The organism is Zobellella maritima, assembly GCF_003075035.1.
Taxonomy (GTDB): Bacteria; Pseudomonadota; Gammaproteobacteria; order Enterobacterales; family Aeromonadaceae; genus Oceanimonas; species Oceanimonas maritima.
In genome coordinates, this window is record NZ_QCZE01000001.1 from 1 (window position 1) to 56,875 (window position 56,875).

Annotated in this window: 53 protein-coding genes, 1 tRNA gene and 1 rRNA gene; 24 read left to right on the forward strand and 31 right to left on the reverse strand. The window is 58.1% G+C overall.

Annotation, left to right across the window (positions count from 1 at the left end; genetic code table 11):
• Positions 1-10 precede the first annotated feature (10 nt).
• Positions 11-125: ribosomal RNA gene (rrf, locus tag DCS96_RS00005) — 5S ribosomal RNA — on the forward strand.
• A 34-nt stretch (positions 126-159) separates the two neighbouring features.
• Positions 160-236: transfer RNA gene (locus DCS96_RS00010), tRNA-Asp, on the forward strand.
• A 741-nt stretch (positions 237-977) separates the two neighbouring features.
• On the opposite strand, the gene DCS96_RS00015 is transcribed toward DCS96_RS00010, so the two are convergent.
• From DCS96_RS00015 to DCS96_RS00025, 3 genes are all read right to left on the reverse strand, one after another.
• Positions 978-2,258 (reverse strand): TRAP transporter large permease, encoded by a 1,281-nt coding sequence (locus DCS96_RS00015; RefSeq protein WP_116472347.1) that lies wholly within the window; start codon positions 2,256-2,258, stop codon positions 978-980.
• Positions 2,255-2,893 carry a TRAP transporter small permease gene (locus DCS96_RS00020; protein WP_198649878.1) on the reverse strand — a complete coding sequence of 213 codons (639 nt, stop codon included), beginning with the start codon at positions 2,891-2,893 and terminating at the stop codon, positions 2,255-2,257. Before DCS96_RS00020 ends, DCS96_RS00015 begins: the two co-directional genes overlap by 4 nt.
• A gap of 102 nt (positions 2,894-2,995) precedes the next feature.
• On the reverse strand, positions 2,996-4,018 hold the full coding sequence (locus DCS96_RS00025) for a TRAP transporter substrate-binding protein (RefSeq protein WP_116474462.1): 1,023 nt from the start codon (positions 4,016-4,018) through the stop codon (positions 2,996-2,998).
• A gap of 175 nt (positions 4,019-4,193) precedes the next feature.
• Here DCS96_RS00025 and DCS96_RS00030 point away from each other — a divergent pair, with 175 nt between their 5' ends.
• Together DCS96_RS00030 and speB are read left to right on the forward strand one after the other, a co-directional pair.
• Positions 4,194-5,114, forward strand: coding sequence for a LysR family transcriptional regulator (locus DCS96_RS00030; RefSeq protein ID WP_198649879.1), 921 nt, complete (start codon positions 4,194-4,196; stop codon positions 5,112-5,114).
• A gap of 210 nt (positions 5,115-5,324) precedes the next feature.
• Positions 5,325-6,293 (forward strand): agmatinase, encoded by a 969-nt coding sequence (gene speB / locus DCS96_RS00035; RefSeq protein ID WP_116472349.1) that lies wholly within the window; start codon positions 5,325-5,327, stop codon positions 6,291-6,293.
• A gap of 48 nt (positions 6,294-6,341) precedes the next feature.
• Here speB and DCS96_RS00040 read toward each other — a convergent pair whose 3' ends face one another.
• A complete protein-coding gene (locus DCS96_RS00040) occupies positions 6,342-6,968 on the reverse strand; it encodes a DUF2726 domain-containing protein (protein WP_116472350.1) in 627 nt (208 codons plus the stop codon).
• Positions 6,969-7,145: 177 nt separating this feature from the next.
• On the opposite strand from DCS96_RS00040, the gene DCS96_RS00045 reads away from it, so the two are divergent.
• From DCS96_RS00045 to rlmM, 4 genes are read left to right on the forward strand one after another with little or no spacing between them, the layout of a single operon-like run.
• Positions 7,146-8,054 (forward strand): transcriptional regulator GcvA, encoded by a 909-nt coding sequence (locus DCS96_RS00045; RefSeq protein WP_116472351.1) that lies wholly within the window; start codon positions 7,146-7,148, stop codon positions 8,052-8,054.
• The gene (locus DCS96_RS00050; protein WP_116472352.1) at positions 8,054-8,668 is read left to right on the forward strand and encodes an alpha/beta fold hydrolase; all 615 of its coding nucleotides are present in this window, start codon (positions 8,054-8,056) and stop codon (positions 8,666-8,668) included. Before DCS96_RS00045 ends, DCS96_RS00050 begins: the two co-directional genes overlap by 1 nt.
• Positions 8,658-9,041 (forward strand): DUF423 domain-containing protein, encoded by a 384-nt coding sequence (locus DCS96_RS00055; RefSeq protein ID WP_116472353.1) that lies wholly within the window; start codon positions 8,658-8,660, stop codon positions 9,039-9,041. Before DCS96_RS00050 ends, DCS96_RS00055 begins: the two co-directional genes overlap by 11 nt.
• Positions 9,041-10,132 carry a 23S rRNA (cytidine(2498)-2'-O)-methyltransferase RlmM gene (rlmM, locus tag DCS96_RS00060; RefSeq protein WP_116472354.1) on the forward strand — a complete coding sequence of 364 codons (1,092 nt, stop codon included), beginning with the start codon at positions 9,041-9,043 and terminating at the stop codon, positions 10,130-10,132. The genes DCS96_RS00055 and rlmM overlap by 1 nt, the downstream gene beginning before the upstream one ends.
• Here rlmM and DCS96_RS00065 read toward each other — a convergent pair.
• From DCS96_RS00065 to queF, 6 genes are all read right to left on the reverse strand, one after another.
• A complete protein-coding gene (locus DCS96_RS00065) occupies positions 10,109-10,504 on the reverse strand; it encodes a hypothetical protein (RefSeq protein ID WP_116472355.1) in 396 nt (131 codons plus the stop codon). The two genes, rlmM and DCS96_RS00065, sit on opposite strands and share 24 nt — an antisense overlap.
• Before the next feature lie 140 nt (positions 10,505-10,644).
• Positions 10,645-11,652, reverse strand: a complete 1,008-nt coding sequence (locus DCS96_RS00070) for an isocitrate dehydrogenase (protein WP_116472356.1) — start codon at positions 11,650-11,652, stop codon at positions 10,645-10,647.
• Positions 11,653-11,749: 97 nt separating this feature from the next.
• Positions 11,750-12,517 carry a flap endonuclease Xni gene (gene xni / locus DCS96_RS00075; protein WP_116472357.1) on the reverse strand — a complete coding sequence of 256 codons (768 nt, stop codon included), beginning with the start codon at positions 12,515-12,517 and terminating at the stop codon, positions 11,750-11,752.
• Between the two features lie 45 nt (positions 12,518-12,562).
• Positions 12,563-13,918: a nucleotide 5'-monophosphate nucleosidase PpnN gene (gene ppnN / locus DCS96_RS00080; RefSeq protein ID WP_116472358.1), complete on the reverse strand. Its 1,356-nt coding sequence runs from the start codon at positions 13,916-13,918 to the stop codon at positions 12,563-12,565.
• 237 nt (positions 13,919-14,155) lie between these two features.
• Positions 14,156-16,411, reverse strand: coding sequence for a tetratricopeptide repeat protein (locus DCS96_RS00085; RefSeq protein WP_116472359.1), 2,256 nt, complete (start codon positions 16,409-16,411; stop codon positions 14,156-14,158).
• Between the two features lie 125 nt (positions 16,412-16,536).
• On the reverse strand, positions 16,537-17,388 hold the full coding sequence (queF, locus tag DCS96_RS00090) for an NADPH-dependent 7-cyano-7-deazaguanine reductase QueF (protein ID WP_116472360.1): 852 nt from the start codon (positions 17,386-17,388) through the stop codon (positions 16,537-16,539).
• Positions 17,389-17,444: 56 nt separating this feature from the next.
• Here queF and syd point away from each other — a divergent pair, with 56 nt between their 5' ends.
• On the forward strand, positions 17,445-17,990 hold the full coding sequence (syd, locus tag DCS96_RS00095) for a SecY-interacting protein (RefSeq protein WP_116472361.1): 546 nt from the start codon (positions 17,445-17,447) through the stop codon (positions 17,988-17,990).
• Positions 17,991-18,204: 214 nt separating this feature from the next.
• Here syd and DCS96_RS00100 read toward each other — a convergent pair whose 3' ends face one another.
• The 5 genes from DCS96_RS00100 to DCS96_RS00120 are packed head-to-tail and all read right to left on the reverse strand — an operon-like array spanning position 18,205 to position 20,865.
• Entirely contained in the window at positions 18,205-18,978 is a 774-nt protein-coding gene (locus DCS96_RS00100) for a Zn-ribbon-containing protein (RefSeq protein WP_116472362.1), read from the reverse strand.
• Entirely contained in the window at positions 18,978-19,256 is a 279-nt protein-coding gene (locus DCS96_RS00105) for a hypothetical protein (RefSeq protein ID WP_116472363.1), read from the reverse strand. Before DCS96_RS00105 ends, DCS96_RS00100 begins: the two co-directional genes overlap by 1 nt.
• 25 nt (positions 19,257-19,281) lie before the next feature.
• Complete coding sequence (locus tag DCS96_RS00110; protein WP_116472364.1) at positions 19,282-19,509, reverse strand: DUF2789 domain-containing protein; 228 nt, start codon at positions 19,507-19,509, stop codon at positions 19,282-19,284.
• Between the two features lie 40 nt (positions 19,510-19,549).
• Positions 19,550-19,837, reverse strand: coding sequence for a DUF3301 domain-containing protein (locus DCS96_RS00115; protein ID WP_116472365.1), 288 nt, complete (start codon positions 19,835-19,837; stop codon positions 19,550-19,552).
• Entirely contained in the window at positions 19,834-20,865 is a 1,032-nt protein-coding gene (locus DCS96_RS00120) for a DUF3549 family protein (RefSeq protein ID WP_116472366.1), read from the reverse strand. The genes DCS96_RS00115 and DCS96_RS00120 overlap by 4 nt, the downstream gene beginning before the upstream one ends.
• Before the next feature lie 93 nt (positions 20,866-20,958).
• Between DCS96_RS00120 and DCS96_RS00125 the strand changes: the two genes are divergently transcribed.
• The 4 genes from DCS96_RS00125 to DCS96_RS00140 are packed head-to-tail and all read left to right on the forward strand — an operon-like array spanning position 20,959 to position 23,442.
• Entirely contained in the window at positions 20,959-21,294 is a 336-nt protein-coding gene (locus DCS96_RS00125; RefSeq protein ID WP_116472367.1) for a YqcC family protein, read from the forward strand.
• Positions 21,291-22,022, forward strand: a complete 732-nt coding sequence (gene truC / locus DCS96_RS00130) for a tRNA pseudouridine(65) synthase TruC (RefSeq protein WP_116472368.1) — start codon at positions 21,291-21,293, stop codon at positions 22,020-22,022. Before DCS96_RS00125 ends, truC begins: the two co-directional genes overlap by 4 nt.
• Positions 22,023-22,063: 41 nt before the next feature.
• The gene (gene glsB / locus DCS96_RS00135) at positions 22,064-22,990 is read left to right on the forward strand and encodes a glutaminase B (protein WP_408646003.1); all 927 of its coding nucleotides are present in this window, start codon (positions 22,064-22,066) and stop codon (positions 22,988-22,990) included.
• Between the two features lie 11 nt (positions 22,991-23,001).
• Complete coding sequence (locus DCS96_RS00140) at positions 23,002-23,442, forward strand: flavodoxin (protein WP_116472370.1); 441 nt, start codon at positions 23,002-23,004, stop codon at positions 23,440-23,442.
• A 239-nt stretch (positions 23,443-23,681) separates the two neighbouring features.
• Here the strand turns inward: DCS96_RS00140 and DCS96_RS00145 are convergent, their stop codons facing one another.
• Together DCS96_RS00145 and DCS96_RS00150 are read right to left on the reverse strand one after the other, a co-directional pair.
• Positions 23,682-24,509, reverse strand: coding sequence for a CvfB family protein (locus DCS96_RS00145; RefSeq protein WP_116472371.1), 828 nt, complete (start codon positions 24,507-24,509; stop codon positions 23,682-23,684).
• A 49-nt stretch (positions 24,510-24,558) separates the two neighbouring features.
• Positions 24,559-26,331 (reverse strand): SLC13 family permease, encoded by a 1,773-nt coding sequence (locus DCS96_RS00150; protein ID WP_116472372.1) that lies wholly within the window; start codon positions 26,329-26,331, stop codon positions 24,559-24,561.
• Positions 26,332-26,410: 79 nt separating this feature from the next.
• Between DCS96_RS00150 and DCS96_RS00155 the strand changes: the two genes are divergently transcribed.
• Positions 26,411-26,683: a DUF3081 domain-containing protein gene (locus tag DCS96_RS00155; protein WP_116472373.1), complete on the forward strand. Its 273-nt coding sequence runs from the start codon at positions 26,411-26,413 to the stop codon at positions 26,681-26,683.
• Positions 26,683-27,057 (forward strand): DUF4870 domain-containing protein, encoded by a 375-nt coding sequence (locus tag DCS96_RS00160; RefSeq protein ID WP_116472374.1) that lies wholly within the window; start codon positions 26,683-26,685, stop codon positions 27,055-27,057. Before DCS96_RS00155 ends, DCS96_RS00160 begins: the two co-directional genes overlap by 1 nt.
• A gap of 196 nt (positions 27,058-27,253) precedes the next feature.
• Here DCS96_RS00160 and dapD read toward each other — a convergent pair whose 3' ends face one another.
• The 5 genes from dapD to cspD form a co-directional block, all read right to left on the reverse strand.
• Positions 27,254-28,285 (reverse strand): 2,3,4,5-tetrahydropyridine-2,6-dicarboxylate N-succinyltransferase, encoded by a 1,032-nt coding sequence (gene dapD, locus DCS96_RS00165; RefSeq protein ID WP_116472375.1) that lies wholly within the window; start codon positions 28,283-28,285, stop codon positions 27,254-27,256.
• 328 nt (positions 28,286-28,613) lie between these two features.
• Positions 28,614-31,244 carry a bifunctional uridylyltransferase/uridylyl-removing protein GlnD gene (gene glnD / locus DCS96_RS00170; RefSeq protein WP_116472376.1) on the reverse strand — a complete coding sequence of 877 codons (2,631 nt, stop codon included), beginning with the start codon at positions 31,242-31,244 and terminating at the stop codon, positions 28,614-28,616.
• Between the two features lie 128 nt (positions 31,245-31,372).
• Positions 31,373-32,761, reverse strand: a complete 1,389-nt coding sequence (locus tag DCS96_RS00175; protein WP_116472377.1) for an L-cystine transporter — start codon at positions 32,759-32,761, stop codon at positions 31,373-31,375.
• A 258-nt stretch (positions 32,762-33,019) separates the two neighbouring features.
• Positions 33,020-34,396 carry an ATP-dependent RNA helicase DbpA gene (gene dbpA / locus DCS96_RS00180; protein WP_116472378.1) on the reverse strand — a complete coding sequence of 459 codons (1,377 nt, stop codon included), beginning with the start codon at positions 34,394-34,396 and terminating at the stop codon, positions 33,020-33,022.
• A gap of 131 nt (positions 34,397-34,527) precedes the next feature.
• Positions 34,528-34,743 carry a cold shock domain-containing protein CspD gene (gene cspD / locus DCS96_RS00185; protein WP_116472379.1) on the reverse strand — a complete coding sequence of 72 codons (216 nt, stop codon included), beginning with the start codon at positions 34,741-34,743 and terminating at the stop codon, positions 34,528-34,530.
• Positions 34,744-34,996: 253 nt separating this feature from the next.
• Here cspD and clpS point away from each other — a divergent pair, with 253 nt between their 5' ends.
• Entirely contained in the window at positions 34,997-35,314 is a 318-nt protein-coding gene (gene clpS, locus DCS96_RS00190) for an ATP-dependent Clp protease adapter ClpS (protein ID WP_116472380.1), read from the forward strand.
• Between the two features lie 49 nt (positions 35,315-35,363).
• Complete coding sequence (gene clpA, locus DCS96_RS00195; RefSeq protein WP_116472381.1) at positions 35,364-37,622, forward strand: ATP-dependent Clp protease ATP-binding subunit ClpA; 2,259 nt, start codon at positions 35,364-35,366, stop codon at positions 37,620-37,622.
• 644 nt (positions 37,623-38,266) lie between these two features.
• Here clpA and infA read toward each other — a convergent pair.
• From infA to trxB, 5 genes are all read right to left on the reverse strand, one after another.
• Positions 38,267-38,485: a translation initiation factor IF-1 gene (gene infA, locus DCS96_RS00200; RefSeq protein ID WP_037439960.1), complete on the reverse strand. Its 219-nt coding sequence runs from the start codon at positions 38,483-38,485 to the stop codon at positions 38,267-38,269.
• Positions 38,486-38,561: 76 nt separating this feature from the next.
• Positions 38,562-39,269 carry an arginyltransferase gene (locus DCS96_RS00205; RefSeq protein ID WP_198650014.1) on the reverse strand — a complete coding sequence of 236 codons (708 nt, stop codon included), beginning with the start codon at positions 39,267-39,269 and terminating at the stop codon, positions 38,562-38,564.
• Positions 39,263-39,958 (reverse strand): leucyl/phenylalanyl-tRNA--protein transferase, encoded by a 696-nt coding sequence (gene aat, locus DCS96_RS00210; protein WP_198649880.1) that lies wholly within the window; start codon positions 39,956-39,958, stop codon positions 39,263-39,265. Before aat ends, DCS96_RS00205 begins: the two co-directional genes overlap by 7 nt.
• Positions 39,959-39,966: 8 nt before the next feature.
• The gene (locus DCS96_RS18730) at positions 39,967-40,260 is read right to left on the reverse strand and encodes a hypothetical protein (protein ID WP_232818147.1); all 294 of its coding nucleotides are present in this window, start codon (positions 40,258-40,260) and stop codon (positions 39,967-39,969) included.
• A gap of 290 nt (positions 40,261-40,550) precedes the next feature.
• The gene (gene trxB, locus DCS96_RS00220; RefSeq protein WP_116472383.1) at positions 40,551-41,504 is read right to left on the reverse strand and encodes a thioredoxin-disulfide reductase; all 954 of its coding nucleotides are present in this window, start codon (positions 41,502-41,504) and stop codon (positions 40,551-40,553) included.
• A gap of 680 nt (positions 41,505-42,184) precedes the next feature.
• Here trxB and lrp point away from each other — a divergent pair.
• The 7 genes from lrp (at position 42,185) to purF (ending at position 53,180) form a co-directional block, all read left to right on the forward strand.
• A complete protein-coding gene (lrp, locus tag DCS96_RS00225) occupies positions 42,185-42,700 on the forward strand; it encodes a leucine-responsive transcriptional regulator Lrp (protein WP_425583078.1) in 516 nt (171 codons plus the stop codon).
• A 167-nt stretch (positions 42,701-42,867) separates the two neighbouring features.
• The gene (locus DCS96_RS00230) at positions 42,868-45,483 is read left to right on the forward strand and encodes a DNA translocase FtsK (RefSeq protein ID WP_116472385.1); all 2,616 of its coding nucleotides are present in this window, start codon (positions 42,868-42,870) and stop codon (positions 45,481-45,483) included.
• A 2-nt stretch (positions 45,484-45,485) separates the two neighbouring features.
• Positions 45,486-46,094 carry an outer membrane lipoprotein chaperone LolA gene (gene lolA / locus DCS96_RS00235; protein WP_116472386.1) on the forward strand — a complete coding sequence of 203 codons (609 nt, stop codon included), beginning with the start codon at positions 45,486-45,488 and terminating at the stop codon, positions 46,092-46,094.
• Positions 46,095-46,320: 226 nt separating this feature from the next.
• Positions 46,321-47,646, forward strand: coding sequence for a replication-associated recombination protein A (locus tag DCS96_RS00240; protein WP_116472387.1), 1,326 nt, complete (start codon positions 46,321-46,323; stop codon positions 47,644-47,646).
• 1,747 nt (positions 47,647-49,393) lie between these two features.
• A complete protein-coding gene (gene serS / locus DCS96_RS00245) occupies positions 49,394-50,692 on the forward strand; it encodes a serine--tRNA ligase (protein WP_116472388.1) in 1,299 nt (432 codons plus the stop codon).
• Between the two features lie 458 nt (positions 50,693-51,150).
• The gene (locus DCS96_RS00250; RefSeq protein ID WP_116474466.1) at positions 51,151-51,639 is read left to right on the forward strand and encodes a CvpA family protein; all 489 of its coding nucleotides are present in this window, start codon (positions 51,151-51,153) and stop codon (positions 51,637-51,639) included.
• Between the two features lie 20 nt (positions 51,640-51,659).
• Positions 51,660-53,180: an amidophosphoribosyltransferase gene (purF, locus tag DCS96_RS00255; RefSeq protein ID WP_116472389.1), complete on the forward strand. Its 1,521-nt coding sequence runs from the start codon at positions 51,660-51,662 to the stop codon at positions 53,178-53,180.
• Positions 53,181-53,481: 301 nt separating this feature from the next.
• Here the strand turns inward: purF and DCS96_RS00260 are convergent, their stop codons facing one another.
• The 4 genes from DCS96_RS00260 to DCS96_RS00275 all read right to left on the reverse strand — a co-directional run bounded on the left by DCS96_RS00260 (position 53,482) and on the right by DCS96_RS00275 (position 56,746).
• Positions 53,482-54,141: a Yip1 family protein gene (locus DCS96_RS00260; RefSeq protein WP_232818148.1), complete on the reverse strand. Its 660-nt coding sequence runs from the start codon at positions 54,139-54,141 to the stop codon at positions 53,482-53,484.
• A gap of 114 nt (positions 54,142-54,255) precedes the next feature.
• The gene (locus DCS96_RS00265) at positions 54,256-54,675 is read right to left on the reverse strand and encodes an MOSC domain-containing protein (protein ID WP_157953542.1); all 420 of its coding nucleotides are present in this window, start codon (positions 54,673-54,675) and stop codon (positions 54,256-54,258) included.
• Positions 54,676-55,289: 614 nt separating this feature from the next.
• Positions 55,290-56,054, reverse strand: coding sequence for an alpha/beta fold hydrolase (locus DCS96_RS00270; RefSeq protein WP_116472392.1), 765 nt, complete (start codon positions 56,052-56,054; stop codon positions 55,290-55,292).
• Between the two features lie 257 nt (positions 56,055-56,311).
• The gene (locus tag DCS96_RS00275; RefSeq protein ID WP_116472393.1) at positions 56,312-56,746 is read right to left on the reverse strand and encodes an REP-associated tyrosine transposase; all 435 of its coding nucleotides are present in this window, start codon (positions 56,744-56,746) and stop codon (positions 56,312-56,314) included.
• Between the last annotated feature and the right edge of the window lie 129 nt (positions 56,747-56,875).

A 56,875-nucleotide genomic window follows, 5' to 3' on the forward strand; every position in this document is an offset into this window, starting at 1 on the left:
CCAGTTTATGCCTGGCGGCGATAGCGTTGTGGTCCCACCTGATCCCATGCCGAACTCAGAAGTGAAACGCACCCGCGCCGATGATAGTGTGGCAGCTGCCATGTGAAAGTAGGTCACTGCCAGGCACCCAATTTAGTCCCCGTACTACACAGCTTTTGCGGAGCGGTAGTTCAGTTGGTTAGAATACCGGCCTGTCACGCCGGGGGTCGCGGGTTCGAGTCCCGTCCGCTCCGCCACATTTAAGAAGCCCTTAGCTAGTTGATAGCTAAGGGCTTTTTGCTTTTCTGTCGTCAGTAAAACCATCCTTCCTCATGTAAACATCCCTGTTTTAGTTACACCGCAAATTAGAGTTTTCCGCCCCGCCCGTTGATGTTTCGCCAAATACTCCCATGGCGTCAGATCCTCCAGTGAGTCGTGGGGAGGTTCATCCTTGTATTCCGTCATCCAGAATAAGGCCGATGGCATTTGAGCAGCTCACCTCCAAAGAGGAAAATATTCCGCAGTACTCAAAAGGGAAAAGCGAGGAGGGGACTGGGGCGCCCGGCACAGTCATACCAATTACATTAAAAATCTGATCAGGGGGTTAACCGGCACGCACGAGGCAAGACAGCCGCCTCCCACGACAGGCTACGAGTACATCCATGTAAAGCTCGGACATGCCATCCATGGCATGTCACGGTCGTGAGAATCGTTCTCTGTTGCCTCTTTTTGAACACAGAGCTGTCCGAAGATAGCGCCAACAGGCAACTCGGCTGCCATCAAGGAGGACAAAGGGGTCTGCGCCACCGACCATCACATGACAGGGATGTTATGTGCTGAGCATCACAAGGAAGTACTTGAGCGTGTCGGCGGAGTGGGCCCTTTGTCCGAGATGGGGATGACACTAAAAAGATCGAATGTTTAGTGCGATTGGTATCAGGGCAAGAAAGAAACGAGACCCATGCAGGGTCTCGAGGAGTGGGAGAGATACCAGGGGATTACCGGAAAGCGAGATCCCTCAGGAACAGGGCTATCTGGGGGAAGGCGATTAACAGGATAGTGACCACGAACAGGATTATCAGGAAAGCAGGCACGCCCCGGATAACGTCGATAAAGGGGCGCCGGAACACGGCCACGGCGGTAAAGATGTTGCAGCCGAAAGGCGGAGTGGCCGCGCCGATCGCCACCTGTAGAGTGATCAGCACACCGACCAGTACCGGGTCGAGTCCGGCCGCCTTGACCAGGGGCGCGAAGATGGGCACCAGGATCAGGATAACCACCACAGAATCGACGAACATGCAGCCGATGAAGAAGGCGATGTTGATTGCCACCAGGGTCATGATGGGGCCTGCCTCATTCAGACCCATCGCAGCGATGAGCTGTTGAGGAACCTGCGCGTAAGACAATACCCAGGAGAAGGCGGCGCCGGCGGCGATGAGGATGAAGACCACAGAGGTCACAGCGCCGGTCGACAGTGCGATATCGAAAATATCGCGGCTCTTGATAGAACGGAAGATGACGAGTTCAAGGAGCAGGGCATAGAGTACGCATACGGCGGCCGCCTCGGTCGGACTGAAGATGCCGCCGTAGATGCCGCCGACGACAATCGCCGGGAAGCCCAGCGGCCATACGGCGCGGCGGATGGATATCAACCGTTCCGTCCAGCTGGCCCTGGGCTCAACGGGGATCTGATGCCGCTTTGCATACCAGATGCAGTAGAGTGAGAACAGGGCAATGATCAACAGCCCCGGCCCCAGGCCGGTGATGAACAGCTCGGAGATCGAGGTGCCGGAGATAACGCCGTAGATAATCATGCCGATGGAGGGCGGGATCAGGTAGGCTAGATCGGCGGCATTGACGATCAGGCCGATCGAAAAGGAATCGTTATAGCCGGCCTTCAACATCCGGGGACGCATGGCGCCGCCGACCGCCACCACGGTTGCCTGGGTCGAACCGCATACGGCGCCGAACAGGGCGCAGGCGGCGGTGACCGAGACGGCCAGCCCGCCGCGGATGTGCCCCATAAAGCGCATCACCACATCCACCAGCCGATCGGCCGAATGGCCCCGGGTGATGATATCGGCAGCGAGGATAAACATGGGCACGGCGATCAGGGCCGAGGGTTTGACCCCGCCGATCATCTGCTGGACGACCATCTGCAGGCTCAGGTCCGGCATGTAGATAATAAAGGCCAGCATGGCTGCGGCCAACAGCGGCATCATCATCGGAAAACCGCCTAACAGCAGCAGTATCATAACCGCCAACATCATCATCGTCATAATTTACTCTCCTTGCAGCCAATCGGCGCACACGTTGCTTTTGCTGCCTGAGCTTGCCCTGTGGTTTCAACCCCATGGTCCTGTTGATACAGGTTCATCACGTCGGCAATCTCGGGATCCAGGTATTCATCCACTGTACTGAAGGAGATATAGACATCTTCATCGGACAGGTTCAGGTTCCTGAAAGCCGTTAACACATACTGGATACCGGTTACGGCGAAGCCGAGCACCACCCAGATATAGGTCAGATAAAGGGGAAATTGCAGCGCAGGGGTCACCCGTCCCCGGCTGGCGAGCTTGGCGACGTATTCGAGGGCATACCAGGCCAGGGTGAACATGGCCATGGCAGTCAGGGAAGCGATAACGATCATCAGCAGCTTCTTGTAGCGTACCGACAGCAGGTCATAGAGGGCGGACATCCGGATATGACGGCCCTTGCGGGTTACATAGCCCAGTCCCATAAAGGTGATGATGACGATCAGGAACTCGTTGAGCTCCTCGGTGAAATAGATACTTTGTGAGAACAGGTAGCGGCCAAACACATTGGCGATGGTGTTCACGGCCATGATGATGATGCCCCAGCCAAGTACGCACATCTCGGCTTTGCCGATGAACTTGTCGATTAGGGTCAACATCCTGGTTAGAGCGGAATATAAGGGCATCGGCTTGACCTCGGTCCGGATAAGCGGGGTGGAAGGCCTGCCCCCTTGCTGAACTTGGGAGCAGGTAACGGCTGGTTAAGGTTTTGCCGCTTCGACCTCGGCCAGCAGCGCATCGAGCAGCGTTTGTCCCCGCTTGCCGGTGATGTCGATATAGGCCGAGTGGGTTGCCTTGCTGCGTTCACGGAAGGCGGTGCGTTCGTCTTCGGTCAGTTCAATCATCTGGATATCGGGTCTGGCTGCCTTTATCCTGGCCAGCTTGTCTTCGTTGAACCGCTCGACCACGTTGTGCATAAAGTTCTGCATTTCGGCTGTGGTCGTGTCGATCAGCTGCTTGCGTTCGGCCGGCAGGCTGTCATACCAGTCAGTACCCGACATGACCGAGGTCACCAGCTCCTGTTCACCGGCCCAGATCATGTAATCCGTTACTTCGTAAAACTTCATTTCTTCGATGGCCGGTACCGGGTTGATCTGGCCGTCTATCTGCTTGAGCTGAAGGGCACCATAGACTTCGCCGAAGGGCAGGGGAGTCGGGCTGGCACCCAGATCATCATAGGCTTTGAGTAGGATGGGAGAGACCATAACGCGCATCTTGAAGTTGTCGAAGTCGGCGGGCGTGCGAATTTCCCGATTGGTGGTCCAGACCTGGGGGCCCTCCGAATACATGCTATGCAGCTTCAGTCCCTTGGCTTCGAAGTCCCTGCCGAGCTCACCGTAAATCACCTGGCTCGATCCCAGCAATTCAGAGACTGCGGTGGAGTTCGAGGGCAGGGTGTAGGTCAACAGAAACATCTGTGACTCGGGCACTATGGTTCCCAGGTTGCCCACCGAGACGTTGGCAAACTGCACCACGCCGTCGGCGACCTGTTCGACCAGCTCGGTGGGAGTCCCCAGGGAGCCGAGGTGATAGATCTTGATGGTGACATTGCCTTGAGTCTTATCTTCGATGCGTTGCTTGAACTCCTGGGCATAGGCATCCATGATCGAGCCGGGAATTTCCTCGATGGCAAACTTCCATTCTTCGGCCATGGCGAGGGCGGGGATCAGGGCGACAGCAGCCGAAAGCACCAGCGCTCTCAGTCGTATTTTACGTTCAGCCATGTTCAGCATCTCCTTTGATTGCCAGATTGTGAGTTGTGACAAATATGTGAATCCTTTCGTAACAACTTCAGTATTGCAAACCCATATCCATCCAAAAATATAAATTTTCATATGTATGCATTTTAAAAATTAATGTATTTTCGACTCGGGCAAGCAGTGAAATCCGGAGGCCTAGATGGCGAGTTATTCGATGAAACATATGCTGACTTTCTGCACAGTGACGGAGTATGGCGGCTTTGTCGGTGCCGAGTCGGTGCTGGGAATGAGCCAACCGGCCATCAGCACGCACATCCGGGATTTTGAGATCCGGCTTGGCTTCCAGTTGTGTCATCGTGGACGGAGTGGATTCAGCCTGACCGAGAAGGGGCAGCTTGTTTATCGCAAGTGTCGCGAGATGCTCAACAATATCTCGGACTTTGAAGCCGAGCTGGGCGAGTTGCGCGATAAGCTGACCGGGACACTGCGCCTGGGCTTGATTGACAGCACCATTACCAATCACGATTTACCCATCTCAGAGGCTGTCCATCGTTTCTACAGCAGGAAGAGCGACGTATCTCTCAAGTTGGTGGTGCTGCCTCCCGAAGAGCTGGAGCGGGAATTGCTGAATGGCAACCTGCATATTGCGCTGGGTCTGTTCCATAACCGGCACAGCGCGCTGAGCTACCGGCACCTGTGCATGGAAGCGCACGGCTTTTACTGCGGGCGACGGCATCCGTTATTCGGGCTGGCTGATGACGAGATCACCCTCGATACCCTCAGGCAATATCCGGTGTCCTCTCGCATCTACCTGCAACACGCAGAGCTGCAGGGGGTAATGAAAACCCGCGATGTTGCCATGGTATCCAATATGGAAGCCCAGGCGATCTTGATCACCAGCGGCCGCTTCCTCGGCTTCCTGCCGACCCACTACGCCCGGCCATGGGTCGAGCGTGGGGAAATGCGTGTTTTCGACCACCTCGGCCTGTCCTGGCAATCTGAATTCACCATGGCGATGCGGGCGACTCCCGCCCCCCAGGATATTGTCAGGCTCTTTGCCGAAGACATAGAAGCCAGTATCAAGGTGGCCACCATCCGGGGGGCGGGCCCGGGCAGCTGAACGCTGCTGTAGGAACATGTTTCCCACAGGATTGTTACATTTAACATTATAAAACTTAATATATACATTTTAAGTTTTATATTTTTTGATTTGTTTGCTCTTGCAATACTGGGTTTGTCATCAATGCCCAGAGCCTCTCCGGTATCCGGGCCTTTCATTAGTCAAAACACCGCTCGGCGAGGCCGTTGGTTATACAGGAGTAGACAAACCATGAGTGGAAATGCCTATGAAAATGGTCGCTTGAACCTGCCGTTTGTTGGTTTCTGCACCTTCGGGAAGAAGCCGACCTGTGAAGATTGGGACAACATCAAGGCCGATGTCGCCTTTATGGGCGCGCCCTTCGACTGCGGTACCCAGTGGCGTTCGGGAGCGCGCATGGGGCCACGTGCGGTCCGTGAAGCATCAACCTTGTTCTCCTTCGGCCACAGCGGCGCCTATTCCTATGAAGAAGATGTGATGTACCTGGATGGCGTCGATATCGTCGATATCGGCGATGCGGATATGGTGCATACCAACACCGAGAAATGTCATGCCAATATCGAGTACGGGGTACGCAAGATCCTGGCATCCGGCGCCCTGCCGGTGGTGGTCGGCGGCGATCATTCGGTAAATGCGCCTTGTATCCGTGCATTCGAAGGTCGAGGACCCATCCATATCATCCAGATCGACGCCCACCTGGATTTTGTTGATGAGCGTCATGGCGTGCGCTTCGGTCACGGCAACCCGCTGCGTCGCGCCTCGGAACAGGAGTTTGTCACCGGCATGACCCAGCTGGGGATCCGCAATGTGTCTTCGTCCAATCGGGCGGATCACAAGGCGGCAGAGGATGCCGGATCCACCATACTGTCCGTGCGCGATGTGCGCCGGCTGGGAGCCCAAGGGGTACTAAAGCTGATCCCCAAAGGGGTCAACTATTACATCACCATCGATATCGACGGTTTTGACCCTTCCATCGCCCCGGGCACCGGTACCCCGAGCCATGGCGGTTTTACTTACTATGAAGTGATGGAGATACTGCAGGGGGTGGCATTCAATGGAGAGGTAGTGGGTATCGACCTGTGCGAAGTCGCACCCGATTACGATCACACCGGCACTACCAGTGTGCTGGCGGCGCAGGTGCTGATGAACCTGATCGGCTATGTCTTCCATGGCCGAAAGTTACGTCAGCAAGATCAATAGAGAAAGGCCTGCCGGCAGGCCTGTCATTACTGGGTATTGGTTCTGGCGTTATAAACGGTGATTCTTATCCTGTTTGTCCTGCAGCTCCAGCTCGGGGGGCAGGCTGAGAGTCGGCTCGATACGGCCCTTGCCGGCATGCAAGACGGGCTCGGGGGCAGCCGGCTGCTTGAGGGCCATCTGAATTTCTTCCCGCAACTCCTCTTCCGTCGGCCAGGCCTTGGCCGACAGATGTACCAGGGGCAGGCCGGCATCGACCACCGCCTGCAGCAGGCTGTGGTGGTTGCGACGCTCGGTCTTGCTCAGGCTGTCATCAATTAGGGCAATGGCCAGCCGGACCTTGAGATCCCGGGGGGAACAGAGCACGAAGTCCAACCGTTCACCATAGATCTGATGCCAGGCCTGCTCCTGGTGCGCCTTTTTAAGCTTGGGAGACAAGGCCAGCACATCCGTTAGCCTGACTGCGGGAAATATTCTCAATTCCCGGCCGATGGCGCCCTCCAGCAATTTCAATGCCGTCGCCTCTTCCGGAGCGAACAGTGGCTTGAGGCAATAGGGTTGCCTGGGGGAGCGGCGAAACAGCCGCCGCAACAGGCCATTAGCCAGGATTAACACCAGCAGGATGACGGCGCACGCCACCAGCCAGTCAATCAGCGAGATAGGGAATAAGTCTGTCATAGGGCCCGATGTAAAGATCTGGATTGAACCCGCTCAGTGTACTTAAGAGCGATAAAGATGAACAGGTTCGCCCGGAGCGTCATCAATAATAAATAGTACAGATGTACGCCTTCACTGGCTTGTCCGGGCACGGCCCCTTATAATCGCTGTCATTAGAAAACCTTATAAGAGGTCCGGATGTCCCGGCGACTGCCCCCGTTAAATGCGCTCAAGGCGTTTGAAGCCGCGGCGCGCAATCTGAGCTTTACCCGTGCGGCCGAAGAGCTGTTTGTGACTCAGGCCGCCATCAGCCATCAGATCAAGGGTTTGGAAGAATATCTGGGCATCAAGCTGTTCCGCCGGCGTAACCGATCACTGTTGCTGAGTGAGGAAGGCCAAAGTTACTTCCTTGAAATCAAAGATATTTTCTCGGCCATCTCCGATGCCACCGAGCGCCTGTTGGCACGCAGCGCCAAGGGAGCGCTGACCGTCAGCCTGCAGCCCAGCTTTGCCATTCAGTGGCTGGTGCCGCGATTGGTCCGCTTCAGCGAGATACACCCGGAGATTGATGTGCGTATCAAGGCGGTGGATCTGGACGAAGGCTCACTGACCGATGATGTGGATATCGCCATTTATTATGGGCGAGGCAACTGGCCGGGGCTGCGTGCCGACAAACTGCATACGGAATACCTGATCCCGGTATGTTCACCCATGTTGCTGATGGGCAGCAAGCCGCTGAAAACGCCGGACGATTTAATGCGCCATACCCTGCTGCACGATACCTCCCGCCGAGACTGGAAGGCCTGGTTCAGGCAGCTGGATATCCAGGCGGCCAATGTCAACCAGGGACCTATCTTCAGTCATTCATCCATGGTGATACAGGCGGCGATTCACGGTCAGGGGGTGGCCCTGGGGCACAGCGTGCTAACCCAGCCGGAAATCGATGCGGGGCGCCTGGTGTGTCCCTTCGAGGAGGTGCTGGTCTCCAAGAATGCCTATTACCTGGTGTGTCATGAAACCCAGGCCAGTCTTGGGAAAATTGCCGCCTTCAGGGAGTGGGTGCTGGCGCTGGTCAACAAAGAAGAAAAGCAAAAGGCGCTGACCTGATGACAAAGATATTAACCAATGGGAATGCCCAGGCACCCAACCGGGTACTGCTGGCCCATGGGGCCGGTGCCGGTATGGACCACAGTGTGATGACGGCCCTGGCCGAGGGATTGGCTGATGAGCAGATTCAGGTGGTGCGCTTCGAGTTTCCCTATATGCAAAAAACCCGGTCGGATGGCCGCAAGCGACCGCCGGATCGGGAGCCTGTGCTGCTGGCGCATTGGCGAGGCCTGGCCGCCGAATTTGCCCATCCACGGCTGTTTCTGGCCGGCAAGTCGATGGGGGGGCGCATGGCGTCCCTGGTGGCCGATGAACTGGCTCCCAAGGGGTTAATCCTGCTGGGTTTTCCCTTCCATCCGCCGGGCAAGCCCGAGCGCTTCCGGGGACAGCACCTGGCGACCATGGCGACGCCAACCCTGCTGCTGCAGGGGGAGCGTGATACATTCGGCAACCGGCAGGATGTGGCCAATGTGGATCTGTCCGAGGCGGTGCAGCCCTGCTGGGTAAACGACGGTGATCATAGCTTCATGCCACGCAAGTCATCCGGTTTTACTCTGGAACAGAACCTGGAAGCCATCGTGGCCCGCATGAGGAGTTTTATTCTTGCTCAATAAGGCATGGTTTTATCTGGCCGGGTTGTTCGGGCTGACTGGTACCGCCCTGGGGGCCTACGGGGCCCATGGGCTGGCAGGCAGGGGGATCTCGGCCGCCGCAATCACGGCCTTTAATACCGGGGTGCAATACCAGTTTTATCATGCCCTGGTGCTGTTGTTTCTGGCGCTGGCATTTCGCTACAAGGCCGTTAACGGCCTGCATTGGGCCGGCAGCTTCTTTACCCTGGGCATCTTGATGTTCAGTGGCAGTATTTATGCCCTTGTGCTCCTGGGCACCAAGGGAATTGCCTGGCTCACCCCCTTGGGGGGCCTGTGTTTTATGGCCGGTTGGCTAAGCTTGCTGCTGGTCGGTCGTACTTGGTTGAGGTCTTGATGAAACAGTTATTAATCTATTGTCGTCCCGGATTTGAAAAAGAAGCGGCGGCGGAAATTCAGGATAGGGCAGCGGCCATGGGATGTCCCGGCTTTGCCCGGGCCAAGGACGACAGCGGCTATGTGGTATACGAGTGTTATCAGGATGATGACGGTGACTTGCTGGCCCGCAAGCTGCCCTATCGCGAGCTGATTTTTGCCCGCCAGATGCTGGTGGTCAGTGCCGAGCTGGGTGATTTGCCACTCGATGACAGGATCAGCCCGATCCTGGCGGCAGCAGAAGACATGCCCCTGTGCGGCGATATCCGGGTGGAAACGCCGGATACCAACGAGGGCAAGGAGTTGTCCCGATTCTGCCGCAAATTTACCGTGCCGGTGCGCCAGGCGTTGAGGGGCAAGGGGGTGTTGACCAGGACCGAGACCAAAAACAGGCCGACCCTGCATGTGTTTTTCCTGGCCAATAACAGGTTGATGCTGGGCTATTCCTATTCCTACAACCACTCGCCCTTCCACATGGGTATACCCCGTTTGCGCTTTCCTGCCGACGCGCCGAGCCGCTCCAGCCTGAAGCTGGAGGAAGCCTTCCATGTGTTTATTCCCAAGGAAGAGTGGGAAACTCGCCTGACCTCCGGCTTGCGTGCGGTGGATCTGGGGGCGGCGCCGGGGGGATGGACCTATCAACTGGTCGCCCGGGGCATGATGGTGGCGGCCGTGGACAACGGCCCCATGAGCCCGTCCCTGATGGATACCGGTCAGGTAAAACACTACCAGGAAGACGGCTTCAAGTTCCGTCCGGTGCGTAAGAATGTGTACTGGCTGGTGTGTGACATGGTGGAAAAACCCGCCCGTGTGGTGGCGCTGATGGCGGACTGGCTGGTGAACGAAGACTGTCAGGAAGCCATGTTCAATCTCAAATTGCCGATGAAAAAACGTTATGCGGAGGCGGTTTACAATTTGCAGCAGCTAAAGGAGAAACTGGAGGAAGTGGGTGGTTTTCAGGTGCAGGCCAAGCAGTTGTATCATGATCGGGAAGAAATTACCGTGCATGTATTTCAGCCCCGCAAGGTGTCAAAACTTGTACCTAAGCCCTAGCGAGGACTCATCATCGGTGACCTTGATGTCGATCTCCAGCTGATTTTGGGGGTCGACCGGCCTGATGCGTACCTTGACGCCGTCCCCTCTCAACCTTAACGATGACTTATAGCGTCGGCCTTCCACGTTGAGGTTGGGCCTGTAGTTCTTGATCGACAGGCTGACCGAGCTCTGCGGTGTCAGCTGCAGCCGGGGGAAGGCGTTGACCCGGCTTGCGCCTTCCTGATCGCCCTGCAGTTCAATATCCACCCCATAGCGTGTGGGACTCTCGCTGATCAGGTTGCGAGGATCCAGTGAAAAACGCCAATCGAAGGTTTCTGCGGGTAACGAGAGGGGGATCAATAACAAGATGAACCACAGCCGGCTGTCCATAATTGCTGCCACCATTTCCATATTAACTAGTTTAAGTTATAGCAGCTTTATGTCAGGTTTGAGAGCAGGATCACAGTCAGGGACTGGACACGAATCCCTTCCCTGACGTGATCAGCGGGCTTTAAGGCCGGCTAAGTATTTTAAAGATTATCAATAATTGCCTGAGTGAACTCGGTGGTACTGGCGTTCCCCCCTAGATCCCGCGTCACGGTTTTACCCTCGGCGATGGTTTTACGCACGGCCTCCCGGATTTGGCGTGCCTTGTCCTGCATTCCCAGGTGCTCCAGCATCTGGATGGAGGCGAGGATCACCGAACAGGGATTGGCTATATTCTGGCCGGCAATGTCCGGCGCCGAGCCATGCACTGCTTCAAATATGGCTACGTCCTTACCTATGTTGGCGCCCGGCGCCATTCCCAGGCCACCGACCAGGCCGGCACACAAATCAGACAGGATATCGCCGAACAGGTTAGTGGTGACAATAACGTCGAAGCGCTCGGGATACATCACCAGATTCATGCAGGCGGCGTCCACTATCATTTCGTTGCTTTCGATATCAGGGTAGCGTTTGGCTACCTCTCGCGCAACTTCCAGAAACAGGCCCGAGGTGGATTTGAGGATGTTGGCCTTGTGAACAGCGGTGACTTTCTTGCGGCCTTCCTGGCGGGCCAGCTCGTAGGCGGCGGTCACTATTCGCTCGGCGCCGTCACGGGTAATGATGCTCATCGCCTCGGCACTGGCATTATCGTCCGAACGTTTCTGTCCCATACCGGAATACATACCCTCGGTATTTTCCCGAATGGTGATGATGTCGATATTGCTGAAGCGGCTGCGGGTGCCTTCGAAAGAAACCACGGGGCGAATATTGGCGTAGAGGTTGAAGTGCTTGCGCAGGGAGACGTTAATGGAAGTAAAGCCGCCGCCGACAGGGGTAGTAAGGGGGCCTTTCAGGGCGATTTTATTTTTTTGTATCAGGTCCAGGGTGCTGGGGGGGAGGAGTTCACCGTGTTTGTCCAGGGCCATCAGGCCTGCGTCGGCGAGGTCGTAATCGAAGTTACAACCGGCGTGATCCAATATCTTCAGGGCGGCGTCGATAATGCTGGGGCCTATGCCGTCGCCCGGGATCACGGTAATACTGCGTTTACTCATGGGCAGCTTTCCGTTATCTGTAATTATAAAAATAGGGTCGCTAAAACAGCCCGACATTTATAGCATTTTTAAGGTTTTTTCGCCATTTATCTTTAGTCTAACGCCGGTAACGCAGATCTTTCAGGTTAAATCCCAGCTCGATGTCGTCCACCAGCCTGACCAGTTGACGGGCAAGTAAAGCCTGGGAACCGTGCTGATGAACGGTTTTTTCATCCCGAGTTTCAGCCGGGGCCATCAGCAATTGATCCAGGCTGCCATGTTGTTGCAACAGACTTTTGGCTCGTTTTGGGCCTATTCCGGGGACGCCCTTGATACCGCTGCCGGACACACCGGTCAGCGCCCAGTAATCGACCAGCTGCCCAACGGCCAGGCCATATTGTTGCTGGACATGTGCAGAATCCAGCCAGCGCTGGTTAAAGTGATCCCATAGCCGTACCCAGGGATTGAGCAGCTGGCAGAATCCCTTATCGGTAGAGATTATGGTCACCTGACGTCGATGGGCGGCGAGGGTATTGGCCAGGGTGGCAATCAGGTCATCGGCTTCGTCTGTATCTGATAGCAGGGCATCTATGCCCAACTGCCAGAGTGATTGCTGCAACTCGTCCATATGTGCTGCCAGCGGACCTGGCATAGGGGGCCGGCCGGCCTTGTAGTCGGGAAAAAGCCGGTGGCGGAACCCCTCGGGCGCCCCGTCAAAGACCGCCACCACATGGCTGGGCGTAAACTGGCCAAGCAGTTTACGGGCAACCTGCTCCACGGTGGCCCGGGTTGCCGCCAGCTGGCTGGCTTCATCCTGATGTTGAGTCGTTTGTACCGCATAGATGCGGCGGATAAGGTTGAGGGCGTCGATAATCAGTAGTTGCATGATGTCAAAGCCGGGGAAGCTTCCTTCTCCGGCCATCGCCTCTGGTCAGCGGTTGATACGGTAGCAGGGCACATACTGGGCACCCGGCAGCTTCATGCGTTGTTGATCCACAAATTGCTGCAGCAGCTTGTCCATCATTTTCATCAGCTTGGGGGCGCCGTTGATCAAGAAGGGACCTTTTTTCTCGATGGCACGGATGCCGCCTTCCTTGACGTTGCCGGCAACAATACCGGAAAACGCCCGCCTCAGGTTGGCCGCCAGCTGTTGCTGGGGCTGCTCCCAGTGCAGGTTGAGGTTGGCCATGTTTTCATGGTCGGGTACAAAGGGCAGTTGAAACTCGGGCTCTATCTTCAATGACCAGTTAAAGGAATAGGCATCACCCACCGACTTGCGATAGTCGCGCACCAGGGGCATGGCATTTTTCATCTGCCGGGCGACCTCGGCCGGATCACCTATGATGATTTGATACAGGCTCTGGGCCTCGGGGCCCAGGGTGTTGCCGATGAAGTCGTCCACGCTTTTAAAATAGCTGGCACTTTCCTGGGGCCCGGTCAGTATGATGGGAATGGGTTGGTGCCGGTTTTCCGGGTGCATCATAATGCCCAGGATATACAGGATCTCCTCCGCCGTACCCACACCGCCGGGGAATACGATAATGCCGTGGGCCATGCGAACGAAGCCCTCCAGCCGTTTTTCTATATCCGGCAGGATCACCAGTTCATTGACGATGGGATTCGGCGGCTCGGCGGCGATAATCGACGGTTCTGTCAGCCCTATATAGCGACTGCCGCTCACCCTCTGCTTGGCATGACCCACAGCGGCCCCTTTCATCGGTCCTTCCATCGCGCCCGGACCACAGCCGGTACAGATATTCAGCTCGCGCAGGCCCAGCTCGTTGCCTACCTCGCGGGTATACTGGTACTCGGCGGCATTGATGGAGTGTCCACCCCAGCAAACCACCAGGTTGGGGTCAATCCCGGGGTGAACGGTTCCGGCATTGCGCAGGATGGAAAACACCAGATCGGTAATATGCAGCGACTGGGTCAGGTTCAGTTGCTTGGTGACTTGCAGGTGGCTGTGCACATAGATGATATCGCGCAATACGGAAAACAAATGATCCTGGATACCACGGATGATTTCCCCGTCCACAAAGGCGTGCTCGGGTGGATTGAACAGTTCCAGCTTGACCCCGCGTTCCCGACGGATCACATTGACATCAAAGGATTTATAACGCTCGAGGATCTCTTTTGAGCTGTCGGTTTTACTGCCCGAGTTGAGCACCGCCAAGGCACAATTACGAAACAGTTGGTAAAGATCCCCGGAAGCCGACTGTTTAAGGCGATCAACTTCAATTTGCGACAGCAGGTTCATGCTGCCGACCGGATTAATATGGGTGATCATGGATACTCCGTGAGTAATATTGTTATTTTTCTGCAGCGGACAGCCGAGAATGCGTCTCGGTCGAGCTAACTGCCTGATCTGGATGGTATTGCAGCATCGGGAGCCAGGCGCAGTATCGCCGCCAATCCATCCCTGGAAGTAAGCGATGCTGCTTCGGGCGCTCATCATGCCGAGCCGTCGTTCGGTTGCCAATCATGTCAGTGTATCAGTATTGGTAAGCAGGATTTAGCAACCATATCAAGAAGCTATGGGATCCGGTGCCAGGCTGGTCCAATCAATACGCTGTTTTTGATGAGAACTGTTTACCTTCACCAGGCCCTTGTGAATGGCCTGAATGCAGCAATGGCGAATATCGCCGTTAAAGAAGGCCGCCTGCTGACAGTCGACCGCCAACAATTCCACCCAGGTGGCGTCCCCGGTCTGCTCCGACAGCTGATGGGCGGCGGCCATGGCCAGGTAGAGGATATCGCTCAGGCGCATATCATCCATGGCGTGGGGCGCCTTGGGTAAAAAAGGATGGCCGATAATACCGATGGCCAGCCGCCTGTCCAGCTCAAAGGGGCAGGGAAATTCATCAAACATGCGCTCAATACTGGCGATGGTCTGTTGTAGATCCGGGACCTGTCGCTGGGATATCACATATATAAACTGGCCGTCCCGCAGATCATAGATGCGGGCCTTGGGGTGGATACGGCCCTGCAGGTAGTCGCCCAGGCTTTTCTGGATCTTGAGGGCATAATCCAGCCCCATCCGTGCATTGAGATCGGTCATAAAGGGCACGTGGATCAAGAAATAGTAAATCTTGTCGTTGAAGGGTTGTGCTATAGCTTCATTCAGATACCACTGTTCGGATCTTAGCTGGCGCTTGGCCATTTCCTGGGGTAGGCGTTGCATCAGCTGGCGCCAGTTGGACAGGCCGGTTCTGGGTTCGATCAGCAGGGACTGTTGTAAATTCTCGTTTTTGAGCTGCAGGCGGCGGCAGCGGATATGATTGCGTACCAGCCCATAGAGTAGCAGGGGAGAGACCAGGCTCAAGCCTACGGCCAGCATGGCGAAGCGTTGCCGTTCTAGCTGCAGGCTGTCTTTCTGCAGATGCAGCTCCGCCAGTTCCCGTTCTTGTTGCAACTGCTGATCGCTTTCCTGGATCAGACTTTGGGTCAGCAGCCGGTTCAATTTTGAAGCCCGTTCATAGTAGTTGTGAAAGGCCTGCTGGTGGGCGAGGGCCAGGCGATAATTGCCGTTTTGCTCATAGCCAAGGGCCAGCAACCGGTGGCTTTCAATCAGGCGGGGCACATCGTCCAGTTGCTTGGCCAGGGCCTGGGCCTTTTCCAGCTGTAACATGGCCAGGCCAGGCTCCTGTTGCTGCTGGTGCAGTCTGCCCAGCAGCAGCAGGGTATCAACCAGCCGCGGTTGATCGTCTTGCATCTGGAAGCGGGCCCGGGCCAGGTTGAGGTAGTGCAGGGCATCCTTGAACTGTTTCAAGTTCAGATAGGATTGACCCACTTCATAGTACAGCCGGGACATCAGGCCGGCATCGCCCTGAATACGCACCAGATCCATGGCATTAAAAAAATAGACCAGGGCCAGGTTGGCATCATCATTGGCCCGGGTCACCCGGCCAAGGCTGATTAGCGAGCCGACCAACAAGGGGCCATTTCCCAGCAATTCAAATTCGGTGGTCGCCTGGTTGGCGTAGAACACCGCTTTTTGCGGGTTTCCCAGGCCGGCATACAGGGTGGCCGCATGTTCGGCTGCCAGGGCCTTGAGATAATACTGATGTTGCTCGGTCAGCAGCTCCAGGGTTTCAACATAGTGGGACAGGGCCAGTTCGGCCTGTTGCAGCAATCGATAATAGTCGCCCAGCAGGTAATTAGCCCAGGCCTGGAGTTCCAGGTCTCCCTGTTGCTGTGCCTGCAGCCGGATCTGTTCGAAAGCCAATTTGGCCTCGTCAAACTTATGCAGCGCAAGCAGGTTTTCGGCTTGCAGCAATTGCAACTGCTTTTCCAGCAGCGCCTTATCCCGTTTGCTTTGACCGACCAGCTCCCGGGCCTGAGCTAGCAGTACCTGGGCCTGCTCTGCCTTGCCCTGGGCCAGGGTCAATTTGGCTTTCAGCAACAGGCTGCCCGCCTGGCTGTGGGGCTGACGGGCACTTTTGCCGAGCTCGATGGCCTGGTCGAGACTGGCGCCGGCCGGCTGCATCAGGCCTTCGTTGGCCTGACACAAGGCCTGAATTTGCAAGGCAGCCAGGGTTTGTTCACGGGTGCGGTAGCCATTGCCCTGATCCTGATAAACACGATCCTGGCGGGAATTGACCATTTGTTCGGGGTTTGCCTCTTCCCGTTGCAGAAAATAGCTGGTCAGGGCAATGCATTCGGCGGGGCGGCTGATCAAGAGCTGTCGGGCCCGCTGTAATTCAGCGGGCTCAGGTTGGTATTCCGGCAAGGGGGGCGAACCGGCAAGATGGGATACCAGGACGGCGACAGACAGGATCACTATAATAGGCTACCGAAAAAACAACATATAAGATGGCAGTTTACGGAGCTGCCTGCCTATAGTCCAGCCCTCGCAGCCTATATGCACGGGTGATAATCAACAGCGGCGCGGCTGGCTTATCGAGTCTACTGACGCAACAGCCGCACATTGGTCGCCTTGCCGGGGACATTGCTGCGATAGGGGTTGATATCCAGGCCGCCGCGGCGAGTATAGCGGGCGTAGACGGTCAGGGCCTGAGGCCGGCAGTGGTGCATCAGCTCCATGAATATGCGTTCGACACACTGTTCATGAAACTCATTATGCTGCCGAAAGGAGATCAGGTAGCGCAGCAGGGCATCCCGCTTGATACGCGGCCCCTGGTAGCGGATCATCAGGCTGCCCCAGTCGGGCTGGCCGGTGACCAGGCAATTGGATTTCAACAGGTGGCTGTGCAGGGTTTCGGTGACCACTTCCGCTTCGGTGGCGTCGCTCAGCATCCCGGCACTGGGCTGATACTGGCTGACTTCGATGTCCAGATCATCGATGCAGTCACCGGGCAGGTCTCCGAATTGGGCCGGAGCCGAGTGCAGCTCATACAGGGTGACCCTGACCTGGCCCTGGGCGCAGATTGACAGGTCCCGGGTCAGTATTTCCTCTACTTCTTCCAGATCGGCAAAACGGCTCTGATTAAAGCTGTTGAGATACAGCTTGAATGACTTCGATTCGATCAGGTTGGTGCTGGTGGCCGGTACCCGTACTTCGCCCATGGCGACGATGGGCTTGCCCTTGGGGTTCAACCAGGACAATTCATACAGGCCCCACAGGTCTTCTCCATGGAAAGGCAGGGACTCGGCGTCCAGCCCCAGGTCATCCCGGTTCAGGCTGCGGGGCACGGGCTGCAGCAGGCTGGCATCGTATTCACAGACATAGCTGCTTTGTTTGCCCAGAGGCAGATCGGCCAGTGCCTTGCTGTGCTGGTATTTCTGTTCAGGTGTCATTTTCAATTCCGGTTGATAGAATGCGCCGCATTTACGCCTTATTGTGAGACTTTGGCATGCAAGATCAAGTGGTGATGGCCCTGGGCGAATTCTTTGCCCGTTGGCAGCGGCTGGGAGGCCACGGCCTGGTAGACCACGATCAGGAATTCCCATCGCCAGCCGAATGCCTGCCTCCCCATCAGGGCCGGGTCGCCTGGCACCCCTGGCTCAGGCCCAACCCCGGTTCGTTCGACAATCTCGCCAGTGGGCTGGCGATGCAGGTGCATCCGGATCTGGCCGGCTATTATGGCCATTATTTCGCTGCCAATATCCCGGCCTGCTTCAAGGGACTGTTTATTAATTTACTGCAACCCTGGAACCAGGATGACTTTGAACGCCTGCAGGAAAACCTGATCGGCCACCAGTTGATGCAGCAACGCCTGGGGCTGCCGGCGACCTGGTTCCTGGCAACCTGCCGTGATGAGCATCGGCTGGTGTGCCTGGATAACGATACCGGTGAAGTGATACTGGAACGGTTGGGACAAGGCAAAATCGGCGTGCTGGCGCCGACGCTGGCCGGCTTTTTACGCCGCCTGGAGCCGGTGGCAAACCCGGGGGATTAGGGATTGGCTGGCCCGTTCTCGGCTTCCTGTAGGAAGCCTTTCCCCCGGGTCACTGACTCAGGTCATTAAATATCCTTCGGATATTATCGCGGCGAGGTCGCCCCTCCTACGGCACAACCGGAATCCGGCAGTGACCCTGTGGGAGGAGCGACCTGGCGGCGAGTTGGCCAAAGGCCATCAAGCATCATCAACACGGGGAAGTAAACTCATACCCCTAGTTCTTGAAATCCCAGGATAAATTCGAAACCAGCCGGCAGGGCTCGCAAAAGAAGTCGAAGATATCATGCAGCGGCTCGCTCAGCCGCCAGGCGTCGCCGCAGCCGGGACAGGGCCGCTGCTGCTCTTGCTCCAGGCTTTCGCCGCCGACCCGGTACAGGTAGTAGAAGGTCGGCACCCGGGTCAGGTACTCAATGCGCTTGGCCAGATCCCGGCCCCGCCTGGCCAGCCGGCTGTCGCACTCGCCCAGCTCGCTCAGGGCCGCATGCTCAACCACGGAGCCGTTCATCTGCAGTTGATCGCAGGCCTCCCAATCTTCCTGCCACTTCAGTACCTGCTTGTGGTCACCATTGGCCACCGCCGGTATCCGGTACAGGGGAATGGGCGAGAAGTGCTCCCCGCAGCGCAGGGGCGAGCAGGTATGCAGGTAGGTGGTGTAGAGCAACTGCCAGCCAGGGGAAACACAGTCATCGGTGGTGTCCGAGTTCAGATCCTGGCCCCTGACCTGCAACTTGGGGGCCAGCAGGCCGGCCTGCTGCAGCTGCTCGACGGCAAGTTCGACCTGGCGACTGTGATGCCGGGGATGCAGGCTGTCCCGTTCGGGGCAGACTACCCGGCTGGTCAGCCAACCCTGATGAATACTGGTGGGAAACTCCCGGCCGAGGATCTGGCCATTATAGCGCAGGGCGTCCAGCAGCCGGCGCACGGCCTGCTCGGCGTCGGCCAGCTGGATATCCTGGTAACAGTCGAAAGTCAGTTCACAGACCCACATCAGCCTGCTTTCCCGGCCAGTAGCTGCTCCAGCCTGGCCACCCTGGCTTCCAGCTCGGCAATGCGTTGCTCCTGACTTGCCTGCTGCATGACCTGGGTCTGGGCCGGTTCGGCCATGGGGGTCAGGCTGGCGGGGGATTGCTTGTACTGATTGACCAGCTGGATCAGGCTGGCCATGTTGACCGGTCCGCTCATCCGCGCCCTGACGGCAGCGGTAGACACGCTTTTGCCTTCGCTGATCAGGCTGTGGATGGCGGCAATAATATCCTGACTGGACATGACAACTCCTTAATAATAATTTTCATCACCGCAAACTGACATTCAGGTGATCGATAATCTCGGCCCAGTCGGAATCATCCTGCAGGCCTTCCTTCAGAAAACTCGCCTGGGCCTTGCTCCAGAAAGGCGCGTCCACCAGTTCCATATCGGGAGGGAGGCGGTGGCTGGCCAGGAAGTGCTCTATACCCTCATGGCTGGCATCCAGGCCCAGTTGTTCAAACAGTTCGCTAAACGGATGAATGATGTGTTCCATACAGCCTCCTTGTGTGATGTCCCCTATAGCATAGGCGAGTTCAGCGCTCTCTCAACACCGGCAGAGAGACATCCACCACCCTCAGACCATGGAGCCAGAGATCTCCTTCATCGCGCTGCAAGCCGTCGTGGCTGAATTCAAATTTAAACTGGGCCAGCAGCCGGCCTTGGCGCCAGCGATAACGGTAACGGTAGAGGGTCAGTAACTGCAGGTCCTGTTGACGGCAATACCGCTTCAGCCAGTGATAGGCGAACTCGCTTTGCCGGCGGATATGCCAGTAGCCGGCGGCCAGCAGGGCCAGGGCCAGGATGGCGAATAGTTCGGTCATCGGGTTATCGACAACAGGTTGCCGATGGCGTCGCGCAGCTGCTCCGACAGCGCCGGGTTGTGCAGGTTGGCGAGGATCAGCGGACGCAGGGCCGGCGTAGAGACCAGCTCGGCAAACAGGCCGTTAAACAGCGGGGCGTGCCGGCCGGCCAGGACATCCAGAAATTCGAACAGCAGGGTTTCGTCGGTCAATTCCTGCCAGAGCCGGGCCGCTATGGTCAGCATCAGGGTTTGTCCCGGCGCCATGGCCAGCAGGCTGGAGAGCTTGTCCCGGCGGGCGGCAAAGGGCGCACAGCCGGCGGTGGCTCTCAACAGCAGGGCGATACGCTCTTCATCCGGTGTCTGCCGCTCCAGCTCGGGGCTGATGGCAGCGAGCAGCTGCCGGGCCAGTTCATGGGGGATGGCATGATGCTCGCACTGGCTCAGCAGGGCATTTTGCACCGGCAGGGGCAGGCTGAACAGGCGGTTGCCCAGCTGCCGGCACAGCGCTTCGTCGGCAGGCAGCCTGGCAACCAGATCGGCCAGCCCCTGCAGGCCAAGGGCCTGCCAGCTGTCGCCTTCGGGCGCCTCCAGGTAGGCTTGAACCGGTGCCAGGTAGGCCGACGGCGGCAGTCCCAGATCCAGGCTGAGCCGGGCATGAAAGGCGGCCAGCTTGTCCTGGGCCGGTTGAAAGGTAAAGGGGGTCTGGGCCAGTTGCTGCTGTTGGGCTTCGGTCAGGGGGGCTCCCAGATCCTGACCCAGCTGTTCAACCAGGGCGGAGAGAAAGTGCTTGACCGCCGCCGGACTCAGCAGACCACGCTCATCCAGCGGCAGTTTCAAAAACCAGATATAGGGCTGCTGGCCAGCTTGCAGCCAGTAGCTCACCGCCAGCCAGGCATGGCGTTGCAGGGGCCAGGGATAAGGCCGGCGGCCGGCCTCGATCTCTTCAAAATCGGAATTCTTCAGGGGTTGCAGGCGGCGGCCCAGATCGTAGAGGCGGAATTGTGTACCGGCTTGGGTTAAAAATTCGCTCAAGGTATTGATTTGCATTGGGGCCTCCTGTTCAGACAAGGCGGAATTATAGGGAGGTTGCAGCCAAGATGGTATAGTAAAGGCACCTTTGTAGTAGATGGAGTGCCACCCATGAACCCGGATCCGCAAACCCGGCTCAATGCCATAGAGCAGGAGCTCAAAGCCTTGTCATGGTGGCAGGCGCAGCCTCCCGCCCCCGAGGCCCTGGCCAGCCAGGAGCCATTTTGCCTGGATACCCTGACCTTCCCCCAGTGGCTGCAGTTTGTCCTGCTCCCCCGGATGCAGGCCCTGCTGGATGCCGGTGCCCCCTTGCCGACCCGCATTGCCCTCTACCCGATGGCGACCGAATGCTTCAAGGATTTGCCCGAAAACACCCGGGCCCTGGAGGAAGCGATCGCCCAGCTTGACGAGAGCTTGACCGGTAAGCGGGTTGTTCGCGAGGCATGAACATCGAGCTTATCTATGAAGATGACTGGCTGGTTGCGGTCAACAAGGCCGCCGGGCTGCTGGTGCATCGCAGCTGGCTGGATAAAAACGAAACTCGCTTCGCCATGCAGTTAACCCGGGATCGGGTGGGCTGCCATGTGTTTCCCGTGCACCGTCTGGACCGGCCGACGTCGGGGGTATTGTTGTTCGCCAAGAGTGCCGAGGTGGCGCGTCGACTCACCCTGGCATTTACCGAGCGGCAGGTGGCCAAGTCCTACCTGGCCCTGGTGCGAGGTTATATGCCGGCCCAGGGCTCGCTGGACTATGCGCTCAGCCACAAACTGGACAAAATCGCCGACAAGTTCGCCGATACGGAAAAACCGCCCCAGCCGGCGGTGACCCATTGGCAAAGCCTGGCTCAGGTAGAACTGCCTTTCGCAGTATCGAAGAAACATGCCACCAGCCGTTACAGCCTGGTGCGACTGAACCCGGAAACCGGGCGCAAGCATCAGCTGCGCCGGCATATGGCCCACCTGTTCCACCCCATCGTCGGCGACACCACCCATGGGGATGGCCGTCATAATGCCTTTTTTCGTCGGCAGTTTGCTTGTGAGCGGTTGCTGTTGCACGCTCACCAGTTGCGGCTGACGCATCCGGTGAGCGGTGACCCCCTGTTGCTGCAGGGAGAGCTGGATCCAAGCTGGCAATCGCTTATTTGTGAGTTCGGCTGGCAAAGAGCGCTCGATTAGGCTTTGTTGGCCGGGTTAATATTTATAATTAAACGACAGATATAGACTCGTCAGTGACGCTACAAGCTCTTCTAGATCAGATTAATCACGATGCCCGGGGCCGCTTCGGCCAGGGCAAGGTGGCCGGCTATATTCCGGCTCTGGCCCAGGTGCCGGCGGAGCGCTTCGGTATTGCCGTTGCTACCGTGGATGGTGACCTGTACCACAGCGGTGATGCCCTGCAGCCTTTTTCCATCCAGAGTATCTCCAAGGCGTTCTCCCTGGCTCTGGCCCTGCAGCGCTACGGCGGAGAGCTCTGGCAAAGGGTGGGCAAGGAGCCGTCGGGTACTGCCTTCAACTCGCTGGTCCAGCTGGAGTTTGAGCAGGGAATACCACGTAACCCCTTTATCAATGCCGGCGCCCTGGTCGTGGTAGATGCCCTGGCATCCCGCCTGTCGGCACCGGTACATGCCTTGCTGGAAAATATGCGGCTGCGCTCGGGTAATCCCGGTATCCGGATCGATCACAAGGTGGCCGAATCCGAGTTTGAGCACAGGTACCGAAATGCGGCCATGGCTAACTTGATGAAAAGCTTTGGTAATTTCCACAATGATGTGGACACTGTACTGAGGGCCTATTTCAGTTACTGCGCGTTGGCGATGAGCTGTGTCGATCTGGCCCGTGGTTTCAGTTTCCTGGCCAACGGCGGCCAATGCGTCACCACGGGAGAGCAGTGCCTGTCCCGGTTGCAGACCCAGCAATTGAATGCGCTCTTGTTCACCTCCGGCCTCTATGATGCCGCCGGCGATTTCGCCTATCGGGTGGGGATGCCGGGCAAGTCCGGGGTGGGGGGCGGCATTATCGCCCTGGTGCCGGGACAGTTCAGCGTTTGTGTCTGGTCGCCGGAGCTGGATCAATATGGCAATTCGGTGGCCGGGATCTGGGCCCTGGAAGCGTTATCGCGCGCGCTGGATTTACGACTTTTTTGACAGGAGCAAGCATGGCCAGTGTAGAAATCATTATTGGCACCGTTTACGGTTCGGCAGTGCTGGTGGCCGAAAGCCTGGCCGATGCCCTGGAACGGGCGGGCCATCAGGTTCGATTGCATGAAGATGCGGTGCTGGCCGAGCTGGATAAATCCAGGTTTTGGCTGGTGGTCACCTCCACCACGGGGCAGGGCGATGTGCCACCCAACCTGCTGCCGCTGTTTGAGGAGATGCGTAACAGCTGTCCGCCGGTTCCCGAGCTGAACTATGCCCTGGTCGCCTTGGGCGACAGCAGTTACGATAACTTCTGCGGCGCCGGCCGCCAGTTTGATGAGTTGCTGCAGGAGTTGCAGGCCAAGGCGGTGGTGGACCGGCTGGAAGTGGATGCGTGTGAAACCCTGGAACCGGAAGAACCGGCCCTGGAATGGCTAAAAGGCTGGCTCGACAAGCTGTAAGGACCTGACACCTGTGGCCGCAAGGCAACGGTGGAAGGCCCGACCCGCGGCGAGTTGGTCACAGTCCATCGAAGATCTTCAGGTTTCCTGTGGGAGGCGCGACCCCGCGGCGAGTTGGCCGAAGGCCATAAAAATGAAGTTGCAGGAAGCTTGTGTCCGGGCTCACTAGCCCAGGTCATTAAATATCCTGCGGATATTATCGCGCCGGGGGCGATGCACCCACAGGGGTGCACCTTGTATCAAGGCAGCTTGATCCCGTCTTTTTCGATGACGATCAGCCCCTTCTTGTACAGGCCGCCGATGGCTTTCTTGAAGGTGCCCTTGCTGATGCCGAACACCCGGAAAATGGTGTCCGGATCCGTCTTGTCACCCACGCTTAAGGCGCCACCGGCTTGTTGCAGGCGATTCAGCACCGCCTCGGCGGCTTCGTCTATCTTGCCGGGACCGGGCTTGTAGAGGCTCAGGTCAATCTTGCCGTCGTCGCGCACCTGCTTGATATAGCCTTTGGTGGCCAGCCCGGTGGGGATGCGGCCGGAGACATCGGATTTGAACACCAGTCCCCAGTACTTGTTATCCACGATCGCCTTGAAGCCCAACTGGGTATGCTCGGCGATCAGCAGACTCACCTCGTCACCGGCCCGGTAGGGGGGGAGCTCGCGGCTGACAAAGCTGTCCAGCTTGCTGCTGGCGACCATGCGGCCCTCGTAATCCAGGTACAGGTATACTACATAATTGCGGCCGTCGTGCATGGGGGTGGCCTGCATGCGCTGGGGTACGAAGATATCTTTCTTCATGCCCCAGTCGAGGAAAGCGCCCAGGCGATTGGTGGTAACCACCTTGAGCGAGGCAAACTGACCGACGCGTGCCTTGGGTTTGTCTGTGGTGACGACCGGCAGTTGATCCGCATCCAGGTAGATAAAGACCTTGATGCTGTCTCCCGGCTGGCAACCAGCGGGCAGTTGCCGGCGGGGCAGGAATACTTCGCCATACTGATCGGCATCCAGCCAGCCGCCTTTGTCGTCCAGTCGCAGCAGGGGCAGGGAATTGTCGTCGCCAAGGGTTATCATAGGGGCTCTCACAGCAAGCGGATAAAGACCGGATCTTAGCCTGCCCGGGTTACAAAGGCCAAACTAAAAGGATCATTACCACCGCCGTACAACCGAGCAGTACCGACAGCGGCAGGCCCAGCTTCCAGTAGTCCTTGAAGGCATACCCCCCCGGGCCCATCACCAGCAGGTTGGACTGGTGGCCGATGGGTGTCAGGAAGGGCAGGGAAGCACCTATCGCCACTGCCATCAGGAAGGGGTCCGTCGCCGCCTCCAGGCCCTGGGCGGTACTGATGGCGATGGGGGCCATCAGTACCGCGGCGGCGGCATTGTTGATCACATTCGACAACAGCATGGTGGCAAACAGTATGATGCCCAGCAGCCAGAAGGGCGCCAGGGCGGTGCCGCTGGCCAGTATTAACTGGGCGAGGCTGGCCGCCGCCCCGGTGCTTTCCAGCGCCCCGCCCAGGGGCAGGGTGGCGCCCAGCAACACGATAATGGGCCAGTCTATGCTGCTGTAGAGCTCCCGCAGGCGGATCAGCCCGGTCAGCACCATGGCGCCGGCACAGGCGGTAAAGGCTACCGGTGGCGAGACCAGCCCCAGGGCCGACGCCAGGATCGCCAGGCCAAACAGGGCCAGGGGGCGGAGCACCTGGGTGTGTTTGCCGATGCGCAGCGGGCGCTCGGCCAGGGGGTAGCAACCAAACCGTTCAAAGATGCCGGCCAGGGTGTCCTTGTCGCCCTGGAGCAGCAGCACATCGCCGGGCTTGAAACGAATATTGGCCAGGTTGGGAGGCAGTTTGTGGCCTTCCCGGGCGACCGCCAGCAGGTTGACGCCATAACCCCGGCGTAATTTGAGATCCGCCGCCGAGCGGCCGATCAGGCGCGAGTCGTGACCGATCACCCCTTCCATCACGGTAATATCCTTGCTGGTCAGGAAACGTTCCGCCAGCTGTTCGTCAGCGTTCAGTTCCAGGCCACTGGCATCCAGGAAGGTTTTCAGAGTTTCGGCATCGGCCTTCAATACCAGGATATCTTCCGCCCTCAGGCGTTGATAAGGGGCGGGGGCGGGCAGGCGCTGCTCATCCCGCACCAGGGCCAGGATCTGGATTTTTCCCCCGACCAGTTGTTCCAGTTCATAAAAGGTTTTATTGATGCCGCCGGCCTGTTCGGGAACATAGACCTCGGTCAGGTATTCGGCGATATCGTAGAGGTTATCCCCCTTGTCACTGCCGGTGCGGCTGGGCACCAGCAGGTGCCCCAGCAGCCAGATAAAGATCAGCCCGGCCAGGGCCACCCCCAGCCCGACCGGGGTAAAGTCAAACAGCTGAAACGGCTCGCTTCCCAGGTTGCGGCGGAAGTCGGCGATAATGATATTAGGCGGTGTGCCGATCAGGGTGATACAGCCACCCATCAGTGAACCAAAAGCCATGGGCATCAGCAATTTGGACACCGGGTTGCCGCTGGCCCGGCACAGCTTGAGGGCGATAGGGATCATGATGGCCATGGCGCCCACATTGTTCATAAAGGCGGAACACAGGGTGGTGACCGAGCTGAGTGCGATCAGCTGCAGCAGGGCATTGTTACCGACCCGGCCCAGCAGGTTGGCGAGGGCATCCACCACCCCTGCGCTCCACAGGGTATGGCTGATCACCAGCACCGCCGCCACGGTAACCACGGCGGCATTGCCGAAACCGCTGAATATCTGGTCTTCGGGCACCACTCCGGAAATGGCGCCGATCAGCAGCGCCATCATGGCGACCAGGTCATAGCGCCAGTAATCGAGGATAAATAACAACAGGGCAGCGAGCAGTATGATTCCGATAATCCATTGATCGATCATAATAGTATCCAGGCTGCCGGTATCTCCTGGGGCCATCTTAGGCGTAAAATGAATACTTGGCTATGATGAGGTAAAAACGATGCGCAACGAACTGGATAACAGGGTGGTGCTGGATGTGTTCGAGAAAGTCCAGCGTTTTGGCGAGCCCCATGAGCATGGCCATATCCTGGAAGGGATAGTGGCGACGTCCGACTTCGATGGTTACAGTGTCAATCTCTCCGGCAGCGGGGTGTCATTGCAGCTCAACTTCCACCAGAGCTATCGCTTCGATTATGCCAGCGACAAGGCAAAAGAGCAGTTTATGGCCAAACTCGACTATATCCACCGGCATTTCAACAATCCTGCCGGCTAATGTACGACCCCGTTGAGCCGGACTCCCTGCATATTCCCGGCCCCGAAGAAAAAAACTGGGCCATGTTCTGTCATCTGGCGGCATTTGCCGGTTTTATCCTTCCCCTGGGCAATATTATCGCGCCGTTGGCGCTCTGGTTGATGAAAAAGCAGGAATCGCCCTACGTGGACCATCATGGCCGGGAAGTGCTGAATTTTCAGATAACGGCGTTGATCGCCCTGGTGGTGTGCTGGCTGTTGGCCTTTGTGCTGATTGGCTTCGTATTGATGGTCCTGCTGGGTGCATTGTGGCTTGTCTTTACGCTGGTGGGTCTGGTCAAGGCCAGCCAGGGTGACTACTTCCGTTATCCCCTGACACTCCGTCTGCTGCACTAAGCCTTTGCCGGAACAACAATATGTCCGCTATGCGAGCATGCCGGGCAGTTATCGGAATGGGGTGGCTGTCAATACGAACCGCTGTCGATCCGGTTCTTGTCCTGCTTGATGATGGCCAGAATGGTGTCTTGGTGGCGGGGGCTTTGTAGTAAGGGAGGAAACAGGGCGGCATGGCCGCCCTCGGGCTGGTAACCAGTTAGTTGTGTTTGTGCAGCTCGGCGTTCAGCTCGATCGCGGACTGGTTGGTTTTCACCTCGATGCGACCGTTCTGGGAGTTGCGACGGAACAGCAGGTCCGGCTTGCCGGCCAGCTCAGCCGCCTTGACGGTACCGACTTCGTTGTTCTTGTCGTCCAGCACAGTCACTTTCGCGCCGGCGGTGATGTACAGACCGGACTCGATGGTGCAGCGATCGCCCAGTGGGATACCCAGGCCCGCGTTCGCGCCCAACAGGCAGCCTTCGCCAACGGAAATGACGATGTTGCCGCCGCCGGACAGGGTGCCCATGGTGGAACAACCGCCACCCAGATCGGAACCGTTACCGACCACAACACCGGCAGAGATACGGCCTTCAACCATGCTGACGCCCAGGGTACCGGCGTTGAAGTTGATGAAACCTTCGTGCATGACAGTGGTGCCTTCGCCGACGTGTGCACCCAGACGGATTCGGGACGCATCACCGATACGCACGCCTGCCGGTACCACGTAGTCGGTCATTTTCGGGAATTTGTCGACTGAGTTGACGCTGATGGTACGACCCTGGGCTCGCGCAGCCAGCTGGCGCTGGGCCAGTTCGTCTACCGCGATCGCGCCTTCGGAGGTCCAGGCCACGTTGGGCAGCAGGCCAAACATGCCCGACAGATCCAGGCCGTGTGGCTTGACCAGGCGGTGAGACAGCAGCGCCAGCTTCAGGTAAACCTCGGCGGTGCTTGCCGGTGCGCTGTCGGTTTCCAGGATGGTCACCACCAATGGCTGGCTGGTGCCTTCCAGCACCCCGGCGATCTCGGCCTGCGCCTCGGCGCCTACCGACAGCAAGGCCGTTTCCAGATCCATCAGCTGTGCAGCGCTGATTTCGATTGCCGCATTGCCGTCCTGGTAACCGATCTTCGCAGCAACTGCGCTAATCAGTGCGTCATCAGCGTTCAGCAGCGGCTGGTTGTAGTAAACCTCCAGCCATTCACCTTTGGCGGACTTGGTGCCCACACCCAGACCGAAAGCAAAATTTGCCATCGTGGTAACTCCGTTAATTTTGTTTGGATTCGTAATCGGCTGGCGCCCAGGGCGGCCAGCCGGGTGTCAATCTGTTGCAGGCCGAGCCTTGCTGTTCATTGAACAGTTCACCTATCGCCCGGCCTTAAAGCCCCGCTGCTGCCAGCCCTTGAATATAGAGGGGGCTGGGCTTCGGCTGATGGCGCGACGCTTGTTAGGCGGCGCTTTCCGGCCCGGTTCAGCGACGAATGGTGTTGCGACGCTTGAGGACCGTTTCGATGATGGGGTGCAGTGCAGACATGGTTGTCGCCTTTCCCAGTATATTCATTCAAAACTAGGGCATCTTTTATCATATTTTGTCGTCAGGGTTGAGCTCGGAGACCAACTTTTCTCGTAATTCGGTTTGTTCCTGCTCATTTAATGGCCGGTCCGCACTGTTGGTCAGGCTGAAAAAGTCCTCGACCCGCTCGCCGATGGTGGTGATCTTGGCGGCGTGCAGGTTAAGTCCCAAACGGCTGAAGACGGCACCGATACGCGCCAGCAGTCCCGGAGTATCCAGGGCGACCAGCTCCATCCGGGTGTGCTTGGTCTGTTTTTCTGCCTGTAAAAAATTGACCTGGGTGCCGACCCTGAATTCCCGGTGTCGGCGTGATGGCGGGCGCGAACGGATGACGGGGGCACTGGTGCTGGTCAGCGCCTCAATCAGGCTGGCGCGCAAATGCGGGAAACGGTCACTGCTCACCGGCTGGCCGTCGGGCTCCAGCACGATAAAGGTATCCAGGGCATAACCGTCCTTGGAGGTCATGATCTGGGCGTCATGGATATTGAGATTCTTCTGATCCAGGGCCGCCGCCACCCGAGCAAACAGCTTGGGCGAATCGGGGCTGTAGATAAACAGCTCGCTGCCGCCCCGCTCCGGCTGCTGACTGAGCTGCACCAGCGGGCGGGAGGCGCAGTCATGGGCCAGGATATGCCGGCTGTACCAGGCAATCTGTTCCGGGTTATGGCGGATAAAGTAATCGGCGGTAAAGCGTGCCCACAGGGCCTTGAGCCGCTCCTTGTCGATACCCTCCCGGGTCAGCAGCTGGCGGGCCTGCTGCTGGTTCTCGCGGATCCGCAGGCGCAGATCCGGTGGATTTTCCAGCCCCCGGCGCAGGGCCTTCTGGGTAATAAAATACAGCTCCCGCAACAGGCTGCCTTTCCAGTCGTTCCACAGATGATCGTTGGTGGCGCAGATGTCCGCGACCGTCAGGCAATAGAGATAATCCAGGCGCAGCTCGTCGCGCACCAGGGTGGCGAATTCGGTGACCACGTCCGGATCATAGATATCCCGGCGCTGGGCGGTGACCGACATCAGCAGATGTTGACGTACCAGCCAGGACACCAGTCGGGCATCGGATTTGTCCAGGCCGTGGTGCAAACAGAAAGTCAGCGCATCCTCTGCGCCCAGCTCGGAATGATCTCCGCCCCGGCCTTTGGCGATATCGTGGAACAGGGCCGCGAGATAGAGCAGCTCGGGTTTGCGCAACCGGCCGATGATTTCATGGCACAGGGGATGGCTATGCCGGGCCGAGGGCTCCCGGAACAGGGCGATGTTCTTCAGCAGCCGATGGGTGTGCTCATCCACCGGGTAGGCATGGAACATATCGAACTGCATCTGGCCGACTATCTTGCTCCACTGGGGGAAATAGGCCGCCAGTATGCCGTAGCGGTGCATCAGGGTCAGCGGCAGGCCGATCCCCCTGGGGTGGCGCAGTAGCATCATGAACAGGCGTCGGCAATCGGTCCGTTCGCACAGAAAGCCGGGCAGGCGGCGGCGGGCATCCCGCAGCTGGCGCAGGGTGGTGGAATAGATGCCGGTGATCTGCGGGTGGGCGGCCACCTGATAAAACAGCCGCAGTATGGCCGCCGGTTCATCCTTGAACAGGTTGGGCTGCACCACATCGATCAACCGTCCGCGCAGACGAAACTCGGGGGTCAGGGTTTTCACATCCATGGCGATATTGCCGAGGATGGCCTCATCAAACAGCTGCAGCAGCATTTCGTTGAGCTCGGCGACCCGCCGTACCGTCTGATAGAAGCGCTTCATCATCTGCTCTATCGGCTCGTTTTTCTCGCCGGCAAAACCCAGTGCCGTGGCCACCGCCCGCTGCCGGTCGAACAGCAGCCGGTTGTCACTGCGGTGGATCACCATATGCAGGGCAAAACGCAGTTTCCACAAGAAGGCCTGGCAATCGAGCAACTCCCGGTATTCGGCCCGGGACAGGAAGCCGTGGCTGACCATCTCGCTGAGGGTCGAGGCACCGAAGTGACGGCGGGCTACCCAGCTGATGGTCTGGATATCACGCAGGCCGCCCGGGCTGCTCTTGATATCCGGTTCCAGCTTGTAGCTGGTGTCCTGATACTGGCGGTGGCGAGCTTGCTGTTCCTGTCGTTTGGCCTCGAAAAAGGCATGACTGGGCCAGAAGTGCTCCGGTGCCGTGGCCTGGGTAAGGGCGGCAAAGGTATCGTAGCAGCCGCTGATCAGCCGTGCCTCTATCAGGTTGGTGGCGACTGTGATGTCTTTTTTCCCTTCCTCAACGCATTCCGCCACCGAGCGTACGCTGTGCCCCACCTCCAGGTGCAGATCCCACAGCAGGGTGACAAAGCGGCCGATGCGCTCGCCCAGCTCCTCAGAATGGGCTTCCCGGGAGAGGATCAGCAGATCGATATCGGAATAGGGGTGCAGCTCCCCCCGGCCGTAGCCGCCGACGGCCACCAGTGCCAGCTCGGGATCCGCATCCAGCCCGTGTTGCTGCCACAGGCCGGTCAGCAGCTGGTCCATATACTGGGAACGGGTGGCGACCAGTTCCAGTACATCCTCCCCGGCATCGAAGCGTCGCGCCAGCCAGCCCTGCAGGCTGGCCAGCATTTCCTTGCATTTGCTCAAGGTGAGTTGCTCCGAGGGGAGCAGGGCGGGGGCGAGTAAACTGGCGTCCATGAAGCACATATTCCTGATACCGGGGATAATGCTAAGTTAACAAACTCCGGGGACGGAAGGTAGGGCTGAATCGGAGACGGGGAAGGGACAACGCCCTTCCCCGAGGTATCAGCGCCCGGTCTGTTCGGTCAGCCCATGGCGGGTGAGCGAGTCTCGGGCTGTTCATCCTGTGCAAAGACAGCCTCATCGGTCTGTCCCATCAGCTTGCTGGTGATGCTGCCGGCGGTCATGGCGCCGCTGACATTGAGGGCGGTGCGGGCCATGTCGATCAAGGGCTCGATGGAGATCAGCAGCGCCGCTAATGCCACCGGCAGGCCCATGATCGGCAGCACTATCAGGGCGGCGAAGGTGGCGCCGCCGCCGACACCGGCCACCCCGAAGGAGGCCAGGGTGATCACCCCGACCAGGGTGGCCAGCCACAGGGGGTCCAGCACATCTATTCCCAGGGTGGGGGCTATCATTACCGCCAGCATGGCCGGATAGATACCGGCACAGCCATTCTGGCCGATGGTGGCTCCGAAGGAGGCGGAGAAGTTGGCGATGCTGGCGGGGACCCCCAGTTTCTGGCTTTGTGCCTGCACATTCAGCGGTATGGTGGCGGCGCTGGAACGGCTGGTGAAAGCGAAGGCCAGTACCGGCCAGATCTTCTGGAAAAAACGCCGGGCGTTGATCCCCACCAGGGTCAGCAGTAGGCCGTGTACCAGGAACATGATGGCAATCGCCACATAGGAAGCAGCCAGGAAGGCCGCCAGGCTGAGCACATCCTGCACATCGGAGCCGGCCACGACCTTGGTCATCAGGGCCATCACCCCATAGGGGGTGAGTTTCATCACCAGCCGTACCAGGCGCATCACCAGCGCCTGCAATGACTCGATACCGGCGATCACCCGCTTGCCCTGCTCGGGGCTGTCCTTGAGCAGCTGCAGGGCGGCCAGCCCCAGAAACACCCCAAAGATCACCACACCTATGATGGAGGTGGGGCTGGCGCCGGTCATATCCGCAAAGGGATTGCGGGGCACGAAAGACACCAGCAGCTGGGGCAGGGTCAGGTTGGCCACACTCGCCACCTTGGCTTCCAGCTGCTCGGCACGGGCCAGTTCGCGGGCACCCTGGACCAGGCCATCGGCGCTCAGGCCGAAGGCATAGGTCACACCGACCCCGATCAGGGCGGCAATGGCGGTAGTGAACAACAGGGTACCGATGGACAACAGGCTGATCTTGCCGAGCGCAGCGGCGTTATGCAGTCGCGCAACGGCACCCATGATGGAGACCAGCACCAGGGGGATCACTATCATCTGCAGCAGTCGTACATAACCACTACCCACCACATTGACCCATTCCAGGGTACGGGCGATGGTCTCGGCGTTGTATAACAGCTGCATGGTGAAGCCGGCGGCCACCCCGAACAGCAAACCGGTCAGTACCTGACGAGACAGGGTCAGCCCCTGGCCGGAAAGGCGCCCCAGCAACAGCATAAGTGCAACAAAAATAGCCAGATTTAATAACAAAATCAGCATGTTGGTTCCATAAAGTAGCAGAAAACGATAGTGGGGCTGGATGCTAGCAGCAGATTGAACCGAGAGACAGATTATCTGGTTATGGCATATAACTTTTAAGTTTAAAAAGTAATTTATGTATTTCTTTTGGTTTTTAAAGCAGGGGTGGGAAGGTCAGGGTAAAGCGGCCCTGTCGGCAGCGATATAGGTGGGGAGACAACGGCAAGGGTGGGCAGGCGCAGAGCCAGACTCCTCCTCCCTTGCCGCTTTGCTGCGTCGTTAGAGCTTGCGTACCCGCACGCTGCGGCCCTTGATCTTGCCTTCCTGCAGGCGTTTAAGGGCCTGTTTGGCACTGTCTCTATGGACGGCCACATAGGATTGCATCTCGGTAATGTCGATCTTGCCCACCTGGCTGCCGGCAATGCCGCCTTCCCCGGTCAGGGCGCCCAGGATATCCCCGGCGCGGATCTTGCCTTTGCGACCGGCGGCCAGGTTCAGGGTAACCATGGCCGGTTGTTGCGGTGCCAGGGTACTGTTCAGCTCGGCGAGTGAGCCCTGGGGGATGGGCGCCTGCTGATATTCTTCAATCAGGTTCACCCTGTGGGCATCCCGCGGGCTGTACAGGCTCAGTGCCAGCCCCTGCTGACCGGCGCGGCCGGTCCGGCCGATACGGTGCACATGCACTTCGGGATCCTGAGGCAGGTCATAGTTGATCACCGCCGCCAGTTCCTTGATATCCAGGCCGCGGGCCGCCACGTCCGTGGCCACCAGCACGCTGGCGCTCTGGTTGGCAAAACGGATCAATACCTGATCCCGCTCGCGCTGCTCCAGATCACCATTCAGCGACAGGGCGGAAAACCCCAGGCCGGACAGATGCTCGGTGACCTCCTGACAGGCGCGCTTGGTATTGCAAAACACCACGGCGGAAGCCGGGGTATAATGGCTGAGCAGGGTGGCCAGGGCCTCGCGGCGCAGCTCCGGGGCGACTTCATACAGGGTTTGGCTGATGGCGTTGGCCTGGTGCTGGGATTCGACGCTGATCTCTACCGGCGCGCGCTGTACCCCCTTGCTCATCTGGATGATGCCTTCGGGATAGGTTGCCGAAAACAGCAGGGTCTGACGCTGGCGGGGAGCATGATCGATAACCCGGTTGATCTCGTCGGTAAAGCCCATGTCCAGCATGCGGTCTGCTTCATCCAGCACCAGGGTATTCAGGCCGGCGAGCCGCAGGGTGCCCTTGTCCAGGTGCTTGAGGACACGACCCGGGGTGCCCACCACGATATGGGCGCCAAACGCCAGGGAGGCGCTCTGGGGGGCCGACGGTGAGCCGCCACAGAGGGTGACCAGCTTGATGTTGGCCAGGGTACGGGCCAGGCGGCGAACTTCCCGCGCCACCTGATCGGCCAGCTCGCGGGTTGGGCAGAGCACCAGGGCCTGTACCTCGAGCCGGCTGACATCCAGTCTCGACAGCAGTCCCAGGCCAAAGGCGGCGGTTTTGCCGCTGCCGGTCTTCGCCTTGGCGATAATATCCTTGCCCTCCAGGATCAGCGGCAGACTTTGGGCCTGAATAGGGGTCATCTGGACATATTCCAGGCTGGCCAGGTTGTCGATCAGTGCGGGTGCCAGGGGCAGGGTGGCGAATTCAGTGTTATTCACGGGGGACTCTTTCAATCTGTGATGGAGGATGCCGGAAGGCACGGAGATAATAACAAAAACGGGGTGAAATCGCAGCCACAAAAAAGGCAGCGGAGCTGCCTCGTGTTACCAAATGGTTAATCCAGTGCTTATTATGCTTCTTGGCCTGCCAGGACTATGCTGATGGCATGATTTCCTTTGGGTCCTTCTTGTATTTCGTATTGAACGACCTGGCCCGCTTTCAGGGTTCTGTATCCCTCCATTTTGATGGTGGAAAAGTGTGCGAACACGTCTTCTCCGCCCTCTTGTGGACAAATAAAACCAAATCCTTTTGCGTTGTTAAACCACTTCACCGTACCGGTTGCCATACTTCTGCATCCTTTTTGCTCAAACATCCTAAACAACATTGAGTAATTGGCCGCCGCCAATTATAACTACAGGCGATTTTACGCCGGATGCGGCAATCATGGGCACCTGGATGCCCATGATTGCCAATCGACCACTTTAGTTCAACTCGGGTGGTAGTCAAGCATTTGTTTACTAACAGATAACATACCAGTGATTAGGCTATTGACAGCGTCAGGTTTAGCGGTAGTGTGATGGAAAGGCTAAAGTAAAGTTATGAGCAGGAGAGATCAGCAGACGGTCGGTGATCGGGTCAAGGAGGCGGAGGAAACTGCGCTGCAGCCGCCTCCCATGTACAAGGTCATCTTGAATAACGACGACTATACCCCCATGGATTTTGTGGTGGAGGTACTGCAAAAATTCTTTGCAATGGATGAAGACAAGGCCACGCAGGTGATGCTGGCGGTACATTATCAAGGTAAAGGGGTTTGCGGATTGTTTACCGCAGAGATTGCAGAAACCAAGGTAGCGCAAGTGAACAAGTTTGCACGTATGCATGAACATCCGTTGTTATGCACCATGGAGCAGGCATGAGTTAAGACCCGCCGCAACGGGACACCGCAGTTTTTTAGGGGAGGTGCCTATGTTGAACAAAGACCTTGAAAGCACGTTGAACGAAGCCTTCAACGAAGCCCGCCGCGCTCGCCACGAGTTTATGACAGTGGAGCACCTGTTACTCGCCCTGCTGGACAACCCGTCGGCCCAGGAAGCGCTGACCGCCTGTGGCGCCAATATGGAGCAGCTGCGGCGCGAAACCAAAACCTTTATCGAACAAACCACACCGTTGATCCCGGCCGGTGATAGCGAGCTGGAAACCCAGCCGACCCTGGGGTTCCAGCGGGTATTGCAGCGCGCCGTGTTCCATGTGCAATCTTCCGGCAATGCCGAAGTCACCGGCGCCAATGTACTGGTCGCCATTTTCAGCGAGCAGGAGTCCCAGGCGGCATTCCTGTTGAAAAAGGCCCAGGTCAGCCGGCTGGATGTGGTCAATTTCCTGTCTCATGGGGTCCGTAAGGACGGTCAGGGCGAAGAGCCGTCGGCAGCCCAGCAAAGCGACGAAAACAGCGAGGAAAATGCCAACAGCCAGACCGAAGGTTTTGTCATCAACCTCAATCAATGGGTGAAGGAAGGCCGTATCGATCCGCTGATCGGCCGGGATCAGGAGCTCAACCGCACCATACAGGTATTGTGTCGTCGCCGTAAAAACAACCCCCTGCTGGTGGGGGAGGCCGGTGTGGGCAAGACCGCCATCGCCGAAGGCCTGGCCTACCGCATCGTGCATCAGGATGTGCCGGAAATCATCGCCGACAGTACCATCTATTCACTGGACATGGGTTCCCTGCTGGCCGGGACCAAGTATCGGGGCGACTTCGAGAAGCGCTTCAAGTCGCTGCTCAAGCAGTTTGAAAAGCAGAAGGGCGCCATCCTGTTTATCGATGAGATCCATACTATCATTGGGGCCGGTGCCGCTTCCGGTGGTCAGCTGGATGCGGCCAACCTGTTGAAGCCCTTGTTGTCCAGCGGCCAGATGCGTTGCGTCGGCTCCACCACCTATCAGGAATACAGCCAGATCTTCGAAAAGGACCGGGCCCTGGCCCGTCGCTTCCAGAAAATCGATATCCTGGAGCCGTCCATCGACGATACCACCAAGATACTGCTGGGACTGAAGAGCCGTTATGAGTCGCACCATGATGTGCGTTACACCAACAAGGCGATTCGGGCCGCCGCCGAACTGGCCGCCAAATACATCAATGATCGCCACCTGCCCGACAAGGCGATAGACGTAATCGACGAAGCCGGTGCCCAGGTGCGTATGCAGCCGCCGTCCAAACGCAAGAAAACCATTGGTGTGGGCGATATCGAGTCCATTGTGGCCAAGATAGCCCGCATTCCGGAAAAATCCGTGTCTTCTTCCGATAAAGAGGCGCTGAAAAACCTGGAACCCAACCTCAAGATGGTGGTATTTGGCCAGGACAAGGCCATCGAGGTGTTGACCGACTCCATCCGCCTGAGCCGCTCCGGCCTAGGCAGCGAAAAGCGCCCGGTAGGTTCCTTCTTGTTTGCCGGCCCGACCGGTGTGGGCAAGACCGAAGTGACCCAGCAATTGGCGCGGATCATGGGTATCGAGCTTATCCGTTTCGATATGTCGGAATACATGGAGTCCCATACGGTATCGCGCCTGATAGGGGCGCCGCCGGGCTATGTGGGCTTTGATCAGGGCGGCTTGCTCACCGATGCGGTGATCAAGCATCCCCATTCGGTGGTGTTGCTCGATGAAATCGAAAAAGCCCACCCGGACGTGTTCAACCTGCTGTTACAGGTAATGGATAACGGTACCCTGACCGATAACAATGGTCGCAAGGCGGACTTCCGCAATGTGATCCTGGTGATGACCACCAACGCCGGGGTACAGGAAACGGTGCGCAAGTCTATCGGTTTCCAGCAACAGGATCACAGCCATGATGCGATGACCGAAATCAACCGCACCTTCGCTCCCGAGTTCCGTAACCGGCTTGACCATATCATTTGGTTCAACCACCTGAATATGGACATTATCCATCGGGTGGTCGACAAGTTTATCGTTGAACTGCAGGCCCAGCTGGATGCCAAGGGCGTGTCGATGGAAGTCAACGAACCGGCCCGTCACTGGTTGGCGGAAAAAGGCTACGACAAGTCGATGGGTGCCCGGCCGATGGCCCGGGTCATTCAGGAAAAACTGAAAAAGCCCCTGGCCAACGAGCTGCTGTTTGGCGAGCTGGTCGGCGGCGGTACGGTGCGGGTGAGTCTGCAGGATGACAAGCTGCATTTCGATTTCCAGTCGGAGGCGTCACTGGCCCACTAACCCACAACAATCCCCGCTAGCAGGCCACCCCGGGACTATGGGGTGGCAGGGGACATTCAATTTGTGGGAGGTGCGACCCCGCGGCGAGTTGGCCACAGTCCATCGAAGATCTTCAGGTTTCCTGTAGGAGGCGCGACCCCGCGGCGATTTGTGGGAGGCCCGACCTCGGGGCGATATGGCCGAAGGCCATAAAAATGAAGTTGCTGGAAGCCCGCCCCGGGCTACTGGCTCAGGTCATTGAATATCCTGCGGATATTATCGCGGCGAGGTCGCCCCTCCTACAGCAGGCCCAAATTCTGCAGATGCCCTTGTGGGAGGCGCGACTCCGCGGCGAGTTGGCCGAAAGGCCATAAAAATGAAGTAGCACGAAGCCCGCTCGGGGTCATTGGCTCAGGCCATGAAATATACTTCGGATATATCGCGGCGGGGTCGACCCTCCCACAGGGGCCGCCCCTCCCACAGACAAGGGGATAAACGAGGGACATTTCGATGTGGGCGGGGAGCAGCATCAGCACATTGTTGGCGTTGCTGTATCTTGGGGTAGCAGACCCGTCGCGGGTATCCACTCCCTGGTCCTCGCCCTTCAAGCTGAGCGCTTGCAGCAATATCAGATATCGATGTAGCGGAGAGTGGAAGGGTACCGGTTAGCGGGCGCGGAAGACGATGCGTCCTTTTGACAGGTCATAAGGAGTGAGCTGGACAGTCACCTTGTCACCGGTCAGGATACGGATGTAGTTTTTGCGCATCTTGCCGGAGATATGAGCGGTGACCACGTGGCCATTTTCCAGCTCAACGCGAAACATGGTATTCGGCAAGGTTTCAAGGATGGTACCTTGCATTTCAATACTGTCTTCTTTAGCCATTGAGTCCTCTTGTTAACGCAGGCAATAAAAACGGCAGGGATCATGCCGGATTTCGTCTTGTGTGTAAAGTTTCACCTCAGTCTTTCATCCACTGCCACTGGCCGGAGATCAGACGTTGGTGGGGGTGATAATGTCGCTTGTAATTCATCTTGTTGCAACCATCCACTTGATATCCGAGATAAAGCCATTGCTTATTGAGTTCGCGGGCCAGCTTGATTTGGCTCAGGATGGCAAAGGTTCCCAGTGATCTGGACTCAAATCCGGGCGCATAAAAGGTATACATGGCGCTTAAGGACTGTCTGAGCAGGTCGGTGACCGCTACTGCCACCAGCTGTTCTTCCTGCCAGCACTCCATAAACAGCGGCGGCAGCCAGTGGCATAACAGGAAACCCTCGTATTGTTGGCGGCTGGCGGGATACATGGCGCCGTCCCGGTGACGGGCGTTGATATAACATTGATACAGATGAAAGTATTCCGGCTTGTCCTGTTCACTGAGGGCGATACGCAGATCGGCATTGTGTCGGGTGATGCGTTTCTGGCTGCGGCTGGGCTTGAAGTTGGTCACATCAATCCGCAACGATTGGCAGGCATGACAGGAATGGCAATGAGGCCGGTATATATCGGCGCCGCTACGGCGAAAACCGGCACTGAGCAGGCGCTCATAGCCTTCGGGACACAGCAGCTCCCGATCAAGCAATACCAGCAGCTGTTCTTGCTGGCCCGGCAGGTAGCTGCATGGGTGCTTGGGAGTAAGCCCGACCTTTAAGATGACTTCCTTCATAATCGTAATTCACCTGGTTGCCAGCAGGCGCCCGTCAAGGATTGCTGTTGCAATACTTTGAGTTTATGCAGAAACTGTTGGCGAGGCCATGTGACGGCGCCCAAACTAAGCAGATGGGGGTTGGGCAGCTGACAGTCAATCAGCTGGCCGCCATGGTGGGTAAAATGACGGCACAAGGCCAGCATGGCTATCTTTGAGGCATTATCCACCCGATGGAACATGGACTCGCCACAGAACAGGGCTCCCAGGTTCAGGCCATACAGGCCCCCGACCAGATCGTGCCCCTGCCAGACCTCGATGGAATGGGCGTGTCCGGCCCGGTGTAACTCTCCATAGGCAACTTCTATCTCGCGGGTGATCCAGGTGCCCTGTCGGTGTTCACGCAGGCTGCGGCAGGCATGGATCACATGTTCGAAGGCGGTATTAAGGGTCACCTTGAAGCGCTGGCTGCGTGCCAGCCTGGCCAGGCTCCGGCTGACATGCAGCCGCTCCGGCTCCAGTACTGCCCGAGGGTCCGGTGACCACCAGAGCAACGGCTGGCTTTTGTCAAACCAGGGGAAAATGCCCATCTGGTAGGCCAGTAACAGGCGATCGGGTGACAGATCACCCCCTACCGCCAGCAGGCCGTTAGGATCATCCAGCGCTTGTTGCGGATCGGGAAACCACAATTTGTGATTGAGCAAGGTAAGCATAATCGCCCTTATTCCTGCCCGGGGTCGAGCCGGACCCTGGCTGTTTTTTCGTCTATAACATCCCGAATGGTCTGGCGCACTTGTTGTGATGATGTCACATCTTCTTTGGCACAAAGAGTTTCGAGCATGGCTTTTTTTCGGGAGGCGGTCAGTAAGGTCAGACGAGCGCTATCTTGTTCCATTATGACTCCGGGATTTCTGGCAATCATGTTAATCAAGTTAACACCGAGTGATTCATGGATGGGAATATAATCATCACTCATTTTCCATGCAATGGCTGTCGGAGGCGTTATCGCGCCCATCTGCTTGCTTAGCGAAGGCCGGCGGAGTGCACGGTGAGGCAGGGGGGCGGCCCCGCGGCGAGCTGGCCACAGTCCACCGAAGATCTTCAGGTTTATTGTGGGAGGCCCGACCTCGGGGCGATATGGCCGAAGGCCATAAAAATGAAGTTGCAGGAAGCTTGTGTCCGGGGTTACTGGCTCAGGTCATTGAATATCCTTCGGATATTATCGCGGCGAGGTCGCCCCTCCTGCAGCAGGCCTAAATTCTGCGGAGGCCCTGTGGGAGCCGCGATCCCGCGGCTCCTGCAGCATTACTCCTGAGCGTCCAGGTAGCGCTCGGCGTCGAGGGCGGCCATGCAGCCGGTGCCGGCGGAGGTAATGGCCTGACGATAGACATGATCCATCACGTCACCGGCGGCGAATACGCCTTCGATGCTGGTCTGGGTGGCATTGCCCTGGGTGCCGGACTGTACTGTCAGGTAGCCGTTGGCCATTTCCAGCTGGCCTTCGAAGATCTGGGTGTTGGGCTGATGGCCGATGGCCACAAATACCCCGGTGACATCCAGTTGTTCGGTCTGCTCCGAGCCGGTGTCTTTCAGGCGGATCCCGGTCACGCCCATGTCATCGCCCAGTACTTCATCCAGGGTACGGTTGGTGTGCAGCACGATATTGCCGTTGTTGACCTTGTCCATCAGCCGGTCGATCAGGATCTTCTCGGAGCGGAACTGCTCGCGTCGATGTACCAGGTGCACTTCCGACGCGATATTGGCCAGGTACAGGGCCTCTTCCACAGCCGTGTTGCCGCCACCGATCACGGCGACCTTCTGATTGCGATAAAAGAATCCGTCACAGGTGGCACAGGCGGACACACCGCGGCCCTTGAAGGCTTCTTCCGAGGGGAGCCCCAGGTACTTGGCGGAAGCGCCGGTAGCGATGACCAGGGCGTCACAGGTGTATTCGCCGTTGTCGCCCTTCAGGCGGAAGGGGCGCTGTTGCAGTTCGACTTCATTGATATGGTCGAACAGGATTTCGGTTTCAAAGCGTTCGGCGTGCTCTTTCATCCGCTCCATCAGGGCCGGACCGGTCAAGCCTTCCGCATCACCGGGCCAGTTTTCCACTTCCGTGGTGGTGGTCAGCTGACCGCCTTGCTGAATACCTGTCACCAGTACGGGATTGAGGTTGGCCCGTGCAGCATACACGGCGGCGGTGTAGCCTGCAGGGCCGGAACCCAGGATTAGCAATTTGGCGTGTTTGGCTTGGCTCATCTATGTCTCTCCAACCTTGGCAATATGCACATTTTGATGCGTCCGATTGTAGGGGATAGGCCAAAGGTAATAAAGACCAAGAAAGCGATTGCCCCAATCGCCCGGGTATTGACTGTACTCATAAGTTAACAGGGGTGTAGTTGAAACCTGCCGGTAGCCATAGGCCGGCGATAGCGCACTGTGTGTAAAAAAGCGTTATATCGAATAGTTATGCATTATAACCTTAAGCAAGGTGCTTGGTTTAAAGTTATCACTTTACATAACATAATCGAGGTAAGGCGTGAAAATTCCTTTTGATATGGAATTATTATTTGTGAAAGGTTAGCTTTATAGTGTGTTTGACTGTAACTGTGTTTTATGGGAAAAAACGAGAATATTGCAACGATTAATCCTATTCAGCCGACAAAAAAACCACAAACAAGCAGAACAAACAGTTGATTTCCAAGTTATCTGCTATTTTTCTTCGTTTTGTCATGCTATGTTGTGGTAGGCTTTATTTTAATAGCTAATCGATAATTTTAGTTTTTTATTTACTTTGATGCGGAGCGGGCAGCCATGTCAGGCTGTATGGACAGGTTGCCGGGCCGGGGCACAATATACCTTTGATGTGATAGGCATCTTGTGTTTTTCTGTGGTTTTGTGCCATATAAGTTTGTTGTTAATAGTGGGATATATCGAAGATGAGCCAAAGGATGGATGAAGTACTGGACTCCAACAGCCGGCCGGCAAAAGAGCTGGATCGGATCGACCGCAATATACTCAATGAATTGCAGCAGGATGGCCGTATTTCAAATGTGGAATTGTCCAAACGTGTCGGTTTGAGTCCCACTCCTTGTCTGGAGCGGGTGCGCCGCCTGGAGCGACAGGGGTATATCGAAGGCTATACCGCGATCCTTAATCCCCAGTTCCTCGACGCCTCCCTGCTGGTATTCGTGGAGATCACCCTGAACCGGGGCACACCCGATGTGTTTGACGAGTTCAATGATGCGGTACAGGCCCTGGAAGAAATCCAGGAGTGCCATCTGGTTTCCGGCGACTTCGACTACCTGTTAAAGACCCGGGTAGCCGACATGTCGGCCTACCGTCAGCTGCTGGGGGAAACCCTGCTGCGGCTGCCAGGAGTCAACGACACCCGCACTTATGTGGTGATGGAAGAGGTTAAACAGAGTAATCGTCTGGTGATAAACACGCGATAGGCTGTGCTTAGCCGCCCGGCTCTGGTATTTTTATGCCGGACGGGAACCAAGTCGAGTCAGACCAACGAGCGGCCCAGTGCCGCTCGTTTGTTGTTTGGGGCCAGACGACCTTTCCTGTCGCTTATCTGAGTCAGAATGTAATAACAATAATACCGAGGAGCAGGCGTTTGGCTGAGAAAAAGCTGTTTACTCCCATGTCTGGTTTACAGCGTCTGTTTGAGGCCGGATTAATCATCATCATCTTGCTGTCCGTCTATATGATGCTGGCGCTGGTGTCTTATCACCCCTCCGATCCCGGCTGGTCACAGACCGCCTGGGGAGGCGAGATCAGCAACGCAGCTGGACCTGCGGGGGCCTGGCTGGCCGATATCCTGTTGTTTGTCTTTGGCTTTTCGGCTTATGTGTTGCCGGCGGCACTGGTCCTGCTGGGCTGGTCCCTGTTATGGCGCCCGAAAAGCCTGGGCCAGATCTGCTATCTCACCCTCAGCCTGCGTATTGTCGGTTTCCTGTTGCTGGCCTTCAGCTTGTTGGCGCTGGCCAGCATGAATGTCAGCAATATTTATTATTTTTCTGCCGGAGGCTTGATCGGTGACATGCTGGCCGGCGCCATGAACCCGATATTCGGCTGGCTGGGCACCACCCTGTTGCTGCTCTGTGGCTTTGCCACCGGGGTGACCTTTTTCACCGGCTGGTCCTGGCTGCTGATTGTCGAGCGGCTGGGCGCCCTGGTAATGCAGGCCCCGGGCTGGCTCGCCAATTCACCGGCCCGGATCCATGCCTGGCAGGAAAAACGGCGCTCCAGTCAGAACGCGGTGCCGTCGAGAGAGGTCGTGGATAACTCAACCATTCCGGCGCTGCCGGATGACTCCGGCCTTTCTACCTGGGAGAAACTCAAGAGTCGCCTGGAAAGCTATCATCAGCCCGATCCCGAGGCCGATTGGGATCAGGATGAAGGGGACCCTTTGCTGAGCACGGCGGCGCCCGCGCCTGCGAGTCGCGGCTCACTGCAGAAAAAAGTCCCGCCGTTGCGCAGGGAGCCGGTTTTTAGTTCTGCCGCGACAGACAATGAGCTTTACCAGGAACCGCCGACCCGATCAGCGCCGCCGATCCGGCCGGCGCCCCCGGCCAGCGAAGATATGCCCCGGCGAAATCCGGACTGGGAACTGGATGATGACGATGATGAGCTGCTGGAGCTGCCCTGGCTGCAGCCCGAGTCGGAAGAGGAAGAGGAACAGGCGCCACCGCCCGCCAGGTCGACGCCCGTGGCCGTGCCCAAGCGGCAGGCGCTGCCGCCCTTGCCCTCGGTTGAATTGCTGGATTTGCCCCAGCGGCAGCATCAGCCGGTCAGTGAAACCGAGCTGGAGCGTATTGCCCGCCTGGTGGAAGCCAAGCTGGCCGACTATAACGTGCAGGCCAGTGTGGTGGGGGTGTATCCGGGGCCGGTGATCACCCGCTTCGAGCTGGATCTGGCGCCCGGCGTCAAGGTCAGCAAGATAACCAACCTGGCCCGGGATCTGGCCCGCTCCCTGTCGGCGATTAGCGTACGGGTGGTGGAAGTCATCCCCGGCAAGCCCTATGTGGGCCTGGAGTTGCCCAACAGCCGGCGGGAAACCGTGTTCCTGCGGGAAGTGCTAGACAGCGACGCCTTCCGCCACAGCGAGCATCCCCTGACCCTGGTGCTGGGGCAGGATATCGCCGGCGAGCCGGTGGTGGCCAACCTGGCGCGCATGCCCCATGTGCTGGTGGCCGGTACCACCGGCTCGGGCAAGTCGGTGGGTGTTAACGTGATGATCCTGTCCATGCTCTACAAGGCCAGCCCGGAAGACGTGCGCTTTATCATGATCGATCCCAAGATGCTGGAGTTGTCGGTCTATGAGGGTATTCCCCATCTGCTGACCGAGGTGGTCACCGATATGAAGGAGGCGGCCAATGCCCTGCGCTGGTGTGTGGGCGAGATGGAGCGCCGCTACAAGCTGATGTCGGCCATGGGCGTGCGTAACCTCAAGGGCTTCAATGCCAAGGTGCAGGACGCCATCAATGCCGGCGAGCCGCTGCGGGATCCCCTGTGGCAACCGACCCAGTCGATGGACACCTATCCGCCGGCGCTGGAAAAGCTGCCCCACATAGTGGTGGTGATCGACGAATTCGCCGACATGATGATGATCGTCGGCAAGAAGGTGGAAGAACTGATTGCCCGCATCGCCCAGAAGGCGAGGGCGGCCGGTATTCACCTGATCCTGGCGACCCAGCGCCCCTCGGTGGATGTGATCACCGGCCTGATCAAGGCCAATATTCCCACCCGGATGTCGTTCCAGGTATCGAGCAAGATAGACTCGCGCACCATACTGGATCAGCAAGGGGCCGAATCCCTGCTGGGCATGGGTGACATGCTCTACCTGCCGGCCGGAGACAGCAACCCGACCCGGGTACACGGTGCCTTTGTTGACGATCATGAAGTGCACAAGGTGGTGGCCGACTGGAAGGCCAGGGGAGAGCCCAACTACATAGACGAGATCCTCAACGGCGATGTGGGCGCCGATGGCCTGCTGCCCGGGGAAGCCCCCGAAGGCGGCGATGACGAGCTGGACCCCCTGTTCGACGAAGCGGTAGCTTTTGTCGTAGAGAGTCGTCGTGGCTCTACCTCCAGCGTGCAACGCAAGTTCAAAATAGGCTACAACAGGGCCGCCCGTATTATCGAACAGATGGAATACCAGGGTATCGTCAGTCCTGCGGGTGGTAATGGTCAACGTGAAGTGCTGGCGCCTCCGCCAGCCCGGGAGTAAAAATGAAAAAACTGGCAACCCTAGGCCTGCTGTTGTTATCTGTCAGCAGTGCCGCCCTGGCCGATGCCCGGGCCGATTTACAGAAAAAACTGGCCACCTTCGAGCGCTTTTCGGCCAGCTTCAGCCAGCAGGTGTTCGACGAACAGGGCAAGCCGATGCAGAGTGCCGGCGGCACCATGGAGTTGTCTCGTCCGGATCGCTTCCGCTGGCATACCCAGGTGCCGGATGAGAGCCTGATTGTGTCCAACGGCACCGATGTGTGGATGTTTGATCCCTTTGTCGAGCAGGTGACCATAGTGCCACTGGCCGAGGCGGTGCTGAATACTCCCTTCCTGCTGATTGCCGGCAGCGACGGGCGTCGCTGGCAGCAATACGATGTCAGCAGGCAGGGGGATGCCTATGTGGTTAAAAGCCGCAATGCGGCCGAGCTCATCAAGGAGTTCAGCCTGACCTTTGACCGCCAGAATCGTATCAAGCGGTTTGTGGTGGTCGAATCCGGAGGCCAGCGCAGCGAGTTTCGCCTGAGCGAAGTGGACACGGCACCGGCCTTTCAGGCCGGTCGCTTCCAGTTTACCCCGCCCGCCGGGGTGATGATCGACGATCAACGCTGAGCAGCGGGAGCACGGATTGGGGAAATGGGATTGGTGAAATAAGGCCATAAATGCAGGAGGCGCGACCCCGCGGCGAGTAGGCCAAAGGCCATAATAATGTGAAAGGCTCGACCCAGCGGCGATAGGGTTGTACTGTGCCCCCTATTATCGCGCCGGGGTCGACGCTCCCACAGGAACCACAGCTTCCACCATTTCCCCAGATTCAATGTTTGCCGCAGGAGGCCGAATGAGCACCCTTAACCTGGACTTTGAAGAAGACTTCCGCCCGCTGGCGGCTCGCATGCGGCCTCAGCGGCTGGAGCACTATCTGGGGCAGCAGCATATTCTGGGGCCTGGCAAGCCCCTGCGCCGGGCACTGGAAGCGGGTCACTGTCATTCCATGATCCTGTGGGGGCCGCCCGGCACCGGTAAAACCACCCTGGCCGAACTGATCGCCATCTACTGCGACGCCCAGGTGGAGAGGGTGTCGGCCGTCACCTCAGGGGTAAAGGAAATCCGGGCCGCCATCGAGCGGGCCAGGGAGCACAAGCAGGCCGGCCGGCGAACCATACTGTTTGTGGACGAAGTCCACCGCTTCAATAAGTCTCAGCAAGACGCCTTCCTACCCCATATCGAAGACGGCACCGTCACCTTCGTCGGCGCCACCACCGAAAACCCCTCATTCGAGCTGAATAACGCACTGCTGTCCCGGGCCCGGGTCTATCTGCTCAAGCGGCTGGAAGAGGGGGATATCGAAGCCATGATCGAGCAGGCGCTGACCGACCCCAGGGGACTGGCCGATCTGCCCCTGTCGCTGGCGCCCGGCGTACAGCAGGCGCTGGCCCGGCTGGTGGACGGCGATGGCCGTAAGGCCTTGAATTATCTGGAGCTGCTGGTTGATATGGCGACAGAACAGGACGGCCGGCGGCATATCGACAAGACGTTGCTGGCGGAGGTGACCGGGGAGCGTCAGGCCCGCTTCGATAACCAGGGAGATCTGTATTACGACTTGATCTCGGCCATTCACAAATCGATCCGCGGCTCCAATCCCGACGCCGGTCTGTATTGGTATGCCCGTATGATAACCGCCGGCTGTGATCCTCTGTATATTGCCCGCCGGCTGCTGGCCATTGCCTCCGAAGACGTGGGCCTGGCCGATCCCAAAGCAATGGAAGTGGCGTTGGCCGCCTGGGATTGCTTTACCCGGGTCGGGCCGGCGGAAGGGGAGCGGGCCATCGCTCAGGCGATTGTCTATCTTGCCTGCGCCCCCAAGAGCAACGCCCTGTATACCGCCTGGAAAGCGGCATTGCGGGATGCCAGGGAGCAGCCCGATTTTGATGTGCCCATCCACCTGCGCAATGCACCGACCAGGCTGATGAAAGAACTGGGCCATGGTGCCGAATACCGTTATGCCCACAACGAGCCCGGCGCCTACGCCGCCGGCGAATGCTACCTGCCCGAAGCACTGGCCGAGCGTAGCTATTACCAGCCCAACGAACGGGGCTTCGAACAAAAGATCAAGGCCAAACTGGAATACCTGCACCAGCTGGACGAACAGGCAAAGCAATCATAGAGTGAGGCTGACCCCGGGCGAGTTGGCCGCCAGGCCACCGAAGATTTTCAGATTTCCTGTGGGAGGCGCGACCTCGGGGCGATATGGCCGCCAGGCCATCAAGATGAAGTTGCACGAAGCCCGCTCCGGGGTTACTGGCCCAGGTCATTGAATATCCTTCGGATATTATCGCGCCGGGGTCGACGCTCCCACAGCAAACCCCAGACCCGGCAGGTGTCCTGTGGGAGGCGCGACCTCGGGGCGATATGGCCGCCAGGCCATCAAGATGAAGTTGCACGAAGCCCGCTCCGGGGTTACTGGCCCAGGATATTCAATATCTTTCGGATATTATCGCGCCGGGGTCGACGCTCCCACAGCAAACCTCAGACCCGGCAAATAACCCTGTGGGAGGCGCGACCTCGCGGCGAGTTGGCCGCCAGGCCATAAAGATGTCATTGCACGAAGCCCGCTCCTGGGGCCATTGGTTGAGGCCATTAAATATCCTTCGGATATTATCGCGCCGGGGTCGACGCTCCCACAGCAAACCCCAGACCTGGCAAATAACCTTGTGGGAGGCCCGACCCCGCGGCGATTTGTGGGAGGCCCGACCTCGGGGCGATATGGCCGAAGGCCATAAAAATGTAGTTGCAGGAAGCCCGCTCCGGGCTCACTGGCTCAGGTCATTGAATATCCTTCGGATATTATCGCGGCGAGGTCGACGCCCCCACAGCAAACCCCAGGCCCGGCAAATAACTCTGTGGGAGGCGCGACCCCGCGGCGGTTGGCCGCCAGGCCATCAAGATGTCATTGCACGAAGCCCGCTCCTGGGGCCATTGGTTGAGGCCATTAAATATCCTTCGGATATTATCGCGCCGGGGTCGACGCTCCCACAGCAAACCCCAGACCCGGCAAATAACCCTGTGGGAGGCGCGACCTCGGGGCGATTTGTGGGAGGCCCGACCTCGGGGCGAGTTGGCCGAAAGGCCATAAAGATGTTGCTGCACGAAGCCCGCTCCGGGCTCACTGGCTCAGGCCATTGAATATCCTTCGGATATTATCGCGCCGGGGTCGACGCTCCTACAGCAGGCCCAAACTCTGCAGATGCCCTTGTGGGAGGCACGACCTCGCGGCGAGTTGGCCGCCAGGCCATAAAGATGTCATTGCATGAAGCCCGCTCCGGGGTCATTGGCTCAGGTCATTGAATATCCTTCGGATATTATCGCGCCGGGGTCGACGCTCCCACAGCAAACCCCAGACCCGGCAAATAACCTTGTGGGAGACGCGACCCCGCGGCGAGTTGGCCGAAGGCCATCAAGATGTCATTGCACGAAGCCTGCCCCGGGGTTACTGACTCAGGTCATTGAATATCCTTCGGATATTATCGCGCCGGGGTCGACGCTCCCACAGCAAACCCCAGACCCGGCAAATAACCCTGCGGAGCGAACGACCTCGCGGTGAGTTGGCCGCCAGGCCATAAAGATGAAGTTGCACGAAGCTCGCTCCGGGGTTACTGGCCCAGGTCATTGAATATCCTTCGGATATTATCGCGCCGGGGTCGACGCTCCCACAGCAAACCCCAGACCCGGCAAATAACCCTGTGGGAGGCGCGACCCCGCGGCGAGTTGGCCGCAAGGCCATCAACAAAGGTCGCCCCTCCCTCAAACAGGGGCCCCTTTATCCCGGTCCCCGGCCCTGATAAACTCGTCCCCGTATATTTTGAGCCCCGACCCAGCGCCACCCGCGCTTCATTAGAATAAATAGGTAACTCATGCTGGATCCCAAATATCTGCGTAGCGATATCGCCGAAACGGCGGCACGCCTGGTGCGCCGTGGTTTTATTCTGGACGTAGAGCAATTCAACGCACTGGAAGAGAAACGCAAAACCCTGCAGGCCCGCACTCAGGAGCTGCAGGCCGAGCGAAATGCCCGCTCCAAGGCCATCGGCCAGGCAGCCCGCAGCGGTGAGGATATTGCCCCCCTCAAAGCCGCGGTTTCGCAGATTAATGACGAGCTGGATACCTGCAAGGTCGAGCTGGATGCCTTGCTGGAAGAGATCAAGGCCTTTTCCGATGCCATTCCCAACCTGCCTCATGAGTCGGTGCCCCAGGGCAAGGATGAAAACGACAACCTGCTGGTGCGCACGTGGGGAGACCCGACGCAACTGGACTTTGAGCCCAAGGATCACGTTGCATTGGGCGAAGCCCTGGCCGGCCTGGACTTCAAGGGAGCGGTCAAGATCTCCGGCTCCCGCTTTGTGCTGATGCAGGGTCAGATCGCCCGCCTGCACCGGGCGCTGGCCCAGTTTATGCTGGATCTGCATACCACCCAGCATGGCTATACCGAATGTTATGTTCCTTATCTGGTCAATGCCGACAGCCTGTACGGCACCGGTCAGCTGCCCAAGTTTGCCGCCGATCTGTTCCATACCGCCATCGAGGGTGAGGGCGACGATGAGGGCCGGGTGCGACGCTTCTCGCTGATCCCGACTTCGGAAGTCCCGCTGACCAATATCGGCCGGGATGAAATCTTCGATGCGGGCGAACTGCCGCTCAAGTTGACCGCGCATACCCCCTGCTTCCGCTCCGAGGCCGGCTCTTATGGCCGAGACACCCGTGGCCTGATCCGCATGCACCAGTTCGACAAGGTCGAAATGGTGCAGCTGGTTCATCCGGATCGCTCCTGGGATGCCCTGGAAGAAATGGTGGGTCACGCCGAAAAAGTACTGCAGAGCCTGTGCCTGCCGTATCGGGTCATGGCGCTGTGCACCGGCGATATGGGCTTCTCCGCCACCAAGACCTATGATCTTGAAGTCTGGCTGCCGGCGCAGAATACCTACCGGGAGATTTCCTCGATTTCGAATTGTGGTGATTTCCAGGCCCGTCGTATGCAGGCCCGGGTGCGAGATGCCGATGGTAAGCCGCAGCTGCTGCATACCCTCAATGGCTCCGGCCTGGCCGTCGGCCGCACCCTGGTCGCCGTGCTGGAAAACTACCAGCAGGCCGATGGCCGTATTGCCATCCCCGAGGTGCTGCAGCCCTACATGGGTGGCCTGAAGTTTATCGGCTGATATTGGGTGGGAGCGTGCCTCCTGCAGCTACATGTTTATGGCCTGTGGCCAACTCGCCGCGGGGGCGCGCTTCCCACAGGACACCTGCCGGGTCTGGGGTTTGCTGTGGGAGCGTCGACCTCGGCGCGATAATATCCGAAGGATATTCAATGGGCTAATGGTCCCAGGATCGGTCCTCCTACAGGGGCTTCCTGCATTTTGGCCTGTCGGCCTATCGCCACAGGGGCGGGCTTCCTACAGGAAATCTGAAGATCTTCGATGGACTGTGGCCATCTTGCTGTGGGGGCGCGCCTCCCACTCTTGCCGCGATGATGGTTGGCAGTTGTTCTTCTGCCCGGGTCTAGCCTTCCTTATACTGCCCCCGTCGTCCTGAATGAAATTTCTCCGCTTTTTCTTCGCCTTTTGGCGGTCTAGTTTGGTAGAATGCGCGGCAATTGAGAGGTGCCAGGCAATATATGATGGTTTGGATAGACTACGCAATACTCGGTATCATCGGACTTTCCGCATTGATCAGCCTGGTGCGGGGCTTTGTCAAAGAAGCCATGTCCCTGGCCACCTGGGTTGCCGCCTTCTTTGTCGCCAGCCGTTTTTACGCCGATCTGGCGGTACATCTGAGCAACATCTCGGACCCCCTGTTTCGCAATGGCGCGGCCATTGCCATTCTGTTTGTACTAACCCTTATTCTGGGTGCCCTGGTCAACTACATAGTGAGCCAGCTGGTCAGTAAAACCGGCTTGTCGGGCACCGACAGGATACTTGGCGTCTGTTTCGGTGCCGTTCGCGGCGTCTTTATCGTCGCCGCCATGTTACTGCTTATCGACATCCTCACGGCTTTCCCCCAGAGTCCGTGGTGGCGCGAATCCCGTTTGATACCGGAATTCGCCGTCGTTATTCAGTGGTTTTTCAGCCTGATGCAAAATTCATCCAGCTTTTTACCCAAGCCATAGCGAGTTGAGGAAATTAGGACATGTGTGGGATTGTCGGAATTCAAGGCACGACCCCGGTAAATCAGGCGCTCTACGACGCCCTGACCGTATTGCAACACAGAGGTCAAGATGCGGCAGGCATAGTGACCATTTCGGGCGATACCTTCCGCCAGCGCAAGGCCAACGGCCTGGTGCGGGACGTGTTCGAAGAGCGTCATATGGAGCGCTTAATCGGTAATGTAGGAATCGGCCATGTGCGCTATCCCACCGCCGGCAGCAGCAGTGTGGCCCAGGCCCAGCCTTTCTATGTGAACTCTCCCTTTGGTATAGCCCTGGCCCACAACGGCAACCTGACCAATGCTGCCGAGTTGAAGGAAGAACAATTCCGGGTGGCGCGCCGTCATATCAACACCACCTCCGACTCCGAAGTGCTGCTCAACGTGCTGGCCCATGAGCTGGACCAGCAAACCCAGAACCTGCATCTGGAGCCGGCCCACGTGTTCGCCGCCGTCAGCCGGGTGCATCAGCAGGTGCGTGGCGCCTACGGTGCGGTTGCCGTGATCATCGGCCATGGCATGCTGGCGTTCCGCGATCCCAACGGTATTCGCCCCCTGGTGCTGGGCGAGCGCGTTGCCGAAGACGGCAAGAAGGAATACATGGTCGCCTCCGAAAGCGTGGCCTTGGACGCGGTCGGTTTCAGCCTGATCCGTGACATAGCGCCGGGTGAGGCGGTGTACATGACCGAGCAAGGCGAACTCTTTACCCAGCAGTGTGCCGAGCATCCCCAGCATCACTCCTGTATCTTTGAGTACGTTTACTTTGCCCGTCCGGACTCCTTTATCGACAAGGTGTCTGTCTATGGTGCACGGGTACGCATGGGTCAGAAGCTGGGCGCCAAGATTGCCCGGGAGTGGGAAGATCTGGACATCGATGTGGTGATCCCCATCCCCGAAACATCCTGCGATATCGCCCTGGAAATCTCCCAGAACCTGAATATTCCCTACCGTCAGGGCTTTGTGAAGAACCGCTATATCGGCCGTACCTTTATCATGCCCGGCCAGAACCAGCGTAAGCAGTCGGTGCGCCGCAAGCTGAACGCGATTCCTTCCGAGTTCAACGGCAAGAACGTGCTGCTGGTGGATGACTCCATAGTGCGTGGCACCACCTCGGAGCAGATTATCCAGATGGCCCGGGATGCAGGTGCCAAAAAGGTCTATTTTGCCTCTGCCGCCCCGGAAATCCGCTTCCCCAACGTCTATGGCATCGATATGCCTTCCGTCAACGAGCTGATCGCCTACGGTCGGGAAGTGGACGAAATCTGCAAGCTGATCGGCGCCGACGGCCTGATCTACCAGGATCTGCAAGATCTGGAAGACGCCGTGCGTGCCGACAATGCGGATCTGCGCCGCTTTGAAACCTCGGTGTTTACCGGCGACTATGTGACCAAGGACGTCGATCAGGAATACCTGGATGCCCTCAACGCCCAGCGTAGCGACAGCGCCAAACAGGGTGACAGCATAGATAACAGCCACCTGGAAATGTACAACGAAGGCCAGTCCTGAGTTTAAGGGGAGGGTTCTGCAAGGGACCCGCCCCGGTGGTAGCTGCGCCCCCGCGGCGATTGGCTTAGGCTATTAAATATCCTTCGGATATTATCGCGCCGGGGTCGACGCTCCCACAGCAAAGTCCAAAGGCTACAGATGGATTTGTGGGAGGCGCGACCTCGCGGCGATATGGCCGAAGGCCATCAAAAAAGGCTCGCTGCTCCTACAGGAGCAAGGCCCCACCAAGGCCAGCTCTCCCACAAAAATGAAAAAGGCTGAGGAGCTCTCCTCAGCCTTCAAATTTCATCCCTTGATATGGTTATTGGGTGTAAATAGGGCCCAGGCCCCAACTCCAGACAATAACCGACCCCACCATGATGCACACCAGCAGCACCAAACCGCAGGTGACAACCGAGCTGGCATAGATAAAGCCGCGCTCCTCGGGAATATGCATGATAATCGGCACGCCCGAGTAGAGCAGATAAACCGAATAGGCGACACCGGCCAGGCCGACCAGCATCAGGAATACCGGGCTGGGGTAGAGCACGGCCAGACCGGTCATAAACAACGGCGTTGCCGTATAGGCCGCCAGTTCCATACTCTGAGTAAAGTTTGGCTTTGCGCCAAAGGTTTTTGCCATCCAGTAGGTGAGGTAAGCCAACGCGAATACGCCGGCGATCAGCGTGAAATACATGCCTACCGACATGATCAACGCACTCTGCGTGGTCATCATAATGGTATTGCTGGTCCCGAAGTCCCAGCCAATCATGGTGGCCGATACAAATACGCAGACGGAAGGTATCAGCGCGATAAACAACAAATGAACAAGACTGTAGTTTAAGCTTTCGTGATGGTGGTCTATGGTATGCCACTCTTCTTTCGGGTGCGCGTACAGGCCCCAGATATGGTTTAGAATCATAGCCTTATCCCCTTTAAAACCCAAATTGCCAGGCAACTCCCAAGCGAGCCAAGGATACATCCTTTACTCCCGGCTTAAGATAAGTTATTGGTCAGCCAATGGCGTCCGTCAAGAAAGCCGAGGGATAAAGCCCCATTCTGGGAGCTGGAGCAAGTTTGGGGGCTGCTCGTGTGGTTATTGCTGCACAGACAGCCGGTCTCCTACGTTCAGGCGGCCGGAGTCGAGGATCTCGGCCCGAATGCCGCCCAACCCCTTGAGGGCGGCCATCATATCGGCGCCGGTCAGGCGGCTGAGCAGTCGACAGGGATGGCAATGGCGCAATCCCTTGAACCGGACGTCTCCAATCCAGAACTCCTGGCCAAGCAGCTGGGTGACATCCAGGTCAGCAATAACCAGGTTGCGCCGAAAGGCTGCGGTCGGCAGTGCCAGCCCGAGACGCTGGTTACACAAGGCAATGGCATCAAGGCTGATCAGACTCACTTGCCGGCCATGGCTGAAGCATTCCCGCCGGTTAAAACTGCCGAGCTGCAGAAAATAACGATCACCACGCAGCCCCTGGCCGGCCCCGGCCGCTCCCCCCTTGCCAACTATCATCGCGGCTATATGGCACAGGCCACTAAATATCCTTCGGATATTATCGCGCCGGGGTCGACGCTCCCACAGCATAGTCCCAAGGCTGCAGATGCCCTTGTGGGAGGCGCGACCCCGCGGCGAGTTGGCCGACAGGCCATCAAAAATGGAACCCGGCCCCTTGCCGCTCCCCCTTGCCAACTATCATCGCGGCGGGGTCGCCCCTCCTACAGCAAAACCGAAATCCGGCAAATAGCCCTGTGATAGGCCCGCTCCTGGAGCCATTGGTTGAGGTCATTAACTATCCTTCGGATATTATCGCGCCGGGGTCGACGCTCCCACAGCATAGTCCCAAGGCTGCAGATGCCCTTGTGGGAGGCGCGACCCCGCGGCGAGTTGGCCGACAGGCCATCAAAAAATGAGAACCCGGCCCCCGGCCGATAACCCCTGCCAATTATCATCGCGGCGAGGTCGACGCTCCCACAGCATAGTCCCAAGGCTGCAGATGCCCTTGTGGGAGGCGCAACCCCGCGGTGAGTTGGCCGACAGGCCATCAAAATTGGAACCCGGCCCCTTGCCGCTCCCCCTTGCCAACTATCATCGCGGTGGGGCCGTCCTTCCTACAAAAGTCGATGTTGTTACTGTTCCAACCCTTGCTCAACCCATGCCTGTATCTGCTCACATACCCACACCGGCGCATCCAGGGGCAGGTCATGGCCTGCCTGAGGGTGCCGGCGCAGGGGCAGTTGCCAGTGTTCGGCAATGGCCTGGCTGCAGCTGGGGCTAACCAGCTCATCCCCCAGCCCATTGAGTAGCAGCATGGGTACCGACGGTCGGGTGGGAGCCGGGCGATAGCGCAGGGCGGCCAGCAACTGGCACAAGGTGTTCCGGCGGCGGGGGGGTAACTCCCGGGCATAGGCCGCCCAGCGAGTAAGGATGGCAACATCATAGGCCCAAAAACGGCTGGTCAGCTGCAGGATGGCGGCCTCCTGCAGCAGGGGATCCCGTTGCCAGAAGCACCACTTCAACAGCCGCCAGTATACCTGAGGTTTGAGCCGCTGATAAAAGGGGCTGATTCCGGCCAGGCTGCTGTTCATCAGCACCACGGCGTTCAATTCGGTGGGATAGCGGCTGGTCCAGTCTACCGCAACCATGCCGCCGAGTGACAAGGCCAGCAGGTTGAGCGGACCCTGCGCCCGCTCAGCCTGCCAGCGCTGCCTTAACCAGTCGGTGATGTCCTGAATACGGCTCGGGCTCTGCCGATGATATTCACTGCCAAAGCCGGGCAGGTCTGCCAGGAACACCTGATCATGGGGAAAGTATCGTTGAAAGCGGGCGGGAAACTCTTCCCAATGGCGCTGCTCGCGCATTAGCCCCCGTAGCAGAATCCAGCCAGTGCTCATGTTGATTCCTTATATAGAGGCGCTGCTCCGCAGGCGCGATGATCTCTGGTGGCAATCGCCCCGAGGTCGGGCCTCCCACAGGGGCTGAAGGCAGATGAAAATACCTGATGGCCTGTGCCCTCGGGGATGAGTTTCCTGCAACACCATCTTGATGGCCTGGTGGCCATATCGCCCCGAGGTCGGGCCTCCCACTCATCTCCGCGGGCCTGAACTTCCCACAAATACATGACAAAGCTTATAACCCAGGCCCTGGCTTGCTACAGCCAGATGGCATCCCAATGAGGGTATTGCCCTACATTTTTCACCAGTCCTGCTCGAACAGGGTTGGCTACAATATAGCGGGCCAGGCTGCGCAGATCTTCATCGCTTCGCACCCCGTGGTCATGAAATCCATCTTGCCAGATCCTGCGCCCGACTTGCCTGGCAGAGAGCGACTTGATTCGGCCGATCAACCTGGAAAGAGAATCATCCTGCAGCCGTAACAACCAATGCAGATGATCGGGCATAACGACAAATGCCAGCATCTGACAGTGACCTCTTGTTTCGGACTCATGCAAAATTCTGATCAAGGTACGGGCCATATAGAAATCAGAAAAATACCTTATCCTGTCCATAGTAATGGTTGTGACCATGTAAACCTGGCCCGACTCAGAACAACGGCCCTTACGGAGATGGCTGGATGTCCCTTTCATAGCTGGCTCCGGATGGATAGGGTAATCTCATTGTAGCGCCGGATGATGTTGTATGGCCTTGCGGCCAATCGGCCCGAGGTCGAGCCTCCTACAGGGAGCTGTGCCCTCTTTGTGGGAACGTCTATTCCT

Bases quoted from the DNA above. Each gene is read 5' to 3' on its own strand.
- DCS96_RS00015 (WP_116472347.1), bottom strand. From the start codon at position 2,258: ATGACGATGATGATGTTGGCGGTTATGATACTGCTGCTGTTAGGCGGT.
- DCS96_RS00020 (WP_198649878.1), bottom strand. From the start codon at position 2,893: ATGTTGACCCTAATCGACAAGTTCATCGGCAAAGCCGAGATGTGCGTA.
- DCS96_RS00025 (WP_116474462.1), bottom strand. From the start codon at position 4,018: ATGGCTGAACGTAAAATACGACTGAGAGCGCTGGTGCTTTCGGCTGCT.
- DCS96_RS00030 (WP_198649879.1), top strand. From the start codon at position 4,194: ATGGCGAGTTATTCGATGAAACATATGCTGACTTTCTGCACAGTGACG.
- speB (WP_116472349.1), top strand. From the start codon at position 5,325: ATGAGTGGAAATGCCTATGAAAATGGTCGCTTGAACCTGCCGTTTGTT.
- DCS96_RS00040 (WP_116472350.1), bottom strand. From the start codon at position 6,968: ATGACAGACTTATTCCCTATCTCGCTGATTGACTGGCTGGTGGCGTGC.
- DCS96_RS00045 (WP_116472351.1), top strand. From the start codon at position 7,146: ATGTCCCGGCGACTGCCCCCGTTAAATGCGCTCAAGGCGTTTGAAGCC.
- DCS96_RS00050 (WP_116472352.1), top strand. From the start codon at position 8,054: ATGACAAAGATATTAACCAATGGGAATGCCCAGGCACCCAACCGGGTA.
- rlmM (WP_116472354.1), top strand. From the start codon at position 9,041: ATGAAACAGTTATTAATCTATTGTCGTCCCGGATTTGAAAAAGAAGCG.
- DCS96_RS00065 (WP_116472355.1), bottom strand. From the start codon at position 10,504: ATGGACAGCCGGCTGTGGTTCATCTTGTTATTGATCCCCCTCTCGTTA.
- DCS96_RS00070 (WP_116472356.1), bottom strand. From the start codon at position 11,652: ATGAGTAAACGCAGTATTACCGTGATCCCGGGCGACGGCATAGGCCCC.
- xni (WP_116472357.1), bottom strand. From the start codon at position 12,517: ATGCAACTACTGATTATCGACGCCCTCAACCTTATCCGCCGCATCTAT.
- ppnN (WP_116472358.1), bottom strand. From the start codon at position 13,918: ATGATCACCCATATTAATCCGGTCGGCAGCATGAACCTGCTGTCGCAA.
- queF (WP_116472360.1), bottom strand. From the start codon at position 17,388: ATGACACCTGAACAGAAATACCAGCACAGCAAGGCACTGGCCGATCTG.
- syd (WP_116472361.1), top strand. From the start codon at position 17,445: ATGCAAGATCAAGTGGTGATGGCCCTGGGCGAATTCTTTGCCCGTTGG.
- DCS96_RS00100 (WP_116472362.1), bottom strand. From the start codon at position 18,978: ATGTGGGTCTGTGAACTGACTTTCGACTGTTACCAGGATATCCAGCTG.
- DCS96_RS00105 (WP_116472363.1), bottom strand. From the start codon at position 19,256: ATGTCCAGTCAGGATATTATTGCCGCCATCCACAGCCTGATCAGCGAA.
- DCS96_RS00110 (WP_116472364.1), bottom strand. From the start codon at position 19,509: ATGGAACACATCATTCATCCGTTTAGCGAACTGTTTGAACAACTGGGC.
- DCS96_RS00115 (WP_116472365.1), bottom strand. From the start codon at position 19,837: ATGACCGAACTATTCGCCATCCTGGCCCTGGCCCTGCTGGCCGCCGGC.
- DCS96_RS00120 (WP_116472366.1), bottom strand. From the start codon at position 20,865: ATGCAAATCAATACCTTGAGCGAATTTTTAACCCAAGCCGGTACACAA.
- DCS96_RS00125 (WP_116472367.1), top strand. From the start codon at position 20,959: ATGAACCCGGATCCGCAAACCCGGCTCAATGCCATAGAGCAGGAGCTC.
- truC (WP_116472368.1), top strand. From the start codon at position 21,291: ATGAACATCGAGCTTATCTATGAAGATGACTGGCTGGTTGCGGTCAAC.
- DCS96_RS00140 (WP_116472370.1), top strand. From the start codon at position 23,002: ATGGCCAGTGTAGAAATCATTATTGGCACCGTTTACGGTTCGGCAGTG.
- DCS96_RS00145 (WP_116472371.1), bottom strand. From the start codon at position 24,509: ATGATAACCCTTGGCGACGACAATTCCCTGCCCCTGCTGCGACTGGAC.
- DCS96_RS00150 (WP_116472372.1), bottom strand. From the start codon at position 26,331: ATGATCGATCAATGGATTATCGGAATCATACTGCTCGCTGCCCTGTTG.
- DCS96_RS00155 (WP_116472373.1), top strand. From the start codon at position 26,411: ATGCGCAACGAACTGGATAACAGGGTGGTGCTGGATGTGTTCGAGAAA.
- DCS96_RS00160 (WP_116472374.1), top strand. From the start codon at position 26,683: ATGTACGACCCCGTTGAGCCGGACTCCCTGCATATTCCCGGCCCCGAA.
- dapD (WP_116472375.1), bottom strand. From the start codon at position 28,285: ATGGCAAATTTTGCTTTCGGTCTGGGTGTGGGCACCAAGTCCGCCAAA.
- glnD (WP_116472376.1), bottom strand. From the start codon at position 31,244: ATGGACGCCAGTTTACTCGCCCCCGCCCTGCTCCCCTCGGAGCAACTC.
- DCS96_RS00175 (WP_116472377.1), bottom strand. From the start codon at position 32,761: ATGCTGATTTTGTTATTAAATCTGGCTATTTTTGTTGCACTTATGCTG.
- cspD (WP_116472379.1), bottom strand. From the start codon at position 34,743: ATGGCAACCGGTACGGTGAAGTGGTTTAACAACGCAAAAGGATTTGGT.
- clpS (WP_116472380.1), top strand. From the start codon at position 34,997: ATGAGCAGGAGAGATCAGCAGACGGTCGGTGATCGGGTCAAGGAGGCG.
- clpA (WP_116472381.1), top strand. From the start codon at position 35,364: ATGTTGAACAAAGACCTTGAAAGCACGTTGAACGAAGCCTTCAACGAA.
- infA (WP_037439960.1), bottom strand. From the start codon at position 38,485: ATGGCTAAAGAAGACAGTATTGAAATGCAAGGTACCATCCTTGAAACC.
- aat (WP_198649880.1), bottom strand. From the start codon at position 39,958: ATGCTTACCTTGCTCAATCACAAATTGTGGTTTCCCGATCCGCAACAA.
- DCS96_RS18730 (WP_232818147.1), bottom strand. From the start codon at position 40,260: ATGGGCGCGATAACGCCTCCGACAGCCATTGCATGGAAAATGAGTGAT.
- trxB (WP_116472383.1), bottom strand. From the start codon at position 41,504: ATGAGCCAAGCCAAACACGCCAAATTGCTAATCCTGGGTTCCGGCCCT.
- lrp (WP_425583078.1), top strand. From the start codon at position 42,185: ATGAGCCAAAGGATGGATGAAGTACTGGACTCCAACAGCCGGCCGGCA.
- lolA (WP_116472386.1), top strand. From the start codon at position 45,486: ATGAAAAAACTGGCAACCCTAGGCCTGCTGTTGTTATCTGTCAGCAGT.
- DCS96_RS00240 (WP_116472387.1), top strand. From the start codon at position 46,321: ATGAGCACCCTTAACCTGGACTTTGAAGAAGACTTCCGCCCGCTGGCG.
- serS (WP_116472388.1), top strand. From the start codon at position 49,394: ATGCTGGATCCCAAATATCTGCGTAGCGATATCGCCGAAACGGCGGCA.
- DCS96_RS00250 (WP_116474466.1), top strand. From the start codon at position 51,151: ATGGTTTGGATAGACTACGCAATACTCGGTATCATCGGACTTTCCGCA.
- purF (WP_116472389.1), top strand. From the start codon at position 51,660: ATGTGTGGGATTGTCGGAATTCAAGGCACGACCCCGGTAAATCAGGCG.
- DCS96_RS00260 (WP_232818148.1), bottom strand. From the start codon at position 54,141: ATGTATCCTTGGCTCGCTTGGGAGTTGCCTGGCAATTTGGGTTTTAAA.
- DCS96_RS00265 (WP_157953542.1), bottom strand. From the start codon at position 54,675: ATGATAGTTGGCAAGGGGGGAGCGGCCGGGGCCGGCCAGGGGCTGCGT.
- DCS96_RS00270 (WP_116472392.1), bottom strand. From the start codon at position 56,054: ATGAGCACTGGCTGGATTCTGCTACGGGGGCTAATGCGCGAGCAGCGC.
- DCS96_RS00275 (WP_116472393.1), bottom strand. From the start codon at position 56,746: ATGAAAGGGACATCCAGCCATCTCCGTAAGGGCCGTTGTTCTGAGTCG.